The 56,395-nt window shown below is 62.0% G+C and carries 55 protein-coding genes and 2 pseudogenes (2 of these 57 running past the window's edge); 27 read left to right on the top strand and 30 right to left on the bottom strand.

The window, feature by feature from the left end:
- The 4 genes in view from andAc to PQR42_RS15870 are tightly spaced (at most 27 nt apart) and all read left to right on the top strand, a layout consistent with a single transcriptional unit that may run on beyond the window.
- Positions 1-827, top strand: the 3' portion of a protein-coding gene (gene andAc, locus PQR42_RS15885; protein WP_408386799.1) for an anthranilate 1,2-dioxygenase large subunit AndAc. 445 nt of this gene lie to the left of the window's left edge; only the last 827 of its 1,272 coding nucleotides appear in the window; its start codon lies off the left edge, out of view; its stop codon occupies positions 825-827.
- A gap of 18 nt (positions 828-845) precedes the next feature.
- Entirely contained in the window at positions 846-1,322 is a 477-nt protein-coding gene (gene andAd, locus PQR42_RS15880) for an anthranilate 1,2-dioxygenase small subunit AndAd (protein WP_408386665.1), read from the top strand.
- A 12-nt stretch (positions 1,323-1,334) separates the two neighbouring features.
- Positions 1,335-1,664 carry an anthranilate 1,2-dioxygenase ferredoxin subunit AndAb gene (gene andAb / locus PQR42_RS15875; RefSeq protein WP_408386667.1) on the top strand — a complete coding sequence of 110 codons (330 nt, stop codon included), beginning with the start codon at positions 1,335-1,337 and terminating at the stop codon, positions 1,662-1,664.
- Positions 1,665-1,691: 27 nt separating this feature from the next.
- On the top strand, positions 1,692-2,900 hold the full coding sequence (locus PQR42_RS15870; protein ID WP_408386669.1) for an NAD(P)/FAD-dependent oxidoreductase: 1,209 nt from the start codon (positions 1,692-1,694) through the stop codon (positions 2,898-2,900).
- 125 nt (positions 2,901-3,025) lie between these two features.
- Here the strand turns inward: PQR42_RS15870 and PQR42_RS15865 are convergent, their stop codons facing one another.
- The 3 genes from PQR42_RS15865 to PQR42_RS15855 are packed head-to-tail and all read right to left on the bottom strand — an operon-like array spanning position 3,026 to position 4,133.
- A complete protein-coding gene (locus PQR42_RS15865) occupies positions 3,026-3,268 on the bottom strand; it encodes a CDGSH iron-sulfur domain-containing protein (protein ID WP_408445202.1) in 243 nt (80 codons plus the stop codon).
- A 46-nt stretch (positions 3,269-3,314) separates the two neighbouring features.
- A complete protein-coding gene (locus PQR42_RS15860; RefSeq protein ID WP_408386673.1) occupies positions 3,315-3,569 on the bottom strand; it encodes a CDGSH iron-sulfur domain-containing protein in 255 nt (84 codons plus the stop codon).
- A 45-nt stretch (positions 3,570-3,614) separates the two neighbouring features.
- Positions 3,615-4,133, bottom strand: coding sequence for a flavin reductase family protein (locus tag PQR42_RS15855; RefSeq protein WP_408205569.1), 519 nt, complete (start codon positions 4,131-4,133; stop codon positions 3,615-3,617).
- Between the two features lie 319 nt (positions 4,134-4,452).
- Here PQR42_RS15855 and PQR42_RS15850 point away from each other — a divergent pair, with 319 nt between their 5' ends.
- Positions 4,453-5,340: a LysR family transcriptional regulator gene (locus PQR42_RS15850; RefSeq protein ID WP_408205570.1), complete on the top strand. Its 888-nt coding sequence runs from the start codon at positions 4,453-4,455 to the stop codon at positions 5,338-5,340.
- 356 nt (positions 5,341-5,696) lie between these two features.
- Complete coding sequence (locus PQR42_RS15845) at positions 5,697-6,776, top strand: porin (RefSeq protein ID WP_408386675.1); 1,080 nt, start codon at positions 5,697-5,699, stop codon at positions 6,774-6,776.
- A gap of 81 nt (positions 6,777-6,857) precedes the next feature.
- Here the strand turns inward: PQR42_RS15845 and PQR42_RS15840 are convergent, their stop codons facing one another.
- The 3 genes from PQR42_RS15840 to PQR42_RS15830 all read right to left on the bottom strand — a co-directional run bounded on the left by PQR42_RS15840 (position 6,858) and on the right by PQR42_RS15830 (position 9,779).
- Positions 6,858-7,232 carry a cupin domain-containing protein gene (locus PQR42_RS15840; RefSeq protein ID WP_408205572.1) on the bottom strand — a complete coding sequence of 125 codons (375 nt, stop codon included), beginning with the start codon at positions 7,230-7,232 and terminating at the stop codon, positions 6,858-6,860.
- 129 nt (positions 7,233-7,361) lie between these two features.
- A complete protein-coding gene (locus tag PQR42_RS15835) occupies positions 7,362-8,591 on the bottom strand; it encodes an MFS transporter (protein ID WP_408205573.1) in 1,230 nt (409 codons plus the stop codon).
- A gap of 354 nt (positions 8,592-8,945) precedes the next feature.
- On the bottom strand, positions 8,946-9,779 hold the full coding sequence (locus PQR42_RS15830; protein WP_408205707.1) for a hypothetical protein: 834 nt from the start codon (positions 9,777-9,779) through the stop codon (positions 8,946-8,948).
- Between PQR42_RS15830 and PQR42_RS15825 the strand changes: the two genes are divergently transcribed.
- A complete protein-coding gene (locus PQR42_RS15825) occupies positions 9,693-11,354 on the top strand; it encodes a putative bifunctional diguanylate cyclase/phosphodiesterase (protein WP_408386801.1) in 1,662 nt (553 codons plus the stop codon). The genes PQR42_RS15830 and PQR42_RS15825 overlap by 87 nt on opposite strands.
- Positions 11,355-11,367: 13 nt before the next feature.
- On the opposite strand, the gene PQR42_RS15820 is transcribed toward PQR42_RS15825, so the two are convergent.
- Complete coding sequence (locus PQR42_RS15820) at positions 11,368-12,117, bottom strand: hypothetical protein (RefSeq protein WP_408386676.1); 750 nt, start codon at positions 12,115-12,117, stop codon at positions 11,368-11,370.
- 389 nt (positions 12,118-12,506) lie between these two features.
- Between PQR42_RS15820 and PQR42_RS15815 the strand changes: the two genes are divergently transcribed.
- The 3 genes from PQR42_RS15815 to ilvD all read left to right on the top strand — a co-directional run bounded on the left by PQR42_RS15815 (position 12,507) and on the right by ilvD (position 16,448).
- On the top strand, positions 12,507-13,286 hold the full coding sequence (locus tag PQR42_RS15815; protein WP_408386678.1) for an anti-sigma factor family protein: 780 nt from the start codon (positions 12,507-12,509) through the stop codon (positions 13,284-13,286).
- A 20-nt stretch (positions 13,287-13,306) separates the two neighbouring features.
- Positions 13,307-14,314, top strand: coding sequence for a DUF1571 domain-containing protein (locus PQR42_RS15810; RefSeq protein ID WP_408386680.1), 1,008 nt, complete (start codon positions 13,307-13,309; stop codon positions 14,312-14,314).
- Positions 14,315-14,585: 271 nt separating this feature from the next.
- Positions 14,586-16,448 carry a dihydroxy-acid dehydratase gene (gene ilvD, locus PQR42_RS15805; RefSeq protein WP_408205577.1) on the top strand — a complete coding sequence of 621 codons (1,863 nt, stop codon included), beginning with the start codon at positions 14,586-14,588 and terminating at the stop codon, positions 16,446-16,448.
- A gap of 49 nt (positions 16,449-16,497) precedes the next feature.
- Here the strand turns inward: ilvD and PQR42_RS15800 are convergent, their stop codons facing one another.
- Positions 16,498-17,646 (bottom strand): tyrosine-type recombinase/integrase, encoded by a 1,149-nt coding sequence (locus tag PQR42_RS15800; protein WP_408386803.1) that lies wholly within the window; start codon positions 17,644-17,646, stop codon positions 16,498-16,500.
- Positions 17,647-17,869: 223 nt separating this feature from the next.
- Between PQR42_RS15800 and PQR42_RS15795 the strand changes: the two genes are divergently transcribed.
- Positions 17,870-18,934 (top strand): DNA-binding protein, encoded by a 1,065-nt coding sequence (locus tag PQR42_RS15795; protein WP_408386682.1) that lies wholly within the window; start codon positions 17,870-17,872, stop codon positions 18,932-18,934.
- 22 nt (positions 18,935-18,956) lie between these two features.
- Here PQR42_RS15795 and PQR42_RS15790 read toward each other — a convergent pair.
- The 3 genes and pseudogenes from PQR42_RS15790 to PQR42_RS15780 form a co-directional block, all read right to left on the bottom strand.
- Positions 18,957-19,283: pseudogene (locus PQR42_RS15790) on the bottom strand (SDR family NAD(P)-dependent oxidoreductase); the annotation flags it as partial.
- Positions 19,284-19,330: 47 nt separating this feature from the next.
- Positions 19,331-19,930, bottom strand: a complete 600-nt coding sequence (locus tag PQR42_RS15785) for a DUF4865 family protein (protein WP_408386684.1) — start codon at positions 19,928-19,930, stop codon at positions 19,331-19,333.
- A 108-nt stretch (positions 19,931-20,038) separates the two neighbouring features.
- On the bottom strand, positions 20,039-20,221 hold the full coding sequence (locus PQR42_RS15780; RefSeq protein ID WP_408205581.1) for a hypothetical protein: 183 nt from the start codon (positions 20,219-20,221) through the stop codon (positions 20,039-20,041).
- 142 nt (positions 20,222-20,363) lie between these two features.
- On the opposite strand from PQR42_RS15780, the gene PQR42_RS15775 reads away from it, so the two are divergent.
- The 6 genes from PQR42_RS15775 (at position 20,364) to PQR42_RS15750 (ending at position 26,290) form a co-directional block, all read left to right on the top strand.
- The gene (locus tag PQR42_RS15775) at positions 20,364-21,251 is read left to right on the top strand and encodes a LysR family transcriptional regulator (protein WP_408386686.1); all 888 of its coding nucleotides are present in this window, start codon (positions 20,364-20,366) and stop codon (positions 21,249-21,251) included.
- Positions 21,252-21,367: 116 nt separating this feature from the next.
- Positions 21,368-21,658 carry a co-chaperone GroES gene (locus PQR42_RS15770; RefSeq protein WP_007177123.1) on the top strand — a complete coding sequence of 97 codons (291 nt, stop codon included), beginning with the start codon at positions 21,368-21,370 and terminating at the stop codon, positions 21,656-21,658.
- An 18-nt stretch (positions 21,659-21,676) separates the two neighbouring features.
- On the top strand, positions 21,677-23,317 hold the full coding sequence (gene groL, locus PQR42_RS15765; RefSeq protein WP_408205582.1) for a chaperonin GroEL: 1,641 nt from the start codon (positions 21,677-21,679) through the stop codon (positions 23,315-23,317).
- Positions 23,318-23,593: 276 nt separating this feature from the next.
- Positions 23,594-24,634 (top strand): aliphatic sulfonate ABC transporter substrate-binding protein, encoded by a 1,041-nt coding sequence (locus PQR42_RS15760; protein WP_408386689.1) that lies wholly within the window; start codon positions 23,594-23,596, stop codon positions 24,632-24,634.
- A 12-nt stretch (positions 24,635-24,646) separates the two neighbouring features.
- Complete coding sequence (locus tag PQR42_RS15755; RefSeq protein ID WP_408493678.1) at positions 24,647-25,513, top strand: ABC transporter permease; 867 nt, start codon at positions 24,647-24,649, stop codon at positions 25,511-25,513.
- A gap of 9 nt (positions 25,514-25,522) precedes the next feature.
- Positions 25,523-26,290, top strand: coding sequence for an ABC transporter ATP-binding protein (locus PQR42_RS15750; protein WP_408386691.1), 768 nt, complete (start codon positions 25,523-25,525; stop codon positions 26,288-26,290).
- A 66-nt stretch (positions 26,291-26,356) separates the two neighbouring features.
- Here the strand turns inward: PQR42_RS15750 and PQR42_RS15745 are convergent, their stop codons facing one another.
- The 4 genes from PQR42_RS15745 to PQR42_RS15730 form a co-directional block, all read right to left on the bottom strand.
- Complete coding sequence (locus PQR42_RS15745) at positions 26,357-27,112, bottom strand: amino acid ABC transporter permease (protein ID WP_408386693.1); 756 nt, start codon at positions 27,110-27,112, stop codon at positions 26,357-26,359.
- Positions 27,109-27,849, bottom strand: coding sequence for an amino acid ABC transporter permease (locus PQR42_RS15740; protein WP_408386695.1), 741 nt, complete (start codon positions 27,847-27,849; stop codon positions 27,109-27,111). The genes PQR42_RS15745 and PQR42_RS15740 overlap by 4 nt, the downstream gene beginning before the upstream one ends.
- Positions 27,850-27,943: 94 nt before the next feature.
- On the bottom strand, positions 27,944-28,762 hold the full coding sequence (locus PQR42_RS15735; protein ID WP_408386697.1) for an ABC transporter substrate-binding protein: 819 nt from the start codon (positions 28,760-28,762) through the stop codon (positions 27,944-27,946).
- Positions 28,763-28,943: 181 nt separating this feature from the next.
- A complete protein-coding gene (locus PQR42_RS15730; RefSeq protein WP_408386698.1) occupies positions 28,944-30,266 on the bottom strand; it encodes an LLM class flavin-dependent oxidoreductase in 1,323 nt (440 codons plus the stop codon).
- A 242-nt stretch (positions 30,267-30,508) separates the two neighbouring features.
- Here PQR42_RS15730 and PQR42_RS15725 point away from each other — a divergent pair, with 242 nt between their 5' ends.
- The 8 genes from PQR42_RS15725 to PQR42_RS15690 all read left to right on the top strand — a co-directional run bounded on the left by PQR42_RS15725 (position 30,509) and on the right by PQR42_RS15690 (position 37,800).
- The gene (locus PQR42_RS15725; RefSeq protein ID WP_408386700.1) at positions 30,509-31,288 is read left to right on the top strand and encodes a GntR family transcriptional regulator; all 780 of its coding nucleotides are present in this window, start codon (positions 30,509-30,511) and stop codon (positions 31,286-31,288) included.
- A complete protein-coding gene (locus PQR42_RS15720; protein ID WP_408205591.1) occupies positions 31,285-33,018 on the top strand; it encodes a fumarate reductase/succinate dehydrogenase flavoprotein subunit in 1,734 nt (577 codons plus the stop codon). Before PQR42_RS15725 ends, PQR42_RS15720 begins: the two co-directional genes overlap by 4 nt.
- Positions 33,019-33,027: 9 nt before the next feature.
- Positions 33,028-33,273 (top strand): 4Fe-4S dicluster domain-containing protein, encoded by a 246-nt coding sequence (locus PQR42_RS15715; RefSeq protein ID WP_134463961.1) that lies wholly within the window; start codon positions 33,028-33,030, stop codon positions 33,271-33,273.
- Positions 33,274-33,339: 66 nt separating this feature from the next.
- Positions 33,340-34,770 carry an ABC transporter substrate-binding protein gene (locus tag PQR42_RS15710; protein WP_408386703.1) on the top strand — a complete coding sequence of 477 codons (1,431 nt, stop codon included), beginning with the start codon at positions 33,340-33,342 and terminating at the stop codon, positions 34,768-34,770.
- A gap of 49 nt (positions 34,771-34,819) precedes the next feature.
- Positions 34,820-35,674 (top strand): ABC transporter permease, encoded by an 855-nt coding sequence (locus PQR42_RS15705; RefSeq protein ID WP_408386705.1) that lies wholly within the window; start codon positions 34,820-34,822, stop codon positions 35,672-35,674.
- Positions 35,671-36,462, top strand: a complete 792-nt coding sequence (locus tag PQR42_RS15700; RefSeq protein WP_408386707.1) for an ABC transporter ATP-binding protein — start codon at positions 35,671-35,673, stop codon at positions 36,460-36,462. The genes PQR42_RS15705 and PQR42_RS15700 overlap by 4 nt, the downstream gene beginning before the upstream one ends.
- 64 nt (positions 36,463-36,526) lie before the next feature.
- Positions 36,527-37,525, top strand: a complete 999-nt coding sequence (locus PQR42_RS15695; protein WP_408386709.1) for a HEAT repeat domain-containing protein — start codon at positions 36,527-36,529, stop codon at positions 37,523-37,525.
- The gene (locus tag PQR42_RS15690) at positions 37,522-37,800 is read left to right on the top strand and encodes a DUF971 domain-containing protein (RefSeq protein ID WP_408386711.1); all 279 of its coding nucleotides are present in this window, start codon (positions 37,522-37,524) and stop codon (positions 37,798-37,800) included. Before PQR42_RS15695 ends, PQR42_RS15690 begins: the two co-directional genes overlap by 4 nt.
- Before the next feature lie 64 nt (positions 37,801-37,864).
- Here the strand turns inward: PQR42_RS15690 and PQR42_RS15685 are convergent.
- Positions 37,865-38,056: pseudogene (locus tag PQR42_RS15685) on the bottom strand (hypothetical protein); the annotation flags it as partial.
- Positions 38,057-38,239: 183 nt separating this feature from the next.
- Here PQR42_RS15685 and PQR42_RS15680 point away from each other — a divergent pair.
- Entirely contained in the window at positions 38,240-40,537 is a 2,298-nt protein-coding gene (locus PQR42_RS15680) for a hypothetical protein (protein ID WP_408386713.1), read from the top strand.
- A gap of 498 nt (positions 40,538-41,035) precedes the next feature.
- Here PQR42_RS15680 and PQR42_RS15675 read toward each other — a convergent pair whose 3' ends face one another.
- The 6 genes from PQR42_RS15675 to PQR42_RS15650 form a co-directional block, all read right to left on the bottom strand.
- Complete coding sequence (locus PQR42_RS15675; RefSeq protein WP_408386714.1) at positions 41,036-43,126, bottom strand: family 2A encapsulin nanocompartment cargo protein cysteine desulfurase; 2,091 nt, start codon at positions 43,124-43,126, stop codon at positions 41,036-41,038.
- Positions 43,101-44,033: a family 2A encapsulin nanocompartment shell protein gene (locus tag PQR42_RS15670; protein ID WP_011493308.1), complete on the bottom strand. Its 933-nt coding sequence runs from the start codon at positions 44,031-44,033 to the stop codon at positions 43,101-43,103. The genes PQR42_RS15675 and PQR42_RS15670 overlap by 26 nt, the downstream gene beginning before the upstream one ends.
- A gap of 110 nt (positions 44,034-44,143) precedes the next feature.
- A complete protein-coding gene (locus PQR42_RS15665; protein WP_408205599.1) occupies positions 44,144-44,419 on the bottom strand; it encodes a helix-turn-helix domain-containing protein in 276 nt (91 codons plus the stop codon).
- On the bottom strand, positions 44,416-45,396 hold the full coding sequence (gene epsC, locus PQR42_RS15660; protein ID WP_408205600.1) for a serine O-acetyltransferase EpsC: 981 nt from the start codon (positions 45,394-45,396) through the stop codon (positions 44,416-44,418). The genes PQR42_RS15665 and epsC overlap by 4 nt, the downstream gene beginning before the upstream one ends.
- A 45-nt stretch (positions 45,397-45,441) precedes the next feature.
- On the bottom strand, positions 45,442-45,909 hold the full coding sequence (locus PQR42_RS15655) for a rhodanese-like domain-containing protein (RefSeq protein ID WP_408386716.1): 468 nt from the start codon (positions 45,907-45,909) through the stop codon (positions 45,442-45,444).
- A gap of 197 nt (positions 45,910-46,106) precedes the next feature.
- A complete protein-coding gene (locus tag PQR42_RS15650) occupies positions 46,107-46,265 on the bottom strand; it encodes a hypothetical protein (RefSeq protein WP_408205602.1) in 159 nt (52 codons plus the stop codon).
- 412 nt (positions 46,266-46,677) lie between these two features.
- Here PQR42_RS15650 and PQR42_RS15645 point away from each other — a divergent pair, with 412 nt between their 5' ends.
- Complete coding sequence (locus PQR42_RS15645) at positions 46,678-47,274, top strand: nitroreductase family protein (protein ID WP_408386718.1); 597 nt, start codon at positions 46,678-46,680, stop codon at positions 47,272-47,274.
- A gap of 49 nt (positions 47,275-47,323) precedes the next feature.
- Here the strand turns inward: PQR42_RS15645 and PQR42_RS15640 are convergent, their stop codons facing one another.
- The 8 genes from PQR42_RS15640 to PQR42_RS15605 form a co-directional block, all read right to left on the bottom strand.
- Positions 47,324-47,641, bottom strand: a complete 318-nt coding sequence (locus PQR42_RS15640) for a 4Fe-4S binding protein (RefSeq protein ID WP_408205604.1) — start codon at positions 47,639-47,641, stop codon at positions 47,324-47,326.
- Positions 47,638-49,287 carry an FAD-binding protein gene (locus PQR42_RS15635; protein ID WP_408386720.1) on the bottom strand — a complete coding sequence of 550 codons (1,650 nt, stop codon included), beginning with the start codon at positions 49,285-49,287 and terminating at the stop codon, positions 47,638-47,640. Before PQR42_RS15635 ends, PQR42_RS15640 begins: the two co-directional genes overlap by 4 nt.
- A gap of 49 nt (positions 49,288-49,336) precedes the next feature.
- Positions 49,337-50,149 carry an ABC transporter permease gene (locus PQR42_RS15630; RefSeq protein WP_408205606.1) on the bottom strand — a complete coding sequence of 271 codons (813 nt, stop codon included), beginning with the start codon at positions 50,147-50,149 and terminating at the stop codon, positions 49,337-49,339.
- 20 nt (positions 50,150-50,169) lie between these two features.
- Positions 50,170-50,970, bottom strand: coding sequence for an ABC transporter ATP-binding protein (locus PQR42_RS15625; RefSeq protein ID WP_408386722.1), 801 nt, complete (start codon positions 50,968-50,970; stop codon positions 50,170-50,172).
- Positions 50,971-51,004: 34 nt separating this feature from the next.
- On the bottom strand, positions 51,005-52,042 hold the full coding sequence (locus PQR42_RS15620; RefSeq protein ID WP_408386723.1) for an ABC transporter substrate-binding protein: 1,038 nt from the start codon (positions 52,040-52,042) through the stop codon (positions 51,005-51,007).
- A 44-nt stretch (positions 52,043-52,086) separates the two neighbouring features.
- Positions 52,087-53,019, bottom strand: coding sequence for a TauD/TfdA dioxygenase family protein (locus PQR42_RS15615; RefSeq protein ID WP_408386725.1), 933 nt, complete (start codon positions 53,017-53,019; stop codon positions 52,087-52,089).
- 805 nt (positions 53,020-53,824) lie between these two features.
- A complete protein-coding gene (locus PQR42_RS15610; protein WP_408386727.1) occupies positions 53,825-55,258 on the bottom strand; it encodes an NAD(P)-binding domain-containing protein in 1,434 nt (477 codons plus the stop codon).
- Between the two features lie 105 nt (positions 55,259-55,363).
- Positions 55,364-56,395: the 3' portion of an ABC transporter substrate-binding protein gene (locus PQR42_RS15605; protein WP_408205611.1), read on the bottom strand. It continues 6 nt past the right edge of the window; only the last 1,032 of its 1,038 coding nucleotides appear in the window; its start codon lies off the right edge, out of view — the gene reads right to left on this strand; the stop codon is at positions 55,364-55,366.

The following is a 56,395-nucleotide window of genomic DNA, read 5'->3' as shown; positions in this document are numbered from 1 at the left end:
CGAAGGCGCACAGTCTGAAGCAACTGCGCGTTGAGGTTTATCGTGGCCTCGTCTTCGCCACGTTCAGCGAAGACGTGGTTCCGTTGCCGGAATACCTTGGCAACGAAATGCGCCCGTGGATCGACCGTATCTTCCACAAGCCCATCGAATATCTCGGTTGCACGCGCCAGTTCTCCAGGTCGAACTGGAAGCTCTACATGGAGAACGTGAAGGATCCGTACCACGCGAGCATGCTGCACCTCTTTCACACCACCTTCAACATCTTCCGTGTGGGCATGAAAGCGCGCTCGATTCCGGATGCGAATCATGGCCTGCACAGCATCATTACCGTGACGAAGACGGAGGACGACACGTCGAGCGCGTACAAGCAGCAGAACATCCGCTCGTTCGACGAGGGCTTCGCGCTGGAAGACGATTCGATTCTTGCGCTCGTTTCCGAATTCGAAGAAGACACAACCAATCACATCCAGCCGATTTTCCCACAACTGGTGATCCAGCAGATTCATAACACGCTGGTTGCACGTCAATTGCTGGCGAAGGGGCCGGACAGCTTCGAGCTGATTTTCCACTTCTTCGGCTATACGGACGACACCCCCGAAATGCGTGCGCTGCGCATCAAGCAGGCCAATCTCGTCGGACCGGCAGGATATATCTCGATGGAGGATACGGAGGCCACCGAACTCGTGCAGCAAGGCACGGTGCGCGACGCCGACGCGACCTCGGTGATCGAGATGTCGCGTGGAAATCCTGATCAGCAGGACACGGTCATTACGGAAAGCCTGATCCGCAAATTCTGGGTCGGCTATCAGAAGCTCATGGGTTATTGAATCAAGGGGTGTCGAGAGATGGAACAGGAAACACAACTGTGGATTGACCTCCATATGCTGCAAAGCCGCTACGTCAACGCGCTGGACAATGATCGGCTCGAAGCCTGGCCCGACTTCTTCGTCGAGGACTGCCTGTACGAGATCGTTCCCCGCGAGAACGACGACGCCGGCTTGCCAATCGGCATCATTCACTGCACGAATCAGCGCATGTTGCGCGATCGGGTCGTGTCGCTGCGTAACGCGAACATCTTTGAAGAACACTCCTACCGTCATATGACGTCCGGTTTGTCGATCCTCGAACAATCCGCGGATGAAGTGCGCACGGAGAGCAGTTACGTCGTCGTTCAAACGCTGACAAACGGTGAGTCGTTCGTGTACCAGGCGGGTCGGTATCTTGACCGCGTGGTTCGGACGCCCGATGGCTGGCGTTACGCTGAAAAGCGTGTGATCTACGACACGTCGCGAGTGCGGACGCTGCTCGCCACGCCGATCTGAATGGGGGTTTGAATGTCGGAAATTATGCAATGGATTGACGTGGGCGCGACGGGTGACTTTGCCGAGGACGAGCCGGCTCAGGTTGCCGTCGGCGCGCACCCAGTAGCGGTGTTCCATGCCGATGGCGAATGGTTTGCCCTGCACGACCTCTGCTCTCATGGTCATGCGCGCCTGTCGGAGGGATTCGTCGAGAACGGCTGCGTCGAATGCCCGCTTCACCAGGGGCTGATTGACCTGCGTACAGGTGCACCGTGCTCTGCTCCGATTACCGAACCGGTTCGCACGTATCCGATTCGAGTAGTCAATGGCCGAGTGGAAATCGGCAGTACCGGAACAGAGTAACGGTCCAGCAACTGCGGGAGTTGAGCTATGCAGAGTCAAAATTTTATTATTGTCGGTGGCGGTCAAGCCGGCCGCAGGGCAGCGGAAGTGTTGCGCGAGCGGGCGCCCGATGCGCGCATCTGCATTATTGGTGATGAAACCCATCTGCCGTATGACCGGCCGTCGCTTTCGAAGGACGCGCTGCTCGACGAGGAGCGGGAGCAGCACGCGTTCATTCGAAACGTCGATTACTACCGGAGCCAGCGTATTGAAGTGCGCCTGGGACTGACAGTCACGGCGATCAATCGTGCGGACCGTTTGCTCACCTTGAGCGATGGTTCGGAGATATCTTACGATCGTCTTCTGCTGGCGACCGGATCGCGTGTCCGCAAACTGCAAGGTGGCCCCGTGCATTACCTGCGCACGCTCGACGACGCCCGGCATCTGAGAATGCGGCTCGCACAAGGGGCGCGAGTCGTGATCGTGGGAGGCGGATTCATTGGACTGGAGGTCGCGGCAACCGCCATCGGCCGAGGCTGTGCAGTGACGCTCGTCGAGCCGGCTGACCGGTTGCTCAAGCGCTCGATGCCGCCAGAGGTCAGCGAGTTCATGCGCCAACTCCACGTTGGTCGCGGCGTGGAGTTTCGCCTTGGGGCGCAGGTCACGGATATCCAACAGGCGCTCGACGGTTCGGTACGCGTTGCAACCAGCGAACGTGAACTGTTCGCGGACGTAGTCGTGGCCGGCATTGGTGTGGTTCCGAACACGGAGCTGGCTCAGCAGGCCGGGCTCGAGGTTAGAGATGGCATCGTGGTCAATGACGAATGCCGCACATCTGACCCGGACATTTTCGCTGCCGGCGAGGTCACGCAGCACTTCGTCAGCTCGATCGGACGTCACGTGCGTGTCGAATCCTGGCAGGTCGCGGAGAAGCAGCCGGCAGTGGCGGCCGCCAACATGCTCGGTGCGACCGAGCGCTATGATGAAACGCCGTGGCTTTGGTCGGATCAATACGACTGTAATGTGCAATCGCTTGGCACTTTCGACGGTGCTCATACGGTGGTCCTGCGCGGTGCGATTGCCGATGGCACTTTCAGCATGATCGGCCTCAATGGCGCCGGCAATGTACGGGCCGCGGTAACGGTCAACAACGGCAAGGACATGGCTATATTCGCAAGAATGGTCGCTGGTGGTCCGATAGACGCGAATCAGTTGGCCGATACGTCCGTCTCGCTTCGCTCGCTACTCAAGCGATAGCTGCCTGTGGTGTTTGTCGAGAAGCCGATCTTGCGTGACGCAAGGGCGGCCTCTTTTCGCTTTCATTGTCCGCGAAAGAAATTATTGTGTGTAGTCCAGGAGAGTGCGTTCGAAAACGCCTTAGCTTAGCTTGGCTTCGATTCGCCCACATGCTCGTTCGGAGCTGGCGGCCTGGTTTCGGTTCGCACAGCTGCGGCGGCCGCGACGCATCCCGACCACCGTTGGGCCCGATGCGCACCGTCGCAATAGGGTTTGCTCTCCGAGTGCCCGCATCGACAGAGACTGAAGATGCCACTGTTCGGAAAGCGATTGCCCAACGCGTCGACGATTTCAAACTCGCCGACCAGGTGAAGCGGGCCGGCGTCCATGATTTGACCTTTAACGATAGACATAGCAGTGCCAAGTGGAAACTGATTATTGTGGAGCGGCGCTTGTATTCGACGCCGACGCCGGATCGGAGCCGGCTTCGCTTTGCGGTGCTCTCGGGGCGCTCGCGAATCCAGCCGTCTCGTGCGATGCATCACAGAACGGTAGCCTCGTCGACAGACCACATCGGCACAACGTGTAGACCTTGCGGGTGCGCTCGATCTGCCCGTTGTCATCCACAAGTTCGAATTCGCCCGTCAGTTGCATTGGACCGTTGTCTACTATCTGAATCCTGTTCGTCATGGAGAATGTCCGCTTTGTCGTAGTAAGTGACGTCGCTTGCCGTTATCAATCGGATTTCCCGACGGCTTGCAGGTCCGGATGGACGGCTTCCACCGGCTGACCGAGCGAATAGAACGTCCCGCGATTGCAGACTAGCGGTCGATCATCCGTGCGGTGAATCTGCAATGCTTCACCCACCAGAATGGTGTGGTCACCGCCTTCGTATGCAGCCCAGCGGCGGCATAGAAACCAGCCCATCGTGCCGGTGAGAATAGGCGTGCCTGCGATCCATTCATGCGGAGGATCCCAACGCTCGGGAATCCGGTTGGCGAAGTAATGGCCGTGAAAGCCCTGGTTTTCAGCCAGAATGTTGATTGCGTAATAGTTGTCGCTCGACAGAAACGCGTGCGATTTCGCGGTCTTCGCGATGCTGACTGCTACCAGCTGCGGGTCGATTGATACGGCTGCAAATGAACTCGCGGTCATCGCGTGCATGCCGCCTTGACCGTCAGGCATTGAAACGACGGTGACGCCCGTCGTAAAGGCTCGGAGTCCTTTGCGGAACTCTTCGGGATCGATCTTCAACACTAGCCTCGTGGGTAAGGGTTTGTGGGAGTGCGCACCTGCATACGCTGGTTAAGTCCTATCGTTGCACTGGCAGGTCGCGATATCAAGACGAAGCCGTGAAACGTCACGTTCCATGCGGGGAACAAGGTGGCGAGCGAACGTGGATGCGATCGGCGGCGCAGCGCTCTCAAAGAGTGCTGGAAATCCCGGTTTGACAGATATTTTTGTCGCCGTTACAAGTCAATAGGTAAGGAATGAGCTGGAGTTTGCCGGATGGAAAGCATTTTGTTGCAATCGGGAACGGCGTCAGCTTCAACGATTCGGCATCCAGAAACATATGATTGAACTCATCGACATTCGCGTCTTTTCGAAACTTTCCGAGTTGATGAGCTTCAGTGCGGTAGCCCGAGTGCTGGCGATGCCGAAATCTTCAGTCAGCCGGTCTCTGTCGCGGCTCGAGGAGCACCTTGGCGTGGCGCTGATTATCCGGTCCAATCGCAAGGTCGCGTTGACGGATACCGGCCTGCTGTTCGCCGAGTCCGCAAAGAAGATACTCGACGACGTAGAAGAAGCGGAGGAGAAGGTCGGGCAGGTGCGACTGACGCCACGAGGACTTTTGCGGGTCAGTTCGCCGGTAACGCCCGGGCAGTTCATGATCGCGCCGCTTGTCCCCGCCTATCTTGCTGCGTATCCGGATGTCCAGGTGTCCCTGGAACTCACCAGCAATAAGATGGAGCCGCTGACGGACGAAATGGATGTCGTCATTCGGACAGGCACACTGGAAGACTCCAGACTCATTGCAAGAAGACTGGGGAGTGCCCGGCTGGTGCTGGTTTCAACTCCCGCATATCTCCGTAAGAGCGGCACACCTGAGTCGCCGGCCGATCTCCCGGCCCATTTTCTCCTCGACATTGCCGACGGCCCGTCCGAGTGGCGCTTGCGCCGGGCCGAGGAACTGTCGACCATCGGCGTCCATCCGCGCTTCTTTGCCAATGACACGAGCACGCTCCGGACAGTCTTGCTGTCTGGATCGGGATTGGCCTGGTTGCCTGACTATCTGTGTCGTCAGGACATCGCGGATGGCAGCTTGGTACGCGTGATGCCGGATTGGGAAAGAGGTGAGCGGGAAATCAACGCGGTCTTTCCACGGCACCGAACGTTGTCGCCAAAAGTACGTTCATTCGTGGACTTTCTGGCCACTCATTTCAGCAGCGAAAAGCGGTAGATCCCGCTACGCCGACCTCCTTCCCCGCGAGGGGAATCCACTTGCATGCGCGCTTCACGAGGGTGGTGTGACGCCCGGCTTCCACGCCGAATCTGAAAGCCGGCTGATCCGCGCACTCGCGTCCTGCGTTGCGAGAATCCTTTAACCGAAACCCATAGTCACGTTCTCGCCAACACCGTGAAAACCCGGATGACCAGATTCGGAATGTGGTGTTCCAGTCCGGAACCTTGTGCGCTGAATAATGGCTGGGCACTTTTGAGTCATTGCGCGGAGCACGGAACGTTCAACTCATTCAACAAAACGTGCCGTCACGCAAGCAACGATTTTGCAAAACTCATCAGTACAAGGGGACAAAAGTGAAGTCATGGCTCTATCCAGGCGTTGCAGCTGTCGTTGCAACGGCCGCACCCATCGCGCACGCGCAGAGTTCCGTTACATTGTACGGAATCCTTGACGTTGGGATTCAGTACACCACAAATCAGGCTGGTCACCATAGTGTGCAGGAGGCCAGCAGCATGATGCGTGGAGACCGATGGGGTCTTCAAGGCCGTGAGGATCTTGGCGGGGGACTCAGGGCGGTATTCAGGCTCGAAAGCGGATTTTCCCTGAACAACGGCGTGCTAGGCCAAAGCACAGCGACTGCCCAGAGAATATTCGGTCGTTACGCCTATTTCGGACTGGCGAACGACAAGGTGCAGGTGCTATTCGGACGACAGCCCGACTTCATGCTGGACTACCTGCAGACTACCGCGAATTCCTGGTACGGCACATCGCTTGAGTTTCACCCCGCAATCAACGCCAACTTCTTCGGGAACAACGGCAGCAATCCCTCGCTTGACCGCATTGGGGGAGGTGAAGTCGACAGTTCAGTGAAGGCGACGTGGAGTCCCGTGGAGTCACTCCATTTTGGCGCGATGTACGGGTTCGGCGATGCGCCCGGAATCGGATCGCCCAATAGCACGCAAAGCTATGGAGCGACATGGACGACGACCGGTGCGCTGTTGGGCGCCGTCTACACCACGCGCAAGGACAATATGACGCCAGGAACACTGCGTACGCTGGGCGTCGGCGGCACGGCATCTTTCGGCGATTTCATCTTCAATGCGCTCTACACCAACTCGAGGTGGACGCTTACCGGCGATGTAGCCGACATCTTCGATGTCGGTGTCCGGTACAACATCACGCCGTTCCAGGTTGTCGGAGCGGAATACACGTTCCTCGACAAGAACAATGGTCCGAAAAATGTCTTCTACGCAAGTATCCGAAGCACGTACGGCGTGATCTACGACTACAAATTCAGCAAGGCCACGGACATCTATGTGACCTACGTCTTCCAGCATGCGACGGGTGGCCGTCAGGCCCAGCTATTCGGCATGTCACTCAGCTCGAGTTCCGCGCAGGGCGTCGCGGCAATCGGCCTGCGCCACTATTTCTAGAGACGGTGGCCGCTGCGGCCTGAAGACCGCAGCGGCCATTCTGGGCACCACGCCCAAGCCAGCCCATTCAAACGATCGACCTCAAGTAGTTTCCACCGCCTTCTGCTTGCGGATGCGTGGCGGGTCATAAATGCTGAGCAACATCAACCAGCCCTCGCCAATATTTCGGATCGCATGCACCACGCCGCGCGGAATCCGGACGACTGATCCTGCCTTGACTTGATAACACCTGTCGGCGATGTCAATTTCGCCTTCGCCGTCGAGGATATAAAACGCGTGGTTATCCTGATCAATGTGCAACGGTGAATATCCGCCTGGCGCAACCTTCGCGATATCGATGTTGTAGGCGTCCGTGTATTCGGTGCCCAGAATGTTGAAGATGAATTCGTAGCCGCGCGATCCTTCAATCTGATGCGATCTCCACGGCGTATCGAAAGTATGGGTAATGTGGTTCATTCCAGTCCTCTCTTGATGATGGTGGCACTTTTGCCCAGGCGTGCTGGTTGGAAGTCGAAACATGACTGTTGCGACTTGAGGCGCCATGCGGGCGATGAGCGTCGCCGCATGGTGCGGGTCGTCGGATGATTATTGGCTGGCGTGCTCTTTCACAAACAGCATGCAGATCGCGCCCAGGAACGGGCCCACTGCGAGCGCGGCAAAGGCCATCTGGAATGAGTGGCTAGCCTGAAACACAAGGCCCACGACAGCCGGTGACATCGCCGAGCCCGACTGCCAGACCGCATTCGCGATGCCGGCGGCAGAGCCCGCCCGATTGATGCCGCTCTGCTCGGCAACCAGCGTCACCAGCAGCGGGCTATAGACGAATGCTCCGATGCCGACGAACGGAGCCGCGAGACGGAATGCATCGATATCCGAAAGCTGCCCGAACGCCAGCAGAACCACGAAGAAGAAGATAAACGACGCGACCGTCAATGCTTTCCGGCGTCCGCCCAGTTTGTCGGAGAGCCAGCCGATCGACGGTTTGCTGACGAGCCCTGCAACCCCTGCGATCGCCACAATGAATCCCGCTTGCACCGGAACGAGGTGATGTCCCTTTACCATGAGCGAAATCGCCCACGACGCAAAGCCGAGTGTGCCCCAGAACCCACCGCAGCCGGCGAGCGCAAGCAACACGAAGTTGCGCGTGAGGAGGGTCCTCAAGCGCAATTTTTCCGACGTGCGTCCCGACAGATTCACGTCGGAATGGGCGGAATGGTTGCGGACGATCACAGCCGTCAGGATCGCCAGTATCAGCGCACAAATACCAAGTCCGTGATAGGTGTTGCGCCAGCCAAGCTGTGTGACGACGCCAGGCAGAATCGCGTTGGTCACAATGACCGCGATGGACGACGCGCTCATCAGCAGACCGACTGCTCTCCCGCGTTCGTGCCGGGTAAACCATGTCGAAACGAGCTTCACGCCGGCCGCGTAGTCGGCGCCCGCAGTCAGTCCCATGACGCATTGCAATACGAGCCCCACAGCTAATGATGGGGTGTAACCGAAGCAGAACGTCGCGACCGCGAGGCCGAAAAGGGAGACTGACAGCGTTGTGCGTCCGCCGATCCGATCGGTCGTGACACCACCCACGACATTGGAGAGAACGTAGCCCGCGTAGAACGCCGTGACAAACACACCGAGAGCGGCGATGGGGAGCCCGAGTGACTGTCCGGCGGGAAGTGCCAGCGTTCCCCAGGCGAGGCGGCAGACCGTGCTGAGCATGAGCCCAGCCCACGCGAAAAACAGAATCACCCAGCGGAATCGGGCGACTTCTACTTCGTCACTACAGCCAGTTGGCGTCGGAATGGCCGCTTGCATACTGTCTCCTCGCTACGATTGTCGGCTCGCTTTCGCGAGCGGGAATAGTGTCTATGATCGTGCGAAAAACCGGTGAACAAAATCCGTCTACGGCAAAACCATGTTCCCGGCGTGGAACGACAGCGCGACACCTCCAGAAAATCCGGAACGTGCCGTAAACAAGCGGTGGTCCGACAAGACGCGGACCGGGATCAGCGTCGTTCGTTATTGACGTCTCCCAGAAACCGGCACCTCTGATGGCCTTCCGCCCAGCCTGCTCGAACAGATTAACCCGTCGACGTGACGTTCCACATTGGAGCAACCGTGACCAGACAGAAAGATACTCAAAGGCGTCGCCACCTGTGGCGAGGCAATTCAGGGGCAGACCCAGTCGAGCAGTCGGCGTCGAATGTGCCACCGGCGCGGCGCACTGCAGTATTTGGACTCATCCTCGTCCTGCTGAGCGTGCCGCTTCTGGTCTTCTGGGGAGCCTATGAAAGCTTGAGCGCCGGCTTCGCCGCGCAAGCTGCCAACGAGGCGGATAACGCTTTCGAGGAAGCCCGCTATAGCGTCGCATGGGAGGAATCGGCCGAACGCAAATACTTCCTCGACCCCCGTCCGGAAGTTCTGCGCGAGCACAGCGAAGCGGGCGCGGCACTGGATGCTTCGCTGAAGAAGGCGATGGCGCTTGAACCCGGCAGCAGCACGATGCTGCTCGGCCTGCTGGAAAAGCACGCGAAGTATCGATCGTTCGCCAAGCCGATGTTCAAGGCCGTCGACGATCACGACATCGCGAAAGCCAATGAGATCGACGAGGATTCGGCCGATCCGCTCTTCGACGATATCGAGCACCAGGTCCTCGCAGCAGCGGCACAGCATCGCGACGATGCGACGACGCAACTCAACCGGCTCGTTGCCGTGCAACGGATCGTCCTGATATCGACGCCTGTGGTTCTGGCGATCGGGGTGGGGCTGACGCTGCTGTTTCTGCAGATGCTGCGGCGGATTCGCAAGAACGCGGACGCGGCGGCCCAGGACGCGCTGCGCACGAGCGAACAGAGGCTGCAGGCGCTTGTCGCGAACACGTCGGACGCGATACTCGTTTCCGACATCAATGGGACGGTGACTTACGAGGCGCCGACGCGAAGACCGGATCCGTTGCGGAACATGGGTCAGCTCGTCGGCACCAGTCTGCTCGGTCCGATTCATCCCACTGATCGTCCCGCGCTGGCGGATCTGTTGCAGACCGTGGCGTCGACGGCTCGATCCACGAAGTCCATTGAGATTCGCACGCGAGGCGAGGGCGATACGTGGCGCTATATTCAGCTTACTTTGACGAATCTGCTCGACGAACCCGCGGTCGGTGCGATCGTGGCGACAGCGAGCGACATCACCGAAAGAAAGAACTTCGAGGAGCAACTCGCGCGAAGGGCGTTCTACGATACGCTCACCGCGTTACCGAACCGCGCACTGCTGCTTGATCGGATTGGTCAGGCCGAAGTTCGCGCGCGTCGACGCAATGCGATGATCGGCGTCGTTTTCATCGACCTGGATAACTTCAAGCGCGTCAATGACAGTCTTGGGCACCACGTGGGAGACCGGCTGCTGATCGCAGCGGCCAAGCGCCTCGAAGGCTGCGTTCGTCCCTCCGATACCGTCGCGCGATTGGGCGGAGACGAGTTCGTCATCCTGCTGGAACAGCTCGGCAGTGAAGCAACCACCGAAGGGACTCTGGTCGCGGACAACATCCTTGCCCAATTCAGTCAACCGTTCGATCTCGACAACAAACAGTACATCGTCAGCGCGAGCGTCGGGCTCGCATTCGCGCGCGCCGGTGGCGGCCGCGGCGATGCTGAAACGTTATTGCGGGACGCCGACGTCGCGATGTATCGGGCCAAGAATGGCGGAAAGGGCCGCTATGTGGTTTTCGAAGAGAACATGCACACCGAAGCCGTCAAAAAGCTGGAGATCGAGACGGATCTGCGTTACGCGATCGAGCATCGCGAACTACGCGTGTATTTTCAGCCCATCATGCAGCTTCAGGGGGCAGGGTTCAGTGAAATGGAAGCGCTCGTGAGGTGGCAGCACCCCACGCGAGGTTTGTTGCCGCCGTCCGAGTTCATTGCGATTGCAGAAGAAAGCGGCCTGATCATTCCACTGGGACGATACGTACTGGAAGAGGCTTGCCAGCAAGTCGCCCGCTGGCAGAGGGAGTTCCCAACCGAGCCGCCACTGCAGATCAGCGTCAATCTTTCCCCCCGGCAGTTCGATGATCCCAACCTCGTGGCGGACGTGGCGGCGGCGCTGTCCAGTGCTCAGATCGGCGCAGCGGCGCTGAAACTGGAGGTTACGGAAGGCCTGATCATGCGGGATACGGCAAAGAGCATCGAGACGCTCCGAAAGCTGAAAGAATTCGGTGTAACGATCGCAATCGACGACTTCGGTACGGGTTACTCGTCGCTCAGTTATCTTCGCAAGCTGCCGCTGGATGTGCTGAAGATCGATCGGTCATTCGTTCAGGGCATCGGCACGAGTGCCGAGGACGATGCGATCGTTCGAGCCGTCATCTCCATGGCGCAGTCGCTTGGGTTGTCCGTCACGGCCGAGGGGATTGAAACGAATGAGCAGGCACGGCTCCTTCGCGAATGGTCCTGTCAGGCGGGGCAGGGCTATCTTTTTTCACGGCCTCTGCCTGCGGAAGAGTTCACGACTCTGTTTCGCGCGCGTTCTTCCGGTTCCAACCGCAGCCATTCCGCAGGGGACGTCACCATGGAACCGCTCTGACGCGAGGCACGTTTCACATCATGCCGCCCGAGCTTCCAATGCCGCCCACCCCGGTCCCACCCGTGCTGTTATTCGGTGATACCGCAATCGGATGTGCCGCCCCCATCGTGGCCATCAGTGCGACGGCGGCGGCGGCCGGTTCGCCGTTGGCGTCGATGGCGCCGCGAGCGAGGAGCGCTTCGAGGTCACTGTCCTCGCCGGGTTGACCGGCAGCGAATGCGGCGGTCAGGAAATTGGGTGTGGACAGCGTAACACCATACGTTTGCTGCAGATTCTGGACGACCGCGGCCTGCGCAGTCAGAACGTTAGTCTGATTCGCCAGCGCCTGCTGAAACTGTGAGTTCACCCCGAAGCCGGCGATGAGTCCGGTTTCATTCGTGCCGAGTTGCGCCGCCAGATACGACACCAGCAGATCCGTCTCCGGCGTGACGTTGTACGTGCCGCCGGCGAACGCAACGGAATGCAGCGTCGTCACGCCCGAGGTCGCGGCGATCATGCATGGCATCACTGCGCCGAGCGTCGCGTGGTAGTTTCCGTTCGCATCCGCTGCGACCGACATCGAGCCCCGCACGCAGTTGATGTTGATCGTCGCGTTCGCAAGCGCCTTGCCAGTTGCCGCCGTGCCGGCGATCGAAACCATCGACGTGCCGCTGCCGCTGCCGCTGCCGCCACCACCGCCTCCGCAGCCGGCTGCCAACGCGACGGATGCCGTCAGCAGCATTGTGCCGACAGGCCGAATGAAGTGCTGCTGTCGAATGTTCATCGAAGTCTGCCGTTGGTTCGGACATGCTGTCTAAACGATTCGGCGCGGCCGCCTATTCCATCTTTCACGCAAACCTTCATGCTGCGAAAGCATGGCGAAATGGGCTGGCCTGAGCGGCGGCGCAGCTTTGCTGCCACAAATATTCACGGCTCCGCAACGGCAAACGCTCACTTCACACGATTGGAATAGAGCGCCCCCTACTGACGTTTACTCACGGTATTGACGCTGAAAGTTTCGGGCCCGTTCTGTGCCAGAACGTCATTTCCGGGCGGAAAGAAAGCTTTATGCCGCAGGCCCCGATTCGCCGCACCTGTGCGTGGATCTGCGACGGACGGCATTCCGACTTTGAGAGGCATCAGGGCAGGGTAGTTGCAACCTGCAAACGAGCCATGAACGACGACCGTGACCGCAGGAGGCAAGACTTGGGCGGTACGGATTTGCGGCCGCTATCGGCGTTTGCCGACAATGAGCTCTCCGCGTCGGAGCGTGCAGCCACGCTTGTTTGGCTGACGGCCGACCTGGGGGCGGCCGAACGCGTGGGCGATTACCGCGCGCAAAAAGCCGCGCTGACTGCATTGTTCAGCGATCCGCGAGACGATGCGCGTTGTATCGTCGTACGCCGTCTCACGCCGTGGTGGCGGCAGGCTGGCCTCGCAGCCTCCTGCATGGCGATGGGCGTGGCGCTCGGCTCGTCATCCGGTTGGGTGTCGGCGAATTTCGCGGTGGATCCACCCGTGTTCGCGGAGCGCGCCGACATCGCTTTCGCGGTGTACGCGCCCGAGCAACGCCACCCCGTGGAGGTCGCGGCGCTGCAACGCGATCAACTGGTCAACTGGCTGTCGCGGCGCCTCGATCGGCGGTTGTCGGTGGCTTCGCTTCGGGAATATGGATATTCGCTGATCGGCGGCCGCCTGCTGCCCGGCGAGTCCGGGCCTGCCGCGCAATTCATGTATCAGAACACGGTCGGCGCCCGGCTCACGATGTACGTCGCGGCGGTTCCGAAGGACGCGACAGCATTCCGCCTGTTTCGTGACGGTAATCGCAGCACGTTCTACTGGGGGAGTCAGGGAACGGGGTGCGCGCTGACAGGTCAGCTCTCTGAGGCGCAATTGCGACCCATGGCGATCGACGCATGCAGCATGCTAGGGCAACCCTTCAAACGCCGGTAAACCGGCCACGGATTTAACCCATGACGCTTTGTGGATTTGGCATTTCCAATCATCCGGTACGCCGGCGCATGCTACCTGCCGCGGGATGGCGGGCAATCGCGCGGACGTTGTTGCAGGTGCTCGCATTGGCGTGCCTGATCGTCTCAATGGGCGCGTTCGCCCAACCGACCAGTCCGATTGCGCCGGCTTCATCCGGCACAGCGGCGGAGTGCGCGGATGCCGCCACGTCGGATACCGTGAACGCCGACGTCGACCAGTTCCGGTGTCTCACGGCTCAAGAACAGGCAGCGTCATTGCGCACGCGGATCGAAAACCACTCGCTTCTGTCCCTGACCGACGATCAGATCCTTGCCCTGATGGGCGCGATGAAGCCGGAGGCCTTCGTCGAGTACGCGAAGTCCGACATGATTGCCGACGACGCCTACGAATACACCATGTTCCGCCAGGAGCGCATATCCGGAAGATGGCCGGAGCGGCCCGATCACATGGTTATCCGGTATCAGGACAGCCCTCGAAGAGTCTACGCAAAATGGCTGCCTGATGGCGCCCATGCGGGCCAGGAGATTGTTTACGACGAAACGGCGGACCCGAACAGCATCGTTGGCCATCTGGGCGGCCGGCTGCATGTCGTGTCGGGCAAGGTCGCCCTCGACGGCCCATTCGCGCACGCGCAGTCCCGCCATAGTGTCCGGGATCTCGGCTTGCAGTTCATCGCGCGCACCGTCGAGCACGATGCGCGCAGCTTTCGTGAAGAGGGCCTCAGCGAAAAGCCGACTCGCATCGAACTCATGAACGCGCACGGCACGCGGTTGCTTGCGTGGACATGGACCGCTCCGTCAGGACCGCCCGCGCATTACGCACGGCGCGTGAGACTGCTGTTCGACCTTCAGCACACCTGGCCCTGCGGCGAAGCCGCGTGGGACGAACAGGGCGGCCTGCTGGAACTGATCCGTTTCGAAGACGTCGAGCCTCGTCAGTGGAACGAATCCATTTTCGATCGGCGTAACCCTGAATACGGCTTCCGCTGATGCGCTGCCCGGCGCGACGTTCACGCAACCGCCGCTTTCTCGCCTTGACCGACCGTCCATTAATATCTTTTCCGACTTAATTGCACCGGAAAAATATATTGGACGTCTTAAGCGTCCTCTCGCACTATTCGTACCTTCCCAGCCGCACGCGCACGCGCGCGCCATTGCGAGCCATCGGTGGCAAGCGCCGCGCCGGTCGCCGTCCGCAATGACGCATCAGCCGGCCTGGGCAAAATTCTAATGTCGACGACCCCAATACCTGAGGATACAGATGCCTGACTATCGATCGAAAACTTCGACCCATGGCCGCAACATGGCCGGCGCGCGCGCCTTGTGGCGCGCCACCGGAATGAAGGACGGTGATTTCGGCAAGCCCATTATTGCGGTGGTGAACTCGTTCACGCAGTTCGTGCCGGGCCATGTGCATCTGCGCGACCTCGGTGCACTCGTCGCGAAGGAAATCGAAGCGGCCGGCGGCGTCGCCAAGGAATTCAACACCATCGCCGTGGACGACGGCATCGCCATGGGTCACGGCGGCATGCTGTATTCGCTGCCGTCGCGCGAACTGATCGCCGATTCGGTGGAGTACATGGTCAACGCGCACTGCGCCGACGCCATGGTCTGCATCTCCAATTGCGACAAGATCACCCCGGGCATGCTGATGGCCGCCATGCGCCTGAACATCCCCGTCGTGTTCGTCTCCGGCGGTCCGATGGAAGCGGGCAAGGTCAAATCGCCGACGGACGGCCAGGTGATCGCCAAGATCGACCTGATCGACGCGATGATCAAGGCGGCCGACCCGAAGATCAGCGACGCCGAAGTGGCCGAAGTCGAGCGCAGCGCCTGCCCGACGTGCGGCTCGTGCTCCGGCATGTTCACCGCGAATTCGATGAACTGCCTGACCGAGGCGATCGGCCTCGCGTTGCCAGGCAACGGCACGATCGTCGCCACGCATGCCTGGCGCAAGGGCCTGTTCGAACAGGCTGGCCGCCTGGTGGTGGACCTGTGCCGCCGCTACTACCAGGAAGAAGACGTGTCGGTCCTGCCGCGCAGCATCGCGAGCAAGCAGGCATTCGAGAACGCCATGGCGCTCGACGTGGCCATGGGCGGTTCGACCAATACCGTGCTGCACCTGCTGGCCGCGGCGCAGGAAGCCGGCGTCGATTTCACGATGTCCGACATCGATCGCATCTCGCGCAAGGTGCCGTGCCTGTGCAAGGCGGCGCCCGCCACCGACAAATACCATATCGAAGACGTGCATCGTGCCGGCGGCATCCTCGGCATTCTCGGCGAACTGGCCCGCGCGGAGCTGCTCGACCTGTCGTGCGGCAACGTGCACAGCGGCACGCTGGGCAACGCCATCGCCAAGTGGGACGTTGCCGGCGACGCGGGCGAAGAAGCGCAGAAATTCTTCCGCGCGGCGCCGGGCGGCATTCCGACCACCGTTGCGTTCAGCCAGGAAGCCACGTTCGCGTCGCTGGATACCGACCGCAAGACCGGCTGCATCCGCAGCAAGCAGAACGCGTATTCGAAAGACGGCGGTCTCGCCGTGCTTTACGGCAACCTCGCGGACAAAGGCTGCATCGTCAAGACCGCGGGTGTCGACGAATCGCAGTGGATCTTCTCCGGACGTGCGCGCGTCTTCGAGAGCCAGGACGACGCCGTCGAAGCCATTCTCGGCGACAAGGTCGTGGCGGGCGACGTGGTCGTGATCCGTTACGAAGGTCCCAAGGGCGGCCCCGGCATGCAGGAAATGCTTTACCCCACGTCGTATCTGAAGTCCAAGGGCTTGGGTAAGACCTGCGCGCTGTTTACCGACGGCCGTTTCTCGGGTGGTTCGTCGGGGCTGGTGATCGGGCATGCGTCGCCGGAAGCCGCCGAAGGCGGCACGATCGGCCTGGTGGAAGAGGGCGATGTGATCGAGATCGACATTCCCACGCGCAAGATGCACCTGGTGGTGTCGGACGAGGAATTGGCTCGCCGTCGCGAAGCCATGGAGGCACGCGGCGACAAGGCGTGGATGCCGGTGAATCGTGAACGCGTGGTGTCGCAAGCGTTGCAGGCGTACGCCGCGCTGGCGACCTCGGCCGACCGTGGCGCGGTACGGGATCTCTCGCAGCTTAAGCGCAAGTGATGTGGGACGGCTCTGGTGCTCGCTGTAGGGCGGCCAGGGCCGGCCGGATTCACTTCCCCTCGGGTTTGGACTCGTCCCAGTTCATGCGGTGACGATCGACCGTCTCGCGATGGCGCGCATCGTCCTCGGTATGGAGGTAAAGACTGGTCGTGTTGAGTGACACGTGGCCCAGGTTGTCACGGATCGTGCGCAGATCCACACCGCCGTCTGCTTGATGCGAACCCGCGGTATGTCGAAGCCAGTGCGCCGAGGCTCTTTCCAGTTCATCCGCCCGATCGGAGAACTCGGCGCCTTTGGAGCGCAACCAACTGGCAGCATTGCCAAAAATGCTCTTGATCGCGTCGTGAATGGCAGAGCGGGACAGACACCGGTTCCGGCCTCTGAATGGAATGACCAACGGCGTTTCCTCGCTCCGGGTGGGCAGGGGCGCCAAACCATGTCCAGTTCGATAAAGCCGCATTTCCTGAATCAGTTCAGGCGAGGCGGGGACAATGCGCTCCTTGTTCCCCTTGCCGAGCGTTTCAAGCCACCACTGATCTTTGCCGTCAGCGCCTAATCGCCGGGAAAAGTCCCCCATTTTCCCGCCGGCGACTTCAGATATGCGCATGCCCTGGAGATAGAACAGCGTCGTCAGCCAGCGGCTGCGGGCGTAATAGGCCCGCTCATCGGCAGTCTCGCGCGGCAGTTGCTCGACAAACACCTTCACTTCATCCCATAGCGACGTCGATAGATAACGCGTCACTCGAGGCGCGGAGCGTTTTGCGCGCTGTCGAAGCAGCGCCATGGGATTGCCCCGCAGATAACCGGCGTTGACCAGCCACGTGAACATCGCGTTCAGGATGATCAACGCCTGACGCTGGCTGGCCGGCGACAGCGGCCCATTGAACGGACGCCAGCGCTCGTCGCCGCGGGGAAATTTGCCGCCGGTGGCCGAAACCCAGCGAGCCGCCGGCTGTGGATCGACGAGAAACCCCTTGAACCGCAGCAGATCCTCGTGCGTCAGCGACGACAGCGGTTTGCCAAGTTGCACGACCGCCCAAAGCAGCAGCCGTTCGGCTTCCTTGCGATAGTTGTCGAAGGTCGTCTTCGTGTCCGCATAGTTCGACAGCCAGGCGCGGACGGCGTCCAGATCGTTGGTGGCCGACAGCTGTGAGCCGCCGACTGCGCCACGGTTGGTGCCGTCACGACCGTCGAGCATTTCGGGAACGACGAGCGATTCGACGGGCTGCACGGCGACGAGTTGAGCATCAGGCACGGTTTTAGAGGTCCAAAAGGCAGAGGTTCTATGCAAAAAGCGGCCAGTACATCATACACGACATTATAGTACTAATGTCGTGTAGTGCATAGATAGAAATTGGATAGTCAACGTTATACGTTGTATTATTAACATATTCGGACAAATCAACGCCCCAAGGATCCCCATGCCTCTTGAAGCCGACATTGAAGCGCTGCGTGAACGCGTCCCGGACACGCAGGAGCTCTATCGTGAGGTTTGCGCGCTGATGTTCTTCCGTTACGGAGAAACGCCGACAGCGAACAAGCTCTACCAATTGGTTCGCAAAGGCAGCATGAGCGCGCCGGCGAAAGCGTTGCGGGATTTTTGGGCGGAAGTCAGGGACAAGACGCGAGTCGACGTCGGGCAACCGGATTTGCCAGCCGAAGTCGCAACGGCCGCCGGTGAATTGGCCGCGACGCTTTGGCGGCTATCCGGTGACGCGGCAAACGCCGCGCTGGAAGTCTTCAGGCAGGACGCCCAGCGCGAAATTGCCGAGGCACGCGAACATGCACAAGGGTTGACTACGGAGCGCGACACTGCGGTCGCTGCCGCCGAGCAGACATCCCGCGACGCGGCAGAAGTCCGGATTGAAAACGCGAAACTGCTCGCTCGCCTGGTCGAACTGGAAACCGCCAAAACCATGCTGACCGAGCAACTCGCGCAATCCAGAAATGAAAGCACGGTCGCCTCCACGGCGTTGGCGGACGCCAGACGGGAATTCGCCGAGGAATTGAGCAAGCTACGTGTCATGCACAATCAGAGCGAACAGCGCCTGGCCGCGACTGAAAAGCGGGCGCTGCTGGAGATCGACAGCGAGCGGACGGCTGCGCGCCAGACGCGCCAGGAGCTGCAGGCAGCCATCGATCGGATGGCCGAGGCCCAGGCCACACATCAGGCAGAGCGAGACCAACTGCGCGACGCCCTCACTGCGGCGAAAACACAGTTGGCGACGTCGATGACACGTTGCGCGAGCGTCGAAGGAGAACTGGCGTCGCGGGAAACCGCGCTCGAGGAGCAGATAGCGGCGAGCGAACTCCTTCGCAAAAAGCTCGAAGCGCTGTCTCGTCAACTGGTGGAAAGCGGGCGCCCTGCTGCGATGTTCTCACCCTCTCCTCGCCGCCCGTCGTCAGTCAGGAGGCGGGGCGTGCGCCGCGATTTGAAGTTCACGGAAACAGCAGCGGTTCGCAGGTCAACCGCGGAAGACCGATGAAATAGCTGGCGCAACGCGGTGCGCAGTGTGATCGCAAAGTCGGCGCAAAAGGCACTCGAGCAAGGCCGCCAGTGAAATTCTGAATCGCGCCTTTGGTGGCCGCGTAGGCGATCAACCCCGGATTGGGATGATCCGCATTGATCGACGACGTATTCACGATCGACGCCCCAGGCTTCATATACTTCACCGCAGCCCGCGTAATCCTGAACATCGCGCCGATGTTGGTATCGAAGGTCTTGTCCCATTCTTCGTCGCTGATATCTTCGAACGACGGATAGCTCATCTGATAGGCCGCGTTGTTGACCAGCACGTCGAGCCGCCCAAAAGCCTCGACCGCTCGCTCGACGATCTCCTGCAGCATGCGTACTGCTCATGGAAAGCACGCATGCGCTGTATTCACAGCGTGGTCGGCGCAGCACGCACGGTTGACTCCCGCAGACGCGCCAGCCCCGGCGCGGCCAGATAGGCGATTTCATAACCGGCGAGACCCTCGATCGCACGCAACGGCGCCGAACTCAGCGTAAAACGCGCGAGCTTCCAGTTGAACGTGTCGAGACCCGCGAGCGACACGACGACGTCCTCGCGCGTGGCAATCCGCGCGTTGCGCTCAGTTTCGGCGGCACTCAACTCGCCGAGATCGACGCCCTCGCCGACCACCACCTCTTCACGGTAAATCGACAACGCAGGTGCGTCATGACCCGCATGCACAGCAAGCGGCAACCACGTCTGAATCGGCGGACGGCCGAACGATTCGATCACCGCCTCGAAGCGCGGGCCCGTCACGAATCTGGCCGCTTCGGCTTCGTCGAACCATAGATAAATCGACGCATAGGCGTTGTGCGGCGCCCCGTGCTGGTCGCGCTCACGCAGCGCGAAAGCCTTGAACGCGAGCCCCTCTGCGTGGTCCCAAAGCGGCCCGCGAGTTTGGCCGCGCGTGCGAATCTGCGACATGGCGTAGTCCGCAGGCAAGCGGTGTTCATATTGCTTGATGAGCATGATCGTCATTCCCTCGATGAGTGAACCTACAGGTTGCCCGAGCGGCAACGGGCGTTCAACGCCGGATTTCCGTATAGCTGCGATGAATCATCGCGAAGCACTGTACCGTCACAAGCAGCGAGCCACTGCGAATACCACAGCCGTCGTGCCCAGAATGATCAATGCGCCGGAACACAGGCCGGTCAGATGCGCGCACAGCGCGTCGTGCGGGTCGAGCTCGGCTTCGTCGCGAGCGGATAAAGCGGGCGGATACGGCTCGTTATCGTCATGATCCTGCGTGATTGCGCGCATGGCGTGTCCTTTCGATCAGGTCGAACGGCGCTCTCGCCGTCCGCTTGCCGGTTATCGTGGATAGCGCTAGCGTGTCACGGTCGGCACCGTTCATAAACAGGCTGCCGCGTATTTCAATGATGACAAATACAAATGAATCGCCATGAAGACACTCGACCTCGAAGCGGTGCGGGCTTTCGTGCTGGTGGCCGATCTGCAAAGCTTCACACGCGCCGCGGATGCGTTGAACAGCACGCAATCGGCAATCAGTCTGAAGCTCAAGCGCCTGGAAGACCGGCTCGGCCATCGGCTGATCGAACGCACGCCGCGCAGGGTGCGCCTGTCGCCGAAGGGCGAAGTGTTTCTGCAAGCCGCCCGCCGTCTGCTCGGCGCACATGACGATGCGCTCGGCGCGATGATCCACGAGCGCACCACGCTGAAAGTGGGCATCAGCCATCACATCGTCGGCGGCGAATTGCCGGTGTTGCTGCGGCACGTGCACAGTGCCGATCCCGGTCTGCTCGTCGAGATGCGCGTGGCGAGCTCGCGCGAGATCGAAGCCGACTTCGACCGCGGCGCGCTGGACGCCGCGCTGGTACTGCGTCACGACGACAGCCGCCGCGACGGCGAAACGCTGCAGAAGGAACCGTTCGGCTGGATGGCCACGCCCGACTGGACGCATCGCGCAGGCGACCCGCTGCGGCTCGCGACCCAACCCTATCCGTGCCGCGTGCGGGCCATGGCTGTCGATGCCCTGGACGAGGCGCGCGTGCCATGGGTCGAGGTGTTCGTCGGCGGCGGCATCGCGACGATCGGCGCGGCCGCGCAAGCGGGCCTCGCGGTCGCGGCGCTCGCGCTGCGCGTGGCGCCGCCAGGCACGATCGACGTGGGTCCGCGCCTCGGCTTGCCGCCTTTGCCGTCACGCGAAGTCGTGCTCTATTCGTCAACGTCAGACCCACAGGTCCGTGCCGCGCTGCGTACGCTGGTCAGCGCATTTCGTTCCGCACCCGGCGCCGCGTCTCTAGATGCGTTGCACGAGCCAAATGCCTAACGCTCATAACCTTCGATGAATCGCTTATTGGAGCGTCGCGCGGCATCTTTCTATACTCGATTCCGGTCAGCACTCACCACCGACGAGTGCCAGAATTCAACCGCGGAAATCGAACCATGAGCCTACGCCCCTTGCATGACCGCTTGATCGTCAAGCGTCTCGACCAGGAAACCAAAACCGCTTCGGGCATCGTGATTCCCGAAAGCGCCGCCGAAAAACCCGATCAGGGCGAAGTGATCGCCATCGGTCCGGGCAAACGCGATAGCGACGGCAAACGCATCGAGCCCGATCTGAAAGTCGGCGAACGCGTGCTGTTCGGCAAATATGCGGGACAGTCGGTCAAAGTCGACGGCAACGAGCTGCTCGTGCTGCGCGAGGAAGATGTCGTCGCAGTGGTCACTCAATAACGAACGGAGCGTCAAACCATGGCAGCAAAAGAAATTATTTTCAGCGACGTCGCCCGCTCGAAACTCGTCGAAGGCGTCAATATTCTCGCCAACGCGGTCAAGGTCACGCTGGGTCCGAAAGGCCGCAACGTCGTGCTGGAACGCAGCTTCGGCTCGCCTGTCGTCACCAAGGACGGCGTCTCGGTCGCCAAGGAAATTGAATTGCCGGACCGCGTGCAGAACATCGGCGCGCAGCTCGTGAAGGAAGTCGCTTCGCGCACCAGCGATGCCGCCGGCGACGGCACCACCACCGCGACCGTGCTCGCGCAAGCTATCGTGCGCGAAGGCCAGAAGTATGTGGCGGCCGGTCTCAATCCGTTGGACCTGAAGCGCGGCATCGACAAGGCCGTGATCGCCGCGATCGATGAGCTGAAGAAGATCAGCAAGCCGACCACGACCAGTAAGGAAATCGCCCAGGTCGCGACCATTTCGGCCAACGGCGAGGAGTCCATCGGCCAGCGTATTGCCGAAGCGATCGACCGCGTCGGCAAGGAAGGCGTGATCACCGTGGAAGACGGCAAGTCGCTCGACGATGAACTCGATGTCGTCGAAGGTCTGCAATTCGATCGTGGCTACCTGTCGCCGTATTTCATCAACGACCAGGACAAGCAGGTGGCCGTGCTCGACAATCCGTTTGTGCTGCTGCACGACAAGAAGGTGTCGAACATCCGTGACCTGCTGCCGATCCTGGAACAGGTCGCCAAAGCTGGCCGTCCGCTGCTGATCATCGCGGAAGACGTGGAAGGCGAAGCGCTCGCCACGCTCGTCGTGAACAACATTCGCGGCATTCTGAAGACCGTCGCGGTCAAGGCGCCGGGCTTCGGCGATCGCCGCAAGGCGCTGCTCGAAGACATCGCGATTCTGACCGGCGGCCAGGTGATCGCCGAAGAAACGGGACTGTCGCTCGAAAAAGCGACGCTCGCTGAATTGGGTCAAGCCAAGCGGATCGAGGTCGGCAAGGAGAACACCACCGTCATCGACGGCGCCGGCGACAGCAAGAACATCGAAGCGCGCGTGAAGCAGATCCGCGCCCAGATCGAGGAATCGACCTCGGACTACGACCGCGAAAAACTGCAGGAACGGGTCGCGAAACTGGCCGGCGGCGTGGCGGTCATCAAGGTCGGCGGCGCAACCGAGATCGAAGTGAAGGAAAAGAAAGACCGTGTCGACGACGCACTGCACGCGACGCGTGCCGCTGTCGAGGAAGGCATCGTGCCGGGCGGCGGTGTCGCGCTGATTCGCGTGAAGCAGGCCATCAGCGGACTCAAGGGCGTGAACGCCGATCAGGAAGCGGGCATCAAGATCGTGCTGCGCGCGCTTGAAGAGCCTCTGCGCCAGATCGTGACGAATGCCGGCGAAGAAGCCAGCGTGGTGGTCGCGAAGGTCGCTGAAGGCGCGGGCAATTTCGGCTACAACGCGCAGACCGGCGAATACGGCGATCTGGTGGAATCAGGTGTGCTCGATCCGACCAAGGTCACGCGCACGGCGCTGCAGAACGCGGCATCGGTCGCGGGTCTGCTGCTGACCACCGACGCCACTGTCCATGAGGCACCGAAGGATGCACCGGCAGCGGGCCAACCCGGCGGTCCGGGCGCGGGTGGGCCGGGGCTCGATTTCTGAGGACTGTTTGCCGCGAGAGATCGCGCGGTTGCATACCGCGCGGTTAAGCGCAATGAGCACGGGCCGGCATCCGCTTTACCGCGAGCCGGCCCGCGCTCATTGCGCTCTCCTCCGCTCTCCCGATGCAAGCGTCGCAGCATCTCGACGCTCTGTCATCACGGCGTCACCGCAGCCAAAGCGCGCGATGTGCTTTGGTTGTGAGCTTTTATTCGTTCGCTTGCAGCCGCGAGTTGGGTACATTCAAAGGTCATAACGGAATAACGCAAAGGACCAGCCATGCCATTCTTTCGGGGCGCAGCACGACTATCGATCACCCAGGGGCCGGCTGCAGTGCGCCGTCTTCTGACCGCTGCGGCGGTTGCCGCCTCCACGCTGACGAGCCTCGCGCCGGTCACGGCAAACGCCGCTCCGCCAGCCGAGTTGAAGCTCGACTATGCATACTATTCGCCGGAAAGTCTGGTCATCAAGCGTAACGGCTGGCTTGAACAGGAACTGGCAGCGGATCACACGCAAGTGAAATGGGTGTTGAGTCTCGGCAGCAACCGTGCGCTCGAATACCTGAATAGCGGCGCGATCGATATCGGCTCGACGGCCGGCCTCGCCGCCGTGCTCGGCAAGGCCAACGGCAATCCAATTCGCGCCGTCTATGTTTTCTCGCGTCCCGAATGGACCGCGCTCGTCGTCCGCAAGGATTCGCCGATCCGGACACTCGCTGATCTGAAGGGCAAAAAGATCGCCGCCACCAAAGGCACCGATCCTTTTCTATTCACGCTGCGCGCGCTGCACACCGCCGGACTGTCGCGCGACGACGTCGAGATCGTGAATCTGCAACATCCCGATGGACGTGTCGCGCTCGCCAACGCTCAGGTGGATGCGTGGGCCGGTCTCGATCCGCACATGGCCGCCGCGCAGATCGACGACGGCGCGCGCCTGCTCTACCGCAACATTGACTTCAATACGTGGGGCTTGCTCGACGCGCGCGAAGACTTCATCAGCGCGCATCCCGATACGCTGGCGCACGTCCTGAAGGTTTACGAAAAGGCACGCTTATGGATCACGGCCCATCCTGAAGAGACCGCGAAAATCGTCGCCGAGGAATCGAAGGTGTCGCTGCCGGTGGCGAAACTGCAGTTGAGCCGCAACGACTTCAGCCAGCCGCAACCGGGCGCCAAACAGCTCGCCGCGCTCAAGGCCGCCGCGCCGATTCTCACGCAGGAGCAACTGGTCAAACCGGATACGAACCTGAACCAGATCATCGACGCGTTGATCGATGCAAAACCCGCGCAGCCCATCATCGCGGCCGACGCCGGCAAGTAAGCCCGCCTCACGATCATGGCTACCGACGATTCACTGTCGCTCGACGATTCCGCATCAACCGCTCGACGGCATCGCGAAGCGCCGCCACGACGCGATCCGCTGAAGGCCTGGCGCGTGGCGGGACTTGCGCTGCCGCTGGTTTTTCTGCTGCTTGTCGAAGGACTGGTCCGTCTGTCGGTCTTGCCCGCGCACCTCGTGCCCGCACCCAGTTCGATTGCGCAAACGCTGTGGGACATGGGCGGCGCGCGGCTTGGCCGGCATATCGGCGCGAGCTGCCTGCGCGTGTTCGCGGGCTTCGGGATCGGCTCGGCTCTCGCGCTGTTGATCGGCGCGGCGATGGGACTGAGCCGGCGCATCGATGCGCTGCTCGATCCGGCCTGTCAAGCGTTGCGCGCGATTCCGTCGCTTGCGTGGGTGCCGATCCTGCTACTGTGGATGGGCATCGACGAAGCGCCGAAAATCACGCTGATCGCAATTGGTGCGTTTTTTCCCGTGCAATTGAGCGTCGTCGCGGGGATTCGCGATGTCGATCGAAAGCTGATCGAACTCGGCGAGGTCAATCGGCTCGATCAGCGGGCGCTGTTCACCCGCATTCTGTTACCCGCATCGCTGCCGCAAATCTTTACCGGTCTGCGCACCGGACTCAGTCTTGCGTGGATGTTCATGGTGGCCGCCGAACTGATCGCCGCGACTCGCGGCCTTGGCTATCTGCTTAGCGACGGACGCGAAACGGGACGCCCCGACATTGTGTTCGGCGCGATCCTGTTGCTCGCCTTGCTCGGCAAGTTGAGCGACAGCGTCCTCAAGTCGATCGAAACGCATACGCTGTCGTGGCGCGACTTCGCTGCCGAACGTCAGCCCTCACGAAGAGTCGTGTAGCACCCCCCTATGTCGACAGTTTCCCTTTCTCGCCCGCTTCTCGACGTTCGCGCCGTCAGCAAACAGTACGACGGCCGTGCGGTGCTCGAGCGCGTGCGTTTCGAAATCGGGCGCGGCGAGATCGTCAGCCTTGTCGGACCAAGCGGCTGCGGAAAGAGCACGCTGTTGCGCGCGATCGCGGGTCTCGACCGGGATTTCGACGGCGAGATACGGCTGGACGGCGTGCCACAGCACGGCCCGTCGGCGCGGTTGGGCGTGATCTTCCAGGAGCCGCGTCTTCTGCCCTGGCTTTCGGTCGCCGACAACGTCGCATTCGCAGCAGGCCCGCGGCGTGGCAGCGATCCGCGCGTCGCCGAGCTGCTCGGTGAAGTCGGTCTCGCCGATGTGCGAGAGGCGTTGCCCAAGCAGCTTTCGGGCGGCATGGCGCAGCGCGTCGCACTGGTGCGCGGACTCTTCTCCCAACCGGACCTGTTGCTGCTGGACGAACCGTTCAGCGCCGTCGATGCGATGACCCGCGCGCGTCTGCAAGACCTGTTGCTTGCGCTCACACGTACACACAACACAGCAGCCCTCCTCGTCACGCACGACCTCGACGAAGCGCTCTATCTATCCGACCGCGTGCTGTTGCTCGCATCGCCCGATGGCAGTGGCGCGGGACGCGTCGTGCGCGATATCGCCATCGACACAGCGAGGCCGCGCGACCGGCGCGACCTGTCGTTGATGGAACTGCGCGCGCAGTTGCTGGACGGATTGACCGGGACTGTCGGGCAGCACTGAAAGTCGCGGATCGGCACAGGTCACACCAACGAACCCGCGCGGCGCCCGCTGCGCATACTCATCGCGTCATGGCATCGCCACGCCATGTTCTTTGCCGCACGCCGTGCCGGTGTCGGTGTCGTCCGTGTCCGCGGCGGTGGCGCGAGCGGCCGGCGCGCGCAACAGCACACGAGAAGCAACCCATTGCAACGCGGAGCACAAAACCAGATACACGATCCCGACGAACACGAAAATCTGCGCGGGGTAAATCATTAGCCGGCTATTGACCTGATTGGCGAGAAAGGTAAATTCCGGCACCCCGACGATATACGCGAGCGAGGTGTCCTTCGCGAGCGACACCCACTGATTGACGAACGACGGCATCATGACGCGCACCGCCTGCGGCAGCACCACATAACGCAGCGCCTGCCAGCGCGTGAGCCCGAGCGACAGCGCCGCGTTCTGCTGGCCTGCTCCAATCGAGACAATGCCCGCATGCACCGAATGCGACAGATACGCGCCACCGATCAACGACAGCGCGCACACCACCGCCGCCAGACCCGGCACGTCGACGTGCAGCAGAATCGGCATCAGGAAGAACGTCCAGAAAATCAGCATCAGCACCGGAATCGCCCTGAAAAACGCGACGATTCCGAGCAGGAGCAGATGCGCGGCGCCGCGCGTCATCGAGAGCGCCACGCCGCCCGCCAACCCTACCGCAGCGGACAGCAACGCCGACACGACCGACAGCACGACAGTCAACGCCGCGCCGCCCAGCGGCCCATTGGGGAACGCACCGAACAGCAGATAGCGCAGCGTCGGCAGCCATTCGAGCGCACTCATGCGTGTCCCCCTTGCACAGCACGTACACCTGCGCGTTGCCAGATCACCAATGCCGTTTCGATCAACGCGATGGTGACGACATACAGCACCGTTGCCGTGCCGAAGGCCTGAAAAGTCCGGAAGCTCTCCGTGTCGACTTGACGCGACATATACGACAGCTCGGCCACGCCGATCGCCATCGTCAACGATGAGTTCTTCACGATATTCATGTATTGCCCCGCGAGCGGCGGCGTGGCGATGCGCACCGCTTGCGGCAGGATCACGTGACGCAAGGTGGCGTAACGCGTCATGCCCAATGCGGCGCCCGCCTGGTATTGCGCAATGCCCACGCCGCGGATGCCGGCGCGAAACTCTTCGGCGATGAAGGCGGTGCTGTAGCAGGTCAAGCCGAGCCAGCCGGCGAACAGTTCGAAGCTCGGCCAGCGCAGGACAATAGGCCCGGCGCTCAATAGATGCGGCGCGTTCAGCCACGTCATCCAGTGTTCTGGCAACAGCGTCGCCGCGCCGAAGTACCAGAATAGCAACTGCACCAGCAGCGGCGAATTGCGAAACACGAGCACGTAGAGCCGCGCCGTTGCAGCGACCATGCGATGTTGGGAGATTTGAGCCATCGCCAGCCCGAAGCCTAGCAACGTGGCGCATACGCTCACGCACGCCGACAGAACCAGGGTGATGACAAAGCCGTGTGCGAGCCAGTCGAGATAGCGGGGCTCCAGCCAGAGATTCATGAAATGCATTCGAAAAAAAGCGGTCTTCTATCAGCAAGACGGCCCGGCCGCTCGTTTCGAGTCATGACCGGGCCGTATTCAGGCGCTTGCAAAGCGACGTACATCAGCTCTTTTGCGGGTCGCCGATCTTGAACAAACGCGGCAGCGGCGCGGCGCTTGTCGGGCCGAACCAGGTGTCGTAAATCTTGCCGGCCGTGCCTTTGGCCTCGAGATCCTTCAACGTCTCGTTGACGACATCGAGCAGTCGCGTCTCGCCCTTCGGCACACCCACACCTTCGTAGTCGTTGGAGATCGTGAACGGCGGGATCTCGTAGTTCGCCTTGTCCGGCACTTTCGCCAGCAACGCGACGAGCTTCGGCCCGTCTTGCGTGATCGCCTGCACGTTGCCCGTGCGCAGCGCGGCGAATGCGAACGGCGTGTCGTCGTAAGCGACGATCGTGGCGCCCGGGAATTGCGCCCGTACCTGCTGTTCGTTGGTCGTGCCTTTATCCGCGCCGATCCGCAACCCGTTCAGCTGCTGCGGTGAACTGAGCGTGCCCTTCTTCGCGATGAACTGCGTGCCGGACGCAAAATACGGGGTGCTGAAATCGACTTCTTTCTTGCGATCGTCCGTGATCGTGAAGTTGGCGAACACCAGATCCACCTTGCCCGACTTCAGGAAGGCGATGCGGTTGGCCGGATTGGTCGGCTGGATATCGAGCTTGACGCCGAGCCGGGCCGCGAGCGCACGCGCATAGTCGATGTCGAGCCCGACGATCTGGTTGTTCTTCGGATCGACAAAGCCGAACGGCGGATTGCTGTCGAACGCGGCAACACGCAGCACGCCCGCTTTCTTGATGTCGTCGAGACGATCCGCGTGCGCGGCCGTGGACATGATGAGCAGACTTCCGGCAATCACTGCCCCAAGCACTCTGAAATTCATAGCGGTGGTTTCCTGTTGTTCTTGATGGTCCGCGCAAGACGTCGATCGACGTTGCTCTTGTGCGTGAACCACTCACTCTACCAACGCTTGCGGGCAGAACAAACGAAGCAATTTTCAGGTGCTAAGCGGCGAATGTCATATCGCGCCTCTGGAACAACCGCATCAATGGGAGCGCCTCACATCAAGCAGGAAAGAACCGGTTTGCAGGCCGCGGCAAACCGAGATTCTCGCGCAGCGTCACGCCTTCATATTCGCGCCGGAACAGTCCTCGCTTCTGCAATTCAGGAATGACTTTATCGACGAAGTCATCGAGACCGGCGGGAAGATGCGAGAACATCACATTGAACCCGTCCGAGCCCTCCTCCACCAACCACTGCTCCATCTGATCCGCGATCATCGCAGCCGTGCCGACCATCTCCAGTCCCGAGTAACCGCCGATCCGCTGCGCGAGTTGACGAATCGTCAGCCTGTCGCGCTGCGCCCGGTCGACCACTCTTTGCCGCGAGGTACGGCTCGCATTGGTCTCGGGGATGTCGGGCAGCGGTCCGTCGGGATCCAAGCCGGACACGTCGTGCCCCAAGGCGATCGACAACGAAGCAAGGCCGCTCTCGTAGTGAACGAACGTGTCGAGCCGCGCGCGCGTTTCCTGTGCCTCGTCCAATGTATCGCCGACCACCACGAAGGCAGCCGGAAGTATCTTCATATGATCCCGTGAACGCCCGAGCTTTTCCATGCGGCCTTTCACATCGGCGTAGAAGCGCTTTCCGTCTTCGAGCCGGCTCTGCGCGGTGAACACCACCTCGGCGGTTTCGGCCGCGATCTGCCGCCCCGCTTCGGATGAACCCGCCTGCACGATGACCGGCCAGCCCTGAATGGGACGCGCGATATTCAACGGCCCACGCACCGAGAAGTTCTCGCTCTTATAGTTCAATACATGCAGTTTTTGCGGATCGAAAAATGTGCCGGTCGCCGTATCGCGGATAAAGGCGTCGTCGGCCCAACTGTCCCAGAGGCCGGTGACCACATCGAAGAACTCGCGGGCACGCCGATAGCGTTCGTCATGCTCGACATGCTCGTCGAGGCCGAAATTGAGCGCGGCGTCCGGGTTCGACGTCGTCACGAGATTCCACCCCGCGCGGCCGCCGCTGATGTGGTCGAGCGAGGCGAAACGCCGGGCGACGTGATAAGGCGCGTCGAACGTGGTGGACGCCGTGGCGACCAGCCCTAGTCTTTCGGTTACCGCCGCCAGAGCGGGCAACAGCGTCAGCGGTTCGAAAGACGTCACCGTGTGGCTGTGCTTGAGCGCATCGAGCGGCATATTGAGCACCGCCAGATGGTCGGCCATGAAGAACGCATCGAAGCGGCCGCGTTCGAGCGTCTGCGCGAAACGCTTCAGATGCCCGAAATTGAAATTGGCGTCCGCATAGGCGCCGGGATAGCGCCATGCGCCGGTATGAATTGTCGTGGGGCGCATGAAAGCGCCGAGGCGAAGCTGACGTGACATGTGCCGCTCTCCATCGCAAACAAGGTCGAGCCAGTTTAATCGCGCTTCGCCGCGGCTGCTTGCAGGCGGTTCGCGGGTCATTCCCACTCCCGGCCGCCGTGCCGCACGGATGCGCGCCGACATCAGTCCCAAACGCGTCCCTGAAGAAATACAAAGCACAAAATCTTCGTTCGCCCGGCAGGACTCCATCACTAGACTGTGATTCAACTTGTCATAACAAGTACAGACAACCCCGCAAAACCATGACGAAATCCGACCCCGCCAACGTGCTGCCGCTTGCCGCTCCGCCGCTCTACGAGCAGATCAAGACGGAGTTGCGCGCGCGCATTCTGAACGGCACATATGCGGCCCATTCGCAGATGCCGTCCGAAAACGATCTGTGCGCGATGTTCGATGTCAGCCGCATCACCGTGCGACAAGCCCTCGGCGATCTGCAGAAGGAAGGCCTTGTCTTCAAGCTTCACGGCAAGGGCACCTTCGTTTCCAAGCCGAAAGCCTTCCAGAACGTCAGCGCGCTGCAAGGCTTCGCCGAAGCGATGTCGTCGATGGGATATGAAATCGTCAACCAGCTCAAGCACATCCGTTTCATTCCGGCCACCGCGCAGATCGCTCAGCGCCTTGAGTTGCCCGAGGGCGCGAAAGTGGCCGAGATCCATCGGGTGCGCCTGCTCAATCGCGAACCTGTATCGCTAGAAATTACATGGGTGCCGGAAGCACTGGGCAAACGCCTCGCCAACGCGGACCTCGTCACGCGCGACATCTTTCTGATTCTCGAGAACGATTGCGCCGTGCCGCTCGGCCACGCGGACGTCTCCATCGACGCCATTCTCGCCGACGAAGACATCGTCGAAGCACTGAACGTCGAGGAAGGCAGCCCGGTGCTGCGAATCGAACGTCTCACGCATAGTGCGGACGGCACGCCGATCGACTACGAATACCTCTATTTCCGCGGCGATGCGTTTCAGTACCGCTTTCGCATCGATCGTCAGAAAGAGAAGAAGAGCACAAGGAAGACGAAATGAATACACATGTGATCGAGTACGACCTGGTCGTCGTGGGCGGCGGCACGGCCGGTCCAATGGCTGCCGTCAAGGCCAGGGAACAGAATCCGAACCTCAGGGTATTGCTGCTGGAAAAGGCCAACGTCAAACGCAGCGGCGCGATTTCGATGGGCATGGATGGCCTGAACAACGCCATCATCCCAGGTCACGCGACGCCCGAGCAGTACACGCGGGAAATCACCATCGCGAACGACGGCATTGTCGATCAGTCGGCCGTCTACGCTTACGCGCGGCACAGCTTCAAGACCATCGAGGAACTCGACCGCTGGGGCGTGAAGTTCGAGAAAGACGGCACCGGCGACTATGCCGTCAAGAAAGTGCATCACATGGGCTCTTATGTCCTGCCGATGCCGGAAGGCCACGACATCAAGAAAGTGCTGTACCGGCAGCTCAAACGCGCGCGCATTGCGATCACCAATCGGATCGTGGTCACTCGCGTGCTGACCGATGCGCAAGGGCGCGCCTGCGGCGTGCTGGGCTTCGATTGCCGTACGGCCGATTTCTACGTGGTGCGCGCAAAGGCGGTGATTCTCTGCTGCGGAGCGGCGGGCCGGCTCGGCTTGCCATCGTCGGGATACCTGATGGGCACCTACGAGAATCCCACCAACGCCGGCGACGGCTACGCGATGGCCTATCACGCCGGCGCCGCGCTGGCGAATCTCGAGTGCTTCCAGATCAACCCGCTGATCAAGGACTACAACGGCCCGGCTTGCGCCTACGTGACGGGACCGCTCGGCGGGTTTACGGCGAACGGCAAGGGTGAACGCTTCATCGAGTGCGATTACTGGAGCGGCCAGATGATGTGGGAGTTCTATCAGGAACTGCAGAGCGGCAACGGCCCGGTGTTTCTGAAGCTCGACCATCTCGCGGAAGAAACCATTCAGACCATCGAGCAGATCCTGCATACGAACGAGCGGCCGAGCCGCGGACGTTTTCATGCGGGACGCGGTACCGACTATCGCGAGCAGATGATCGAGATGCACATCTCCGAGATCGGTTTTTGCAGCGGTCATAGCGCATCCGGCGTGTATGTGAACGAGCGAGCGGAAACCACGGTTGCGGGCCTCTATGCCGCCGGCGACATGGCCGCCGTGCCGCACAACTACATGCTCGGCGCGTTTACCTATGGCTGGTTCGCGGGCCACAACGCCGCGCAATACGTCGAGGGCCGCGAGCACGCCGCGCTGGACGATGAGCAGATCGACGCCGAGCGCTCGCGCATCTACGCACCGCTTGAACGCGACACAGGACTCGCGCCGGCGCAAGTCGAATACAAACTGCGCCGCATGGTGAACGACTATCTGCAACCGCCCAAAGTCACGCGAAAGATGGAAATCGGCCAGCAACGTTTTGCCGAAATCGCCGACGACATCGGCCGGATCAAGGCCGACAACCCACACGAACTGATGCGCGCCGCCGAAGTGCGGGCGATTCGCGACTGCGCCGAAATGGCCGCGCATGCTTCGCTGTATCGCACGGAAAGCCGGTGGGGGCTGTATCACCATCGGGTCGATTATCCGCAGCGCAACGACGCGGAATGGTTTTGCCACACGCATCTGCGCAAAGACGCAACGGGTCGCATGAGCAGCGAAAAACGGGCCGTCGAACCCTACGTGGTGCCGCTCGACGCTCACGACAGTCACGCCTATCAGAACCTGCGCATCGGCGAGCCCGCGCTTGCCGACGCCTGAGGAACCACCATGCCGACGACACCGCACGACATTTTCCAACGCAGCGCCGCGCCCGTCACGATCGACGAGGACAAGTGCATTGCCGACAAAGGCTGCACTGTCTGCGTGGATGTCTGCCCGCTCGACCTGCTCGCGATCGATCTGAGCAAGGGCAAGGCCTATATGAAGTTCGACGAATGCTGGTACTGCATGCCTTGCGAAAAAGATTGCCCGACCGATGCGGTCAGGGTCGAGATTCCGTATCTGCTGCGGTAATGACGAAACCATCGCGACGAACCATCCACTTTGAAGCACGGCTGCTTATCAACCGGGATTTAACTCATGAATATCCGTCATCTGCTTGCCACGACGCTCCTCGCGAGCGGCCTGCTGGCGCTCACCACTAGCGCCGTGCGCGCCGAGACCATCCGCATTGCGATCGGCACTCAGGACACGACGATCAATTGCGCCACCGGCGGCCTGCTGATCCGCGAACTGAATCTGCTCGACAAGTACCTGCCGCACGACGGCAAGTACAAGGACGTCAAATACGACGTGCAATGGAAGGACTTCACGTCCGGCGCGCCGATCACCAACGAGATGGTCGCGGGCAAGCTCGACTTCGGATCGATGGCGGACTTTCCAGGTTCCTTGAACGGCACGGCGTTCCAGAAGGCGGGTAAGAAGAGCGTGTTCATCACCGTGCTCTCGGGCAGCATCGAGGGCAGCGGCAACGGCATCGTCGTGCCGGACGACTCGCCGATCCACTCGGTCGTCGACCTGAAAGGCAAGACGATTTCCGTGCCGTTCGCTTCGGCGGCACACGGCATGCTGCTGCGGGCCGTCAAGGCACAAGGCTGGAATCCCGACACCGACGTGAACATCATCACGCAGTCGCCTGAAGTGGCCGGCAGCGCGTTGAAGGCTCATAAGATCGATGCGCATGCCGACTTCGTGCCGTTCGCCGAACTGTTCCCGTTCCGCGGCTTTGCGCGCAAGATTTACGACGGCGCGCAGACGCATGCGCCGACCTTCCACGGCACGCTGGTCGACGCGGACTATGCGAAGCGCTATCCGGAAGTCGTGGTCGCCTATTTGCGCGCGGTGATCGAAGCCAACCAGTTGTTCGCGCAAGATCCGGAGAAGTACAGTCAATTGATCCAGAAAGTGACCGGCATCGACGCCGAAGTCAACTATCTGTTTCACGGGCCGCTCGGTCTGCAAACGCGCGATCTGACGTGGAAGCCCGAATACCGTCAGGCGACGGTCACGGCGATCAGCACGCTCAAGCTGCTGAAGAAGACCGACGTCGATCTGGATGTGAACACCTTCATCGACGATCGCTATATCCGTGAAGCGTTCAAGCAATCCGGCCTGAACTACGACGCGGCGCTCAAGTACTACGCGAAGCAGCCGCTCGTCGCCAACGACGCGCAAACCGGCAAACACATCACCGATCTGCGCGGCGTGACACAGGTCTGGGTCGATGGCGAAGGCAAGGTGCGCGACTATGCATCGGCTCAAGAAGCGTTCGCCGTGGTCAATACGCTCGAACAAGGCGGCAAGAAAGTGCGCGTCGTGTACATCCAGGATCATTCGAGCGGACTGAAACTCTTCGCCAATCAGGCGTGGTACGTGAAGGACGCCAAGGGCAATCTCGCCGGATTCCTCCTGAAAGAAAACGCGGATAGCTACGCGAAGCAGGTGAACGGCAATGTCGTGGATTTCGCCGCCGCCAAAACCGACGCGACACAGGCCGTCGCGGCGCGCTGACCGATAGCTCGCAGCGTGCACTGACGCGCATTATTCAGGAGAGTCTTGGATGTCAGCCATTCTTGAAGCAACCGACAGCGCAAGCATCCGGCGCGGCGCTCCCGATCAGCGAATCTGGAGACCGGCACGCCTTATCCGCGCGTTGGCCAGGATCGCCGCCGTTCTGGCGTGTGTGGGCATCTGGCAAGTGCTCGCCGAATATCATGTCTCGTTCGGCTTCGTGACCTTCGCCAATGTGCCCGCGCCGAGCGATGTCGTGCCGGCGGCATGGGCCCTGCTCCACTCGCCGAAGCTGCCGATGCATCTGCTCGCGAGCCTCATGCGCGTGCTGGTGGGATTCGTCGCGGCGAGCGTCGTGGGCATTGGACTCGGGCTCGCTATCGGCCGCTATCGCGCGTTCGAAGACACCTTGCTGCCGCCGCTCGAAGTGTTACGGCCGATTCCCGCGGTCGCGTGGATCCCGCTCGCCATCCTGATGTTTTCTTCGTCGGAGATGAGCATGATGTTCATCACCTTTATCGGCGCGCTGTTTCCGATCCTGCTCAACACGATCCACGGCGTGGAAGGCGTCGATCCGCGGCTGGTCGCGACGGCGCGTTCGCTCGGCACGCGAGGCGGCGCGCTGTTCAGCGAGGTGATCCTGCCCGGCGCCGCGCCCGCCATCGTCACGGGCCTGTCGATCGGCATGGGCACCGCGTGGTTCTGCCTGGTGAGCGCCGAGATGATCGCGGGCCAATACGGGATCGGCTATTTCACATGGGAGTCGTACACGTTGCAGAACTATGCGGACATCGTCGTCGGCATGCTGCTGATCGGCGCGTTGGGCATGGGCAGCAGCCTGCTGGTGCGGCGCGCCGGCCTCGCGTTGATACCGTGGTACCGGATGGAGGCGTCGCAGCGATGAGTACGCAATTGCAATCGAAACCGGCGGGACGCATCGACGTGCGGACTCTGAGCGTGGAAGTGGGCCTGCGCGAGCAGCGTTTCACCGCGCTCGATCAACTCGACTTCAGCGTCGAACCCGGCGAATTCGTCTGCGTGCTGGGACCGTCGGGATGCGGTAAATCCACCCTGCTGGCCGCGCTCGCCGGTCATGTAAAGGCCAGCGCGGGCGAGATCGCCGTCGACGGCGAACGGGTGTTGCGCCCTCACCCTGAACGCGGCCTCGTGTTTCAGCAGCACACCCTGTTTCCATGGAAGCGCGTGATCGACAACGTCGCGTTCGGTCTGAAGATGCAGGGCCTCGCCGCCGACGAGCGGCGCCGCCAGGCGAGCGATCTGCTCGATCTGGTCGGCCTGAGCGGATTCGGCACACGCTATCCGGCGCAGTTGTCGGGCGGCATGCAGCAGCGCGTGGAAATCGCGCGCGCGCTGATCAACCGGCCGCGCGTGCTGCTGATGGACGAGCCGTTCGGCGCGCTCGACGCGCAAACGCGCCGCATGATGCAGGCCTTGCTACTCGACGTGTGGACCCAGGTCCCCACGACCGTGCTGTTCGTCACGCACGATATCGACGAAGCGCTGTTCCTCGCCGACCGCATTCTCGTGCTGTCGCAGCGGCCCGCGCGCATCGTCGCCGACCTGCGCGTGACGTTGCCGCGTCCGCGCGACGACGAGACCACGACCGATGCGCAATTCGTCGAGATCAAGCGGCGCTGCCTCGCGTTGCTGCGCGAAGCGGCGGCGGCATGACAGGTTTCGTCTACTTTACTTGCGTCATGGCCCTATCCGTTCCACTCCAGACATCACTTCATTCATGACCGATATCTCGCTTCCGCTGACGTTCGACCCCGACTCTCTCGATCCGGAAGCCGCCGAACTGCTGCCGCGTTTGACATCCACGGACGCCGCCGTGCGCCGCATCGCCCTGCTGGCGCTCGCCGACCTCGAGGACGAAACCGTGCTCGAACCGATTGTCGCCGCCTTGCGTCACGACACGTCTTCGGAAGTTCGCGCGCAGGCCGCCCAGGTGCTTGGTGCGTGGGAACGTGCCGATGCGGTCGAGGCGCTCTGCGAGGCGCTAGTGGATCCAGAAGACGAGGTACGCGAAGCGGCCGCGCAAAGTCTGTCCGGTTTGAAGGACCCACAATCAGGGCCGCTGCTCGCAGCCTGGAGCACGCATCAGGATCCGTTCGTGCGCCAGGCCGTGCTTCGCGGACTACGTGAATTGCGCTATGCGGGCGCACTGGAACCGGCGCTGGACGCACTGACAGCGAGCGAGGACCTCGTGCGGCTCGAGGCCGTGAGCGTGCTCGGCTGGCTGAAAAGCGAGCGCGCTCTCGGGCCGCTGACCAGCATCGCCACGCATGATCCGAATGCCGCCGTGCGGCGCGCGGCGATCGGCGCGTTGGGCATCGGCGCGGCGTCGACCGAAGACACCGTTGTCGCGTTGCTGGGCGCCCTACGCGATGCCGCATGGCAGGTCCGTGAAGAAGCGGCGGCCACGCTCGGCAAACTGCGCGCGACGGCCGCGCGCAATGCGCTGATCGAGGCGCTCGATGACGACTACTGGCAAGTCCGGCTGCAAGCGGTCCGTGCCTTGGGCAAACTACGCGACGCAAGCACAAGCGCGGCGGTCGCATCGCTGTTGACGCACGCGATCAGCAATTTGCGCAAGGAAGCAGCCTTGTCGCTCGGCGAACTGGGCGACGCGGCGTCGCTGCCAGCCTTGCAGGCGGCCGCGACGGATCCCGATCCGGAAGTCCGCAAGGCGGCGCGGATCGCCTTGACTCAAATCGAAAGCACACAGCGATGAACGCCCCTCAACAGATCACGGTCCACGCCGCGAGCGGGCGATTGTCCCTGACGTGGGATGACGGACGCACGCAATCGATCGACAACACAACGTTGAGAGAGCGCTGCCCTTGCTCGACATGCCGCCGGCTGGCGCATACGGGCGAGGCGCGACTGGATTCGCCGCGTATCGCGATCGTCGACATGCAGCCGATGGGCTACGGCATGCAGATCGTGTTCAGCGACGGGCACGCGCAAGGGATTTATCCGTGGGAATATCTGAAGAGAATAGATTGAATGCAGGCGTCAAGGCCGATCGATTAGGACCTGACCCAAGTGCTTTCATCAATAGTTGCGTCGATCAGCCACGCGATCGACGGATGAAAAACAGTTCACGCCCTGTCCATGGCGCTTTCAGAGCGGGTAACAACTGGGCGAATTCGCGCTTCACTACGCCATAACATTCGCACACACGCTTTTCGATTCCCGGCCTATCCAACACCTCAATGTGGTCATGGCTGTAGCGAATCAAACCCGCGTCCTGCGGTTTCAGAATGGAACACCCCGAGCAATGGGCGCCGCTGCTGGAACGCTGCCAGTAAGGTGCGCCCGATGCCGCGCTTTGGCGCGAAGAGTCCCGGCACACCCTTCTGGCCGATCGTTTTTCGAAATGCCAGCGTGCGGCAGCCTTATCCGGGCGCGCAGCACAAATCCTTCAGCACGTTATCGGTGCCGCATGAACAGCTACCGCCACGAAAATCCGCAGAAGCACACCCTACCCTTACCGCGCACGCGCGGCCATGCCGCCGATCTAACCCTGTCGAGCCGCGCACTGCAGCTCGGGACGGCATGCCCTCAATTGACTGAAAAGGATGACACCATGAGCGTGAACCTGCAACCTGTCACCGGCCAGGAAGTCCTCTGGGGCGACATGAAACCTACGCCGAATCAGCTCAAGCTGATCAACGCGAGTCCGACCTTCGTCTCGGATATCCATGAAGCAGATGAACGAATCAAGAGCGGCGCGTACCGGCCTATTGCGGTGATCAGCGACTCGTATACGCAATTTGATCCGGTTCGCAAACAAGTCATCTTGACTCCGCAATTGCTCAATGATGACGATACTGAGCTGCTCGGAACCTTGTCTCACGAGCTAAGCCATTTTCTCGACGATCCCAAAGAGAGGGCATTCGCACAAAATTACGGTGTCAATCCCCGCGATCCGGACGCATATAACCAGGCGGCCACGAGGTATATAAGAGCCCAGGCTGTAGCGGAAGGCAATCAATGGAAGATCGCTCGGGAAGTCGAGCAGAACACAGCGACGCCAGATCGGCCGGGGACAAAGCTCACAGGAGCTGGTTCATCAGCGCTCTTCCCATATTTCGACGAAGCCTACGCAAAGAACACCAACGCTGGTCTTACGGAAACGCAAATCCAGAACCGGCTCATCTCCAGCTTCATGGGATCTTTCGCGAACATTCCGAGTGATGTCGGCGCCGGCAGCGAGTACAACGCTGACGGCAGCATGAGCGGATCCGCGCCTATCGAACCCGGCCAACCGACGGTTCACTACAACAGCGACGATCACGGCGACATCACGTCAATGACCGAGACGTGGCCGTCCGGCGACGTGTCCACACAGACCTTCAAGGATGGCAAGCGCCTGCAATCGCAGACAGTCGACTCGCAAGGCAAGCCGTTGCGGACGGCCAACTACTCATACTACCGCCCTGACGGCAGCTATGGCGTCAACGTAACGGACGGTGGCGGAAAGACGATTCAGCAGAGCGACTTCAACGCCGACGGTTCCGGCACTGAGCGCGGCTACCGTCCGGACGGCTCGCGCATGGAAACGCAATTCGGCCCCACCATGAAAGGGGAAGATGCGTTCTTCTCCGCGGAAAACCGGACCAAGCTGATGACGCAGTACGACTCCCAAGGCCGGGAAACCCAAAAAGACTATTTCGACCCCAACGAGGGAGTCGACACGAATCAAGTCGTAACACGTCCGAACGGCAGCAAGACGCTGTATTCATTCAACGATCAGGGCAAGATCGGCTTGCAGAGCGACTACGACGCCAAGGGAAACCCTGTTGACAAGTACCGTTACGATCCCGGCTCGGGACGGGTTTCGTCACACACGCATTACAACCAGGACGGCAGCCGCACGCTGGATTCGGTGCGCGCCGATGGAAACGGCACGCGCGTGACCATCAAGAAGGACGGCAACCGGTCCGTGGAGCAGCCCATGACGTTCAGCGCGACGGATCAGCAGGCGTTCAAGGAGCACAGCGAGCGCGCGGCGAAGATTGCACCGCCGCAGCCGGTCGGTGCGGAAACAGCACTCGGTGGTCAGAACAACTACTACGATCCAGGCAACAACCGCCTGACCAATCAGGACATCACCCATCCGGATGGCAGCAAGACGAGCTATGCGTACAACGACCAGAACCTGGTGGGATACGAGCAGAACTTCGACAAAAACGGGCGCATTGTCTCCGCCAGGCATTACGTCCCGGCAGGAGGGCCGGATGTGATCGTCCAGTACGCTCCGGACGGCAGCCGCCAGGTCATGAGGCCCAACAACGGGCAACCGGTGGTCGAACACTACAACGCAGACAACCAGCTGACGCGGAAACAGATGATGGGCGGCGGTGAGACCGAGACAGACGATTACGATCCGCTGTCCGGCCGCGTTGGGGACACGACCGTGCGGAAGCCGGACGGCGGCCATTCCGTCTATTCATACAACGATCTCGGCAACGTGGGCGAGAAGTTCGACTACGATTCGAAGGGCCAACCAACCGCTTCCATCGCCTTCGACCGCAACGAAGGCACGGGCACGCTCACGATGGTCGACTACAACGGGGACGGTAGCCGCAATGTCACAAAGGTTGATCGTTCTGGCGCACGGGCCTATACCGTCGGCAGCGATGGGCAGATCTCCGCCACGCAGTCTCGCCCACTGACTTCGGCCGACCACGCAGCCTTGAATCGATGGATGTGGAGCGCGGGCATGACAACGGGTTAGGCCGGGACGCAGCCGCAGGCACAACAGACTGCTCCGGTAGCGCCAGACGCCACCGCCGGGCAGTCCGCCTCGTCAGGTGCAAACGGTTCCGCTGATCAAGCGGCGCCTGCATCGACCGCTGATGCAGGCCAGAACGCTTCCTTCGACACTGACGCCTAACCCGGCACTCCGCTAATGTGCCGCCGCCAAGCCGCTCCGTATAGCGGCGTGGTGGCGGCCCGTGCGCGGACTCGATTGAGCGTCGCGCGCTAGCGGGTCGTGGCGTCGCCGAGCTGACTGGCGCCGGAGTGAGTTCTTTGGGGAGCTTGCCGTCACGGCGCAATACTGGCAAGCGGTCAAAGCCGTGATCACTGCTCCCGCGCGTTAGTCGAGCCGAAGTTCGCGTGCTTCAATCAGCGACGCGCACACAACGCGTCTAACGCCAACCCGCTGGTTTGAAAAAGCCATTGCGCAAGTGAGAGTGAGAAAAGCGGCGGCCATCGCGACCGCCGCTTATCGTCAACGTCGTGACGACAGCCTTCGCACCACCGACACCAGCGCGTCGACTTCATCGCAAGTGTTGTAGAACGCGAGGGACGGCCGCACGGTCGCTTCGACGCCGAAGCGCCGCAAGATCGGCTGCGCACAGTGATGCCCCGAGCGCACGGCGATGCCCTCTTCGTTCAGCGCCTGCCCCACTTCCTCGGTCTCGTAGCCCTTCAACACGAAGGACAATACGCTGGCCTTGTCGCGCGCCGTGCCGATCAGACGCACACCGGGCACCGGTTGCAGCACGCTCGTCGCATAAGCCAGCAGATCGTGCTCATAGCGCGCGATGTTCTCGATGCCGACGCGCTGAACGTAGTCGATTGCCGCACCCAGCCCGACCGCATCGGCGATATTGCCCGTGCCGGCTTCGAAACGATTCGGCGGAGGCTGGAACACGGTGCGCTCGAAAGTCACGTCAGCGATCATGTTGCCGCCACCCTGCCACGGCGGCATGTCTTCCAGAATCGCGCGCTTGCCGTAGACCACGCCGATGCCGGTCGGACCGAACACCTTGTGACCCGAGAACACGAAAAAGTCCGCGTCGAGCGCCTGTACGTCCACCCGCATATGCGACACCGACTGCGCGCCGTCGACCAGCGCCTTCGCGCCCGCGCGATGCGCCAGTTCGACGATTTCCTTGACCGGCACGACCGTGCCGAGCGCGTTGGACACCTGCGTGACCGAGACGATCTTCGTCCGGTCGTTGAGCAGCCGCCGATATTCGTCGAGCAGGACCTGGCCGCTGTCGTCCACCGGAATCACGCGCAGCTTCGCGCCGGTTTGCGCGGCAAGCTGCTGCCACGGCACGATGTTGGCGTGATGCTCGAGGTGCGAGACGATGATCTCGTCGCCCTCGCCGACATGCTTCACGCCCCACGTCTTTGCGATCAGGTTGATCGCCTCGGTGGTGCCGCGCACGAAAATGATTTCCTCCGGCGACGCCGCGCCGATGAAACGCTGCACCTTGCTGCGTGCGGCCTCATAGGCGTCGGTGGCGCGGCCGGCCAGCGCATGCGCCGCGCGATGAATGTTCGAGTTTTCATGCGCGTAGAAATACGCCAGCCGGTCGATCACCGCCTGCGGTTTGTGGGTGGTCGCCGCATTGTCGAACCACACGAGCTGACGGCCGTTGACACGCTCCTGCAGGATCGGGAAATCCCGGCGGATCGCATTCACATCGAATGGCGGATGGGCCGACGGCCCGGCATGCGGCACGCCGTGCGCCGCGCCGGATGTCTGCGCAGGAAAGCGCGACGGCTCATTCAGGTTCAGAAAATAATGCGCGCCGTCCGTATGCTGCGACGGCCTCGGGGTCGACGCCGCGTGCGAGGCGGCCGGACGGTCGTACGGGAAACGTTGCTCGGCAAGCGGTTCATCGACAGCGGGCAGACCGAACGATTGCGCACTCACCTCGTTCCACACCGGCACGACGATATCCGGCGACGCCGCTGTCGACGAGTGAGGCTGGCCCGATTCGCCCAGAAAATAATACGGCGATGCAGATGCCGGCGAGACCGGCGACGCAACTGACGCGGGCGACGCACCGCCGGCCGACGGACGCTGTGCGCCATGTCCCTCTGGCACACCCAGCGCGGCTCCGCCAAAGCGCGGATCGAGTGCGGGCGCAACGGTCACCACATTATCCGGCAAGCCGTTCGCCGCCGTGGCATGTGGCGCCAAGGCGGGCGCGCGATTACCCAGCGAGAGCACCTGCGTCGGCGCCGAGGGCAGCAGGTTGCCACCAGGCACATGGCCTTGCGGCAACGCTGCGCCGGGCACGCCGGTGCCCGTGCCGCCCGGGCCCGCGAGTGGCGAGCCGGCCGGAGCCGGATTGCTGATTTCGCTGGTCACGGGCGCCGTGAACGGCAGCGTGCCCGCGACACCGGGCGTCGCGCCCGCGTGCGCGGCGTTGCCCGGCAATGCCGAGAAGAACGCATTGGCCAGCGACGCCAACGTCGCTGGATCCGGCAAGCCCGCAGGCAAACCCCCAGGCGGACCGGTCGGCACATCGTGCGGCAGGACGCTGTCCATGGGCTTACTTGTAGGTGTCTGGGTAGTCATGGTACTTGCCGATCTCCACGTCATCGAGAACTGCCAGCGCGTCCGGCGAATGCACCGCGAGCGAGCAATAGAGCGAGATCAGATACGACGCGATCGCATGATTGTTGATGCCCATGAAGCGAACCGACAGACCCGGACCCTGCTCGCCGGCCACGCCCGGCTGGAACAGGCCGACCACGCCCTGGCGCTTGTCGCCCACGCGCAGCAGCAGGATCTTGGTCTTGCCGTCGGCGACCGGCACCTTGTCCGACGGAATCAACGGAATACCGCGCCACGTCAGGAACTGCGAGCCGAACAGGCTGACGGTCGGCGGCGGCACGCCACGGCGCGTGCATTCACGGCCGAAGGCGGCGATCGCGAGCGGATGCGTCAGGAAGAACGCCGGCTCTTTCCATACCTTGGTCAGCAATTCGTCGAGATCGTCGGGGGTCGGCGCGCCGGTCAGCGGAAACACGCGCTGCTCTTCGGCCACATTCGCGAGCAGGCCGTAGTCCGGGTTGTTGATCAACTGGCTTTCCTGCAACTCCTTGATCGTCTCGATCGTGAGGCGCAGTTGTTCCTTGATCTGATCGTGCGGGCTGCTGTACAGATCCGAGATCCGCGTGTGCACGTCGAGCACCGTGCTGACGGCATTCAGGAAATACTCGCGCGGCTGCTCTTCGTAGGGCACGAAGGTGCGCGGCAGAATACTCTCGTCTTCGCGTGCGGTGCAGGCGGCCACCACGGCTTCGGGATTCTTCACCTGGTTCAGACGATAAATGCCTGCCTCGACCGGCAGCCATTGCAGCAGATGCGTCAGCCAACGCGGCGTGATCGTGGCGAGTTGCGGAACGGTTTTGGTGGCATTGGCTAGTTGCCGTGCTGCGGTATCGCCGAGCGCCGTCAGGCCGCCCACTGTTGCTGTCATCTGAAGCTCCGGGGTTGATAGAAGAAAAACGGGAAAGCTTATGAGCGAAAGTGATTATCGGGAGGCAACCCCGGCCCTTCAACATGCTATAGACGGCAACCGAAGGTCTGCTAACTCGCTGGGACCGGGTCGACACGTGCGGGATGCGCGAGTGCGGAGATGTCCGCGCCGTCGGAAGATGGATTGAGCAGGCGTTCGATCGGCACCTGGAACGCGCGGGCCAGCTTATCGACTGTGACGATCGACGCGATGGCGGAACCGCGTTCGATCTCGCCGACATACGATCGGTTGAGTCCGGCGTGCTCGGCCAATTGCTCCTGCGACCAGCCGCGTGCCTCGCGAAGGCGCCGCACGGCGGCGCCGAACTCCCTGACGAGTCCGCTCATCGCGCGGCCCCCGCCGCCGCGATATGCTCAGCGCCTGCGTGAACGCGCGGTGTACGGTCGAGACCCGCGGCAGCGCTCGTGCCTTCGTTGCGCGACACCGCCTGCGTCACATGCGAACCCGGCGCGACGTCCTGTGTCAGCCACACATTGCCGCCGATCACCGAACCCTGTCCGAGCGTGACGCGTCCGAGAATCGTCGCGCCCGCATAGATCACGACGTCGTCCTCGACGATCGGATGACGGGCGTGGCCTTTCTCCAGATGCCCCTGTGCATCGCGTGGAAAGCGCTTCGCGCCCAACGTGACGGCCTGATAGAGGCGCACCCGTTCGCCGATGACGGCCGTTTCGCCGATCACTACACCCGTTCCATGATCGATGAAGAAGCCGGCGCCGATCTTCGCGCCGGGATGGATGTCGATACCGGTTTGCGCATGCGCGAGCTCGGCGACGATCCGCGCCAGCAGCGGCAGGCCCAGCCCATAAAGCTCGTGGGCGAGCCGGTGGTGAATCATCGCCAGCACGCCCGGGTAGCAGAGCAGCACTTCGTCCACGCTGCCCGCCGCGGGATCGCCGTGAAACGCCGCTAACACGTCGCTGTCGAGCAAGGTGCGAATCGCCGGTAGGCGCGCCGCAAACGCGCGCACCGCGATGGCCGCCTGAGTCTCGATCGTGTCGGCGGGCGGCGGCTGATGCCGGCTGCGGTAGTGCAGCTCCAGCCGCGCCTGGGCGAGCAGCGCGTGCAGCGCGGCGTCGAGCGCATGCCCGACGTAGAAGTTTTCGCTTTCCTGACGCAGATCGGGTGGCCCGAGCCGCATCGGAAAGAGCACGCCTTTGAGTGTATCAATGATCTCCGCGAGCGCCTCGCGCCCCGGCAATTCGCGCCCGCCCGGTTCGAGCGAGCGCTTCTGCACTTCGCGCCATTGCTGGCGGACCGTCTGAAGCGCTTCAACAATCTCATCGACATCAAACACAGCCACAGCGGTTACTCCCCGTAAAGTGCAGCGTGGACGACCCGGTTCGCTTCAGTCCTGAATCCACGGGAGCCCGTGAAAACGCCAACCATTGCTGGCGCCGCGCCGTTGCGCCTCATCCAGTTCCCCTTCAAAGCCTTCCAGAACGTTGAAGACCTGCGTGAAACCGGCCTTCGCGGCGGCCTCGGCGGCTAGCGCCGAGCGGTTGCCGCTGCGGCACAGCAACAGCACGACCGCATCTTTGCCAGTCTTGGCTTCCAGCTCACGCACGAAGCGCGGATTGCGCGTCAAACTGGTGCCGGTTGCCCAGGCGACATGCAGACTGTCCGGCACGAGTCCGACAAATTTGCGTTCTTCGGCAGTGCGCACATCCACCAGTACCGCGTCGCCGGCCTGGACGAGCGCCCACGCAGCCTGCGGCGACACGCCGCCCGCGTAGGACAGGCCGGCTTCGGTCGCGTGGGAGCGGGCGGCTTCGAGCAGCGCGTGGGTGGGTCGTTCTGCGAGTTCAAGCGTCATGACGTCTCCTTCGATATCGCGCGAATTCTTACGCGCTGGTTCAAGGCACCGGCGAAAGCAACCGCCTATAGCCATCAGGAGACACTATGAAAGAGACGCGGCCGAAGCCGAACCAATTAATTGTGATTTCTAAAGAAGCATCGGTTTGGTCGCTCCGGCTCGCGGCCACCTGCTCCACGCCACCGTCCGCCGCGAGCTCATTCCGATGGCATGTCGAGCGGCACGACAAACATGCCCGCGGTGTATTCCATATGGAAATAGCCGCAGCGTGCGTAAGCCGCGATGCGTTCGAGCCGTTCGGGAGACTGGCATGCGTAGCCGGCGGTGGGTGTCTCGCGCGTGGTTTGTTCAGACATGACGGGTGCGCGATTTGACCATTGCTTTCGCAGACTTCGCACAGGATGCCGAAGGCCGCCCCAGATCAGCGTCGTTGAAAGCGTGGCCATGTGGCCTCCGTCGATTCATTGCCCTACCAATGAATCTAGCGGCCTGAAAATGGAAGCGCAAACAAGGTTTTGTGGATTGGTTTTCGGAAAATGCATTCAACGCTAATCACGCCGCGCGCAGAAAGACGCTTCGACATGACTTCGGGCATGAAGACACACGTCGAGCCGGATTGGCAAAGTCGAATCGATGGCGGAATAACGTTGCGAGAATAAATCGGTTCAGTCACGCAGAGCGCTCGGATAAAGTGATCCGGCATCGCCTGGGGCACCCCTGCCCCTCAGGCTCGAGCGTCGATTACTTTCTTCCCAGGAGCAACCATCCATGACGACATCGAACGCACGTACGGCCGAACATTCGATCGACCGGCAATTCCTCGACCGCTGGTCGCCGCGCGCTTTCCGTTCTAATCCCATCCCCGAAGCCACCTTGCTGACGCTTCTCGAAGCGGCCCGCTGGGCGCCCTCTTCCTATAATTCCCAACCTTGGCGATTCGTCTATGCAAGACGCGACACGCCTCATTGGGACCAATTCCTCGGATTCCTCAACGAATTCAATCGGGGTTGGGCGCAACACGCGGCGGCGATTGTTATCGTGCTGTCGAAGAGCACGTTCACGTCGCCCGGCGGCGCGGCCGAAGTCCCCGCGCCGACTCATTCGTTCGATACCGGCGCCGCGTGGGGCTATCTGGCGCTACAGGCCAGCCTCTCCGGCTGGCATGCACACGGTCTGGCCGGCATCGAGCGCGAGAAGATCCGCCAGGCGCTCGCCGTACCCGACATCTATTCGATCGAGGCTGCTATCGCGATCGGCCGCGCGGGCGACAAGACATCGCTGCCGGAGGCGCTGCAGGCGCGCGAAGTGCAGAGCCAGCGCAACCCGCTGTCCCTCATTGCGTCCGAGGGGCGACTCGCGCTCTGACGAGTTGGATTCGACCCGGCGCGCCTCGATGCGCGCCCCGTGCGCTCGTTCAATGCGCCCGAACCAGCAACTCGTAGCTCGCGTCCTGGTTCGCGGTCGACTGCCGTTGGCGCCCCCAGCCGACTGCGCGCCGGTAGTGCCCGAACACCGTTTCGCCGAGTTCACCGACCGGCATCGGCTCGACCTGCGGCGCGACGAACAGTGCGTCCTCCGGACAATACAGCTCGCACATGAAGCAGGTCTGGCAATCGTCCTGACGGGCAATACGGGGCACGCCGTCTTGCACGGCGTCGAACACATTGGTGGGACAGGCGCGCACGCAGATGTTGCAGCCGGTGCAGCGCCCGCTGTCGACGATTTCGATCATGCCGCCACTCCTTCGGTTTGGGCAATTGGCCGCGGCACGCTCAGCCTGTCGATCCAGACTTCGTCCAGTCCGCCGCTCAACAGACGCTGCCTCTGCGACGGGTCGAGTGCGGCATGCTCGCGGCGCCGATGCATCCCGCGCGTCTCCGTGCGTTGCTGCGCGCTGCGATACATCCAGCGCGAAGTGGCCAGCATCGCCGCCGCTTCACGCGCGCGCACGGCATCCAGCGCAGTTCGCGCCGGAGCGGCACGTCGCACGCGATGCCATAGCGCATCGAGCCGCGAGAGCGAGTCGTCGAGCAGATCGCCCTGGCGAGTCCAGTTGCGCTGCGTCGGAAACACTTCGTGCTGCACGCCGCGAATCACCTCATTGCTGTCGTAAGGCGCCGTGCCGCCGCCGTCGCGTAGTCCTGCGCCACCCGCACGCAACACCCGGCCCTGGCGGCCGCCGGGCCCACGCGAACGGGCATGGTCCGCCGCGCCCGCACCGGCCCAGAAGCCGGACGACATGGCCCACGCGGCGTTATGGCTGCCGCCGCCGGTAAAGCCGCCGCAGATCAGTTCACGCGTGGCTGCGTCGCCGGCCGCATACAGCCCCTCGACCGAGGTCGCGCATGTCTCGTCGATCAGATGAAGGCCGCCGGTGCCGCGCACCGTTCCTTCGAGACGCAGTGTGACAGGGAAATGCTGCGTGAACGGGTCGATGCCGAGCCGGTCGAACGGCAGGAAGAAGTTCGGTTGCGCCGTGCGCATCCAGGCGCGAATCTGTTCGTCGGCGCGATCGAGGCAGGCGAACACCGGTTGGGTTTGCAGCGTCTGGGCGATCACACCACGCCCGTGCGACGAACCCGCGCCCGGGATCACGGACCCGTCGCGGTAGTAGAACGTCGCCCAGTTATAGAATAGCGATTTCGTCACCGATGAAAACGCCGGCCCAAGGCCATAAGCGTTCGAAAACTCCATGCCCGACAGCGCCGCCCCGGCTTCGGCGGCCATCAGCTGGCCGTCGCCGGTGAGCACGTTGCAACCCAGCGCATTGCTGAGAAACGCACAGCCGCCCGTCGCGATCACGACTGCGCCCGAGCGCACGATCCACGCGTCGCCGGCCTGGCGATCGACGCCCGCCGCACCGGCTACCGCGCCGCTTTCATCGACCAGCAGTTCCAGCGCCGGGCTGTGATCGAGTATGCGGACGTTGGCTTCCTTGACGCGCTTGCGCATCAGGCGCATGTACTCGGGTCCTTGCAACGACGTGCGTCGTTGCTGGCCGTCTTCGTCGACCGGGAAGGGATAGCCCCACTCGGCCAGGTGCTGCGCGTTGATCCAGGTCTGCTCGAGCACGCGATCCATCCATGACTGTTCGGCGAGTTCTCCGCCCAGCTTGAAACGGCTCGCTTTCGCGTGGCCGCGCGCGTCGTCGCCGGGCGGCACGTACCAGACGCCCGTGCCGGCCGGCGCGGTCGCGCCCGACGTGCCGCAAAATCCTTTGTCCGCCAGCACCACGCGCGCGCCATTGGCCGCTGCGCTAATCGCCGCCCATGCGCCGGCCGGACCGCCGCCGATCACGAGGACCTCGGCATCGTGCCGCACCCCGCTGTCCGCGGCCGTCACCGGCGGCCGGGCGTGTTTTCCCGCATTGTCCGTCATGAAAGACATTCCCTAAGTGATGCGCCGGGTGCCCGGCGAAGTTGAACGCTCAGCGTTCGCCCTGCCAGGCCGTCAGCCGCCGTTCCGCCAGCAGGACGGCGTGATTGAACACGAGACCGAGAAGCGCGAGCGTGACAATGCCCGCATACATCTTCGGAATCTCGAACGTGAATTGCGAGTAGTTGACGAGGTAGCCGAGTCCCGCTTTCGCGCCCACCATCTCGGCCGCGATCAGCACGAGAATGGAATAAGCGCCCGCGACGCGAATGCCCGTGAAAACAGTCGGCACCGACGCGGGCAGCACGACCTTTCGAAAGAGCTGCAACGGAGTCAGCCCCATCGAGAGCGCGGAGCGGATCAGCAATGGATCGACATTGCGCACGCCGCTCACTGTGTTGAGTACGACAGGCCAGATGCACGAGTACACGACCATCGAGACTTTCGAGGTCTCGCCCATGCCCAACACCAGCACAAAGACGGGCAGCAGCGCGAGCGGCGCCGTATTGCGAAACAACTCGAGCAGCGGATTGAGGATCTCCGCAAGCGTGCGATACCAGCCGATCACAAGACCGAGCGGCACGCCGATGGCCACCGCGATCGCAAAGCCGCCCACGGCTCGCGTCGCGCTGGCAATCAGATGTTCGGAGAGCTCGCCCGAGCGCACCATCTCGAACAGCGCGCCGAGCACCGTCGAGAACGGCGGCAAGAACGTCGCATCGACCCATCCCGCGCGCGGCAGAAGCTCCCACAGCGCACAGAAGGCGACGATGGCTACGCTGCCACGCAGCACGCGCGGCAACGCAGTGACGACACCCGAGGCAAGCGAGTTTGCCGACGAGATTCGTGTCGATAAGGTACTCATCACTCAAACTCCTTCCTGTATCAAGCCGCATGCGCGACAGCGAGGCGCGACACCGCCCGCCGCTGATGCGTCAATTGCCAGATCTCGTGTCTGAGCCGCACGAATTCCGTGGTCGAGCGCAGATCTTCGGACAGGTCGTCACGTTGGAGATGCACATCGAGCGCATGGGTGATACGACCGGGTGCGGCCGCCATCACGAGGACCCGTTGGCCGAGATAGATCGCCTCATCGATTGAATGCGTGATAAACACGACTGTCGTACCGGTGCGTTGCCAGATGCGCAGCAGTTCGTCCTGCAAGGTCTCGCGCGTCTGCGCGTCGAGCGCGGCAAACGGCTCGTCCATCAGCAGCACGGCGGGCTCGAAGGACAGCGCGCGAGCGATCGCTACGCGCTGCTTCATGCCACCGGATAGCTCATGCGGATACCGGTCCCCGAACCCACCGAGGCCGACCAGATCGAGAAACGAACGGGCACGCGCGGCACGCTCCGCCTTGGGAACGCCCTTCGCTTCCAGACCGAACTCGATGTTGCCGAGCGCCGTCTTCCACGGAAAGAGCGCGTATTGCTGGAACACGATGCCACGATCGAGCCCCGGTCCTTCAATCGCCTTGCCGTCGATCAGTATCTGCCCGCGATCCGGCTTCGCGAGCCCGGCGACCAGATCCAGCAAGCTCGTCTTGCCGCAGCCGCTCGGACCGACGAGCGTAACGAACTCGCCCGCCTGAACGTTGAAGGACACGTCCTCCAGCACGCTGAAGTGTCCGCGCCGCTTGAGATGAAATCCCTTCGTGACGTTGCGCACGCCGATTGCAGCACCCATATTCCCGGGCCTCGTGATTCGACGCGGTAGCCGCCTAATGGGCCGCCACCGACTGGTTGAACGGATTGAACTGATTCGAATAGATGTTTTCGGGCTTCACCTGATCGGGCTTCAGCACCCCGTTTTTCACGTACCAGTCGATATAGGTCGTGAAGTCGTTGGCGTCGATCAGGCCGCCCTTGCCGCCCACGCCGGCCGATTTCCAGTAGTTGACGATCGAGGTGTCTTCATTGCGATGCCGCGTCTCCACGATCTTCTTCAGACGCGCGACCACTTCCGCACGCGGCGTGTTCTTCGACCATTCGATCGCGCGCGCCGTACCGTCGACGAATTTGCGCACCGTGTTCGGGTTCTGCGCGATGAAGCGGTCCGTGAACAGATAACTCGCATAGCCGAACGAGCCGAAGAGCTGATAGTCGGTGGTCAGCAGCGTCGCACCGCCGTCCGCGAGCAGCTTGTCCTTGATGATGTCTTCGAGGAACACGGCATCCAGTTGCTTCTGCCTGAGCAACTGCGCGAGATTGACCGGCGGCGCGGCGACGAACACCACCCGCTGGATCTCTTCCTTGGACAGGCCGGCCTTCTCGAGATACGCGGTCACCAAATATTGTTCGTAAGCACCCGGCGTATTCACGCCGACCTTCCGGCCGATCAGGTCACGCGCACTATGAATCGGACTGCCTTGCAGCACGAACAGTCCGCCATTGGTCTCCTTGTCGGTGCCGACGTAGGAAATCACCGCCTTGACGGGCGCATGCGCCGCCACCAGCTTGACGATCGAACCGTTGAACGCACCGCCGAAATCGACGTCGCCGGTGACCGCCGCCTGGATGTCCTGCGGCCCGCTGATCGTATTGCCCACCCATTTGAGTTTGATCGGCGCAAGGTAGCCCAGGTCTTCGGCGAGTTCGGGATACAACACCTTGCTGGCCCACCCCTGATAGCGCAGTTCGAGCTTCTCGGGGGTTTGCGCCAGCGCGGCGTTTCCGAAAGACACCAGGCCTGCGACGAGCGCCGGCAGATAAAACAGGCGAGCAACACGATGCCGCAAGTGACGCGCGGTTGGCTTCATGCTTCGATCTCCGTGATCCAACGTTGACGGTGGACGTGCGCCGCTCAGAACACGCCGTCGTGTTCCAGCGTGATGCGGTGAATACGCCGGCGCGCCGACCCGTAGTCGCGCGCCGCGTAATGCTGCACCTGACGGTTGTCCCAGATCGCGACATCGCCGGCGCGCCATTCGAAGCGGGCCTGCACTTCCGGCGTCTTGATCAGGTCGTAGAGATAATTCAGCAGACTCTGGCTGGCCGTCTTCGACACGCCGAGCAGATGGCTGGTATGCCCTTCATTGACGAACACCAGCTTGCGGCCGTTTTCAGGGTGTGTCTTGATGACCGGCACTTCGATGGGCGGATACTTTTGCGAGGCATCGCGCACCCGCGCCAACCCGGCCTCCACACTCTGCTCGCTCGTGCCTTCGGGAATGTCGTAGCCGCTCAGCAGATCGGACAGCGCGTTCTTCTTCGGCGACGCAATGAAGGTATTCACTGCTTTCAGCTTCTCGAAGTAGCGGGCCAGATTGGGATCCAGCAAGTCGTAGACTGCCGCCGACGAGGTCCAGATCGTGTCGCCGCCACCCCCCTCAGGAATCTCCTGCGCGTGGAGGACGGTGGCTTTGGGCGGCTGCGACTGCCATGAAACATCGACGTGCCAGTTGTCGGTGCCGCCCGATTGTGTTTTATCGCTGTGGGCGATGACCTCGATCTCCGGAAAGCCCTCGACGGCCGGCAGATAGATATTCTTGCGGATCGGGGTGCCGAAGATCCGCGCAAGCGCGACATGCTGTTCTGACGTAAGCGTCTGTTCGCGAAAAAAGATCACGCCATGCTCGACCAGTGCCTGCCTCACCGTTTGCTGGTTGTCATCACTCAGCGGTTTTGACAGGTCGACGTTTTCGATCACCGCGCCGATCAATGGCTTGTATCGGCGTACGCGAAGCTCCTGATGAGCGGCGGATTGCTGATGCTGTTGCTCGAGCACTGTACTCATGGCGTCCTTCTCCTTGGGGTCGATGGCGTGGTCCATGAAAGCAGCATCGATGCGGCGTCGGCAACCAACGATTCAGCGCATGCATATGCGTTGGCGTGCGATTCGATTAGTCGCCGTCACGGCAAAAAGAGTCCATGAAAGAAGCACTTTGGTTCGAACAAAAGCTTATTTCGAAGGCCGTTGCTACTTGCCTATAGTTGAAGGTTGGGCGATTCGCAGCGCGTGATGCATTTGCCTGCTATCACAGATGCATCCACGCGGCCGCGACGCAACGCACTCGTATCGCTTTGCAAATACCCAATCGATATTGGCGTGCGCTCGGAACTGCTGCCGATAATCATCTACGTCGTTCCTGAGGATAGGTACTTCGAGGCCCTGCTTGAGCGGATCGGCACGCGCGCCGCGCTGTACGATCGCGAGAATCGATTCTTTTACGAAGACACCGAGGAGTTGAAGGAAGCCGGATTTCTGCGTGCGAGCGTGCCGGTTGAGAGGGCGAACGAGAATCGCCAGGCTTCTGGCCGCGAAGCAGCACGCGGTGGACGGCGCACTGCGCGTCGTGAATCTCTCACTGCAAATTGCGGGAGCGGGAGCGTTGGCAAGACAGGCCGAGTTGGAGCGGCCTGTATCGCGATGTCCGTGCCCGGGCCTTCCATCCGCCTCATGCCGACGCCTCGCATGAGGTAATCGGCCAGGCATGGCTCGGAGTGCTGGATCTGGTGTGAACGAATTTTGGTCTACAACTGCGGTTGCGGGCGTCGCCGACGCCCGCGTGTTTTTCAACTACTCATTCTCACCTGCCGCATCAGGCGTTCGAAGCCTCACGCTGCCATACGCTCGACGCATACGCGGACTCGTCGAAGTCAGCAGGAATCTCCGCGGCTAGGCGCTTCGCATGTGAGCCGATATCCGCGAGAAACAGATCGCGGCTAATGCGCCGGACCACCGCTGGAATATCGCGCTTCATGCTCGGCACGTCGCCGACCGGCACGCCGGCACTGACGAAACCTGCCGGATTGTAGACGTGAAGGTCCTTCAGATACGGCGCCTGTCCCGGCGACTTCTCCAGATACTCGAGCGCCGCGCCGAGATACGGATGCGCACCGAGCCCTTCATCGGCGTCGCTCGCGGGAGGTGTGTACTGATCGCGCCACAGCCGGATCTGCGGCGCGAACCCGGCCAGTTCCGGCCGCGCCGACGGATCGATGAAATAGCCGGTGCCGGCGATGGCGAAGTCGAATCGAAACGTTTCGTCCGACACTTGCGCCACGATGTGCCCTGCTTCCTCACGCGCGGATTCCCATTGCGCGCCAGGATGTAGATGGAAATTCGGAAAGCGCGTGACACGCTCGATCGAGTCCAGCGGCGCCGTCGATCCCGAGCGCTTGAAGCGAAGCGCCTGCGCCCAGCGCAATGCGTCAGGCAGATCGAAGTAGTTGTCGTAAGCACCGGGGTAAGCACGCGCGCGCGATACCGGTACGGCCGCCAGCGTGGCGCGGCGCACGAACAGATGCACGCCGGCCGCGCCCGCTTCCAGCGCGGTCGCCGCGGCATCGAAGGCGGACGCCGCACCGCCGAGCACCGCCACCGATTTACCACGCAACGGGGCGAAGTCGATGGCCTGCGACGTATGCGCGACAAGCGACGCGGGCAACTGCGCCAACACGCGCGGCACAAACGCGCCACCGTTGCCCGCGACGCCGTTGCACAGCAACACCTTGCGGGCGGTCTCGACTTTCGCATTACCATTGACCTCGAGGTGCAAGCGGAAGTGCCCGCCTACTGGCTCGATTCTGATCAGCCGTGTCGCGTACCGAATCGGGATCTCGAGAAATTCGCGGTACCACGCCAGATAGTCCGCCCACTGTTCGCGCGGAATACGATCGATCTCGCGATATGCCGCCGCGCCGAAGCGCGCTTCATACCACGCCTGAAAACCGAGCCCCGGTAGACCGACTTCCGGCCCGACCAGCGACTTCGGCGTGCGCAGCTTGTTCATGCGTGCGCGGGTGCGCCACACGCCGGCTGTCGATGCATCGTCGGCCGCATCGATCACGCTGACACGGCCAATGCCGGCTCGCCGCAGCGCGAACGCGAATGCACAGCCGGTCTGGCCGCCGCCGACAATCAGCACGTTGTGGTCGATGCCTGGCTGGTCCGGCACCCAGTTGTCCGGCGCCGGTCCGAGCAGTTCAAGTGTGCGGCTCGCCTCGTGGTCGGGATAGGCAGTCTGTGTCATCAATCAATTTTCCTGGTTGGCGGCGTATTGCCGATGCGGCTCGATCAGTCCAGTCGCGGCGGCGATGCGCTCAGCCGCGGATGCATGAAGAGACAATCGTGTGCGTTAAGCCAGCACATCCGAGAACACCCGATTCGCCAGGCGATTCGAATCGGTCCCACTATTGAGTACGCCGACCGCTTTCAGGTCGTCGGCATACAGCGAGATCTCCTTCCTGAATGCATCGCCTACCGGATGGTGGCGATCGGTATGGCTCTTGAGCATCGCGGCCAGCTGGCTCACCTCGGCGGACGGCGTATAGGCCGAGAAAATGGTGGCCGCGTCGTCGGGATGATTGGCGGTCCACTCGGTCGCTTCGAGCAAGGCCTGCGTCAAAGCCTGCGCGGTGGCGCGATCCTTGCGCACCAGCGAGCCGCGCACGCCGAGCACGCAGCACGCACGCGTCTGATATTCGCCGCACAGATTGTTCGACACTTCATAGAGGTGATCGGACTCGCGGATCGTCCAGATGGTCGGGTCGCCATCCGCGATAGCCTGTACTTCACCTTTCTTCAGCGCCTCGCCCAGCAGATTGGCCGGATACTGACGCCAGTTCACGTCACGCTCCGGATCCACGCCGATCTTCTTCAACACGATCGCGAAGAAGTTCTTGGTCGGGCTCGCCATATCGCTGACGCCGATCGTGCGGCCCTTCAACCCCGCCACGTCGACGATGCCCGAGGCCCGCGTCGCGAGCAAGCGCATGCAGCCGCCGTGAATCCCGGCCGTCAGTTTCACATCGAAGCCCTGCTCCAGCGGTTTGATCCAGCGCAGCGCCATGCCGACGCCCGCGTCGGACTTGCCTGTTGCGATGGCTTCGAGCAACTGATCGGTCGAACCCGAAAAATTCACGAGCTCGACCTGCAAACCGTGCCGTTGAAAAAATCCCTGCTTCACCGCCACGGCCACCGGTGCGGTACAGATCGCGCCGGCGTTCCAGGAGAGCTTGAGCGGTTTGAGCGGCGCTTGCGGTGTTTGCGCAAACGCCAGCGCGCCCGGCATCAGCGCGGCGCCGCCGAGCGCCGCCGCGCCCGCGCTCCAGGCCGTCTTGCGCAACCATGCGCGGCGTGCCGGGCTCAGCGGGGCTTCATCGTAGGG

The organism is Paraburkholderia sediminicola, assembly GCF_046027355.1.
GTDB lineage: Bacteria > Pseudomonadota > Gammaproteobacteria > Burkholderiales > Burkholderiaceae > Paraburkholderia > Paraburkholderia sediminicola_B.
The sequence above is the reverse complement of the archived record's forward strand: the minus strand, read 5'-3'. Positions and strand labels throughout refer to the sequence as shown.

Excerpts from the sequence above, each read along its gene's own strand:
- PQR42_RS15820 (WP_408386676.1), bottom strand. The coding sequence starts at position 12,117 with ATGAACATTCGACAGCAGCACTTCATTCGGCCTGTCGGCACAATGCTG.
- PQR42_RS15620 (WP_408386723.1), bottom strand. The coding sequence starts at position 52,042 with ATGAAGCCAACCGCGCGTCACTTGCGGCATCGTGTTGCTCGCCTGTTT.
- PQR42_RS15735 (WP_408386697.1), bottom strand. The coding sequence starts at position 28,762 with ATGAATTTCAGAGTGCTTGGGGCAGTGATTGCCGGAAGTCTGCTCATC.
- PQR42_RS15665 (WP_408205599.1), bottom strand. The coding sequence starts at position 44,419 with ATGAGCGGACTCGTCAGGGAGTTCGGCGCCGCCGTGCGGCGCCTTCGC.
- andAd (WP_408386665.1), top strand. The coding sequence starts at position 846 with ATGGAACAGGAAACACAACTGTGGATTGACCTCCATATGCTGCAAAGC.
- PQR42_RS15615 (WP_408386725.1), bottom strand. The coding sequence starts at position 53,019 with ATGAGTACAGTGCTCGAGCAACAGCATCAGCAATCCGCCGCTCATCAG.
- PQR42_RS15770 (WP_007177123.1), top strand. The coding sequence starts at position 21,368 with ATGAGCCTACGCCCCTTGCATGACCGCTTGATCGTCAAGCGTCTCGAC.
- PQR42_RS15745 (WP_408386693.1), bottom strand. The coding sequence starts at position 27,112 with ATGAGTGCGCTCGAATGGCTGCCGACGCTGCGCTATCTGCTGTTCGGT.
- PQR42_RS15780 (WP_408205581.1), bottom strand. The coding sequence starts at position 20,221 with ATGCGCGCAATCACGCAGGATCATGACGATAACGAGCCGTATCCGCCC.
- PQR42_RS15750 (WP_408386691.1), top strand. The coding sequence starts at position 25,523 with ATGTCGACAGTTTCCCTTTCTCGCCCGCTTCTCGACGTTCGCGCCGTC.
- PQR42_RS15645 (WP_408386718.1), top strand. The coding sequence starts at position 46,678 with ATGACGACATCGAACGCACGTACGGCCGAACATTCGATCGACCGGCAA.
- groL (WP_408205582.1), top strand. The coding sequence starts at position 21,677 with ATGGCAGCAAAAGAAATTATTTTCAGCGACGTCGCCCGCTCGAAACTC.
- PQR42_RS15675 (WP_408386714.1), bottom strand. The coding sequence starts at position 43,126 with ATGACTACCCAGACACCTACAAGTAAGCCCATGGACAGCGTCCTGCCG.
- ilvD (WP_408205577.1), top strand. The coding sequence starts at position 14,586 with ATGCCTGACTATCGATCGAAAACTTCGACCCATGGCCGCAACATGGCC.
- PQR42_RS15850 (WP_408205570.1), top strand. The coding sequence starts at position 4,453 with ATGATTGAACTCATCGACATTCGCGTCTTTTCGAAACTTTCCGAGTTG.
- PQR42_RS15610 (WP_408386727.1), bottom strand. The coding sequence starts at position 55,258 with ATGACACAGACTGCCTATCCCGACCACGAGGCGAGCCGCACACTTGAA.
- PQR42_RS15785 (WP_408386684.1), bottom strand. The coding sequence starts at position 19,930 with ATGCTCATCAAGCAATATGAACACCGCTTGCCTGCGGACTACGCCATG.
- PQR42_RS15795 (WP_408386682.1), top strand. The coding sequence starts at position 17,870 with ATGCCTCTTGAAGCCGACATTGAAGCGCTGCGTGAACGCGTCCCGGAC.
- PQR42_RS15860 (WP_408386673.1), bottom strand. The coding sequence starts at position 3,569 with ATGACGAACAGGATTCAGATAGTAGACAACGGTCCAATGCAACTGACG.
- PQR42_RS15730 (WP_408386698.1), bottom strand. The coding sequence starts at position 30,266 with ATGTCACGTCAGCTTCGCCTCGGCGCTTTCATGCGCCCCACGACAATT.
- PQR42_RS15800 (WP_408386803.1), bottom strand. The coding sequence starts at position 17,646 with ATGCTCGACGGTCGTGACGGCACCAACCGTGGCGCAGTCGGCGGCTCA.
- PQR42_RS15775 (WP_408386686.1), top strand. The coding sequence starts at position 20,364 with ATGAAGACACTCGACCTCGAAGCGGTGCGGGCTTTCGTGCTGGTGGCC.
- PQR42_RS15840 (WP_408205572.1), bottom strand. The coding sequence starts at position 7,232 with ATGAACCACATTACCCATACTTTCGATACGCCGTGGAGATCGCATCAG.
- PQR42_RS15700 (WP_408386707.1), top strand. The coding sequence starts at position 35,671 with ATGAGTACGCAATTGCAATCGAAACCGGCGGGACGCATCGACGTGCGG.
- PQR42_RS15870 (WP_408386669.1), top strand. The coding sequence starts at position 1,692 with ATGCAGAGTCAAAATTTTATTATTGTCGGTGGCGGTCAAGCCGGCCGC.
- PQR42_RS15635 (WP_408386720.1), bottom strand. The coding sequence starts at position 49,287 with ATGACGGACAATGCGGGAAAACACGCCCGGCCGCCGGTGACGGCCGCG.
- PQR42_RS15830 (WP_408205707.1), bottom strand. The coding sequence starts at position 9,779 with ATGAATCGGACCGAGCAGACTGGTGCCGACGAGCTGACCCATGTTCCG.
- PQR42_RS15640 (WP_408205604.1), bottom strand. The coding sequence starts at position 47,641 with ATGATCGAAATCGTCGACAGCGGGCGCTGCACCGGCTGCAACATCTGC.
- PQR42_RS15740 (WP_408386695.1), bottom strand. The coding sequence starts at position 27,849 with ATGCATTTCATGAATCTCTGGCTGGAGCCCCGCTATCTCGACTGGCTC.
- PQR42_RS15810 (WP_408386680.1), top strand. The coding sequence starts at position 13,307 with ATGACGCTTTGTGGATTTGGCATTTCCAATCATCCGGTACGCCGGCGC.
- PQR42_RS15815 (WP_408386678.1), top strand. The coding sequence starts at position 12,507 with ATGAACGACGACCGTGACCGCAGGAGGCAAGACTTGGGCGGTACGGAT.
- PQR42_RS15695 (WP_408386709.1), top strand. The coding sequence starts at position 36,527 with ATGACCGATATCTCGCTTCCGCTGACGTTCGACCCCGACTCTCTCGAT.
- PQR42_RS15835 (WP_408205573.1), bottom strand. The coding sequence starts at position 8,591 with ATGCAAGCGGCCATTCCGACGCCAACTGGCTGTAGTGACGAAGTAGAA.
- PQR42_RS15710 (WP_408386703.1), top strand. The coding sequence starts at position 33,340 with ATGAATATCCGTCATCTGCTTGCCACGACGCTCCTCGCGAGCGGCCTG.
- PQR42_RS15865 (WP_408445202.1), bottom strand. The coding sequence starts at position 3,268 with ATGGACGCCGGCCCGCTTCACCTGGTCGGCGAGTTTGAAATCGTCGAC.
- PQR42_RS15625 (WP_408386722.1), bottom strand. The coding sequence starts at position 50,970 with ATGGGTGCTGCAATCGGCGTGCGCAACGTCACGAAGGGATTTCATCTC.
- PQR42_RS15715 (WP_134463961.1), top strand. The coding sequence starts at position 33,028 with ATGCCGACGACACCGCACGACATTTTCCAACGCAGCGCCGCGCCCGTC.
- PQR42_RS15650 (WP_408205602.1), bottom strand. The coding sequence starts at position 46,265 with ATGTCTGAACAAACCACGCGCGAGACACCCACCGCCGGCTACGCATGC.
- andAb (WP_408386667.1), top strand. The coding sequence starts at position 1,335 with ATGTCGGAAATTATGCAATGGATTGACGTGGGCGCGACGGGTGACTTT.
- PQR42_RS15690 (WP_408386711.1), top strand. The coding sequence starts at position 37,522 with ATGAACGCCCCTCAACAGATCACGGTCCACGCCGCGAGCGGGCGATTG.
- PQR42_RS15720 (WP_408205591.1), top strand. The coding sequence starts at position 31,285 with ATGAATACACATGTGATCGAGTACGACCTGGTCGTCGTGGGCGGCGGC.
- PQR42_RS15670 (WP_011493308.1), bottom strand. The coding sequence starts at position 44,033 with ATGACAGCAACAGTGGGCGGCCTGACGGCGCTCGGCGATACCGCAGCA.
- PQR42_RS15705 (WP_408386705.1), top strand. The coding sequence starts at position 34,820 with ATGTCAGCCATTCTTGAAGCAACCGACAGCGCAAGCATCCGGCGCGGC.
- PQR42_RS15760 (WP_408386689.1), top strand. The coding sequence starts at position 23,594 with ATGCCATTCTTTCGGGGCGCAGCACGACTATCGATCACCCAGGGGCCG.
- PQR42_RS15680 (WP_408386713.1), top strand. The coding sequence starts at position 38,240 with ATGAACAGCTACCGCCACGAAAATCCGCAGAAGCACACCCTACCCTTA.
- PQR42_RS15725 (WP_408386700.1), top strand. The coding sequence starts at position 30,509 with ATGACGAAATCCGACCCCGCCAACGTGCTGCCGCTTGCCGCTCCGCCG.
- PQR42_RS15655 (WP_408386716.1), bottom strand. The coding sequence starts at position 45,909 with ATGACGCTTGAACTCGCAGAACGACCCACCCACGCGCTGCTCGAAGCC.
- PQR42_RS15630 (WP_408205606.1), bottom strand. The coding sequence starts at position 50,149 with ATGAGTACCTTATCGACACGAATCTCGTCGGCAAACTCGCTTGCCTCG.